This window comes from Mycobacterium heidelbergense (assembly GCF_050205645.1).
In the GTDB taxonomy this organism is placed as follows: Bacteria; Actinomycetota; Actinomycetes; order Mycobacteriales; family Mycobacteriaceae; genus Mycobacterium; species Mycobacterium heidelbergense_A.
Window position 1 is genome coordinate 226659 of the sequence record NZ_JBNMQT010000003.1, and the last position, 56130, is coordinate 282788.

The 56130-nt window shown below is 67.1% G+C and carries 58 protein-coding genes (2 of these 58 running past the window's edge); 42 read left to right on the forward strand and 16 right to left on the reverse strand.

Annotated features, from left to right (window positions below):
- On the forward strand, positions 1-250 hold the end of the coding sequence (locus ACQI5H_RS04465) for a PPE family protein (RefSeq protein ID WP_427078186.1). Its footprint begins 872 nt before the window's first position; 250 of the gene's 1122 nt are visible here — the last part of the coding sequence; the start codon falls outside the window, past its left edge; the stop codon is at positions 248-250.
- Between the two features lie 7 nt (positions 251-257).
- Here the strand turns inward: ACQI5H_RS04465 and ACQI5H_RS04470 are convergent, their stop codons facing one another.
- The gene (locus ACQI5H_RS04470; RefSeq protein WP_427078187.1) at positions 258-584 is read right to left on the reverse strand and encodes a hypothetical protein; all 327 of its coding nucleotides are present in this window, start codon (positions 582-584) and stop codon (positions 258-260) included.
- Positions 585-643: 59 nt separating this feature from the next.
- Between ACQI5H_RS04470 and hisN the strand changes: the two genes are divergently transcribed.
- The 3 genes from hisN (at position 644) to ACQI5H_RS04485 (ending at position 4221) form a co-directional block, all read left to right on the forward strand.
- Positions 644-1429 (forward strand): histidinol-phosphatase, encoded by a 786-nt coding sequence (gene hisN, locus ACQI5H_RS04475; protein WP_427078188.1) that lies wholly within the window; start codon positions 644-646, stop codon positions 1427-1429.
- Between the two features lie 101 nt (positions 1430-1530).
- Positions 1531-2946 carry an acyl-CoA dehydrogenase family protein gene (locus ACQI5H_RS04480; RefSeq protein WP_427078189.1) on the forward strand — a complete coding sequence of 472 codons (1416 nt, stop codon included), beginning with the start codon at positions 1531-1533 and terminating at the stop codon, positions 2944-2946.
- Positions 2947-3012: 66 nt separating this feature from the next.
- Complete coding sequence (locus ACQI5H_RS04485) at positions 3013-4221, forward strand: acyl-CoA dehydrogenase family protein (RefSeq protein ID WP_427078190.1); 1209 nt, start codon at positions 3013-3015, stop codon at positions 4219-4221.
- Here ACQI5H_RS04485 and ACQI5H_RS04490 read toward each other — a convergent pair.
- Positions 4214-4738: an N-acetyltransferase family protein gene (locus tag ACQI5H_RS04490; RefSeq protein ID WP_427078191.1), complete on the reverse strand. Its 525-nt coding sequence runs from the start codon at positions 4736-4738 to the stop codon at positions 4214-4216. The two genes, ACQI5H_RS04485 and ACQI5H_RS04490, sit on opposite strands and share 8 nt — an antisense overlap.
- A complete protein-coding gene (locus ACQI5H_RS04495) occupies positions 4738-5592 on the reverse strand; it encodes an oxidoreductase (RefSeq protein ID WP_427078192.1) in 855 nt (284 codons plus the stop codon). The genes ACQI5H_RS04490 and ACQI5H_RS04495 overlap by 1 nt, the downstream gene beginning before the upstream one ends.
- Positions 5593-5614: 22 nt before the next feature.
- On the opposite strand from ACQI5H_RS04495, the gene ACQI5H_RS04500 reads away from it, so the two are divergent.
- From ACQI5H_RS04500 to nuoN, 27 genes are all read left to right on the forward strand, one after another.
- Entirely contained in the window at positions 5615-6613 is a 999-nt protein-coding gene (locus ACQI5H_RS04500) for an acryloyl-CoA reductase (protein WP_427078193.1), read from the forward strand.
- Between the two features lie 22 nt (positions 6614-6635).
- Positions 6636-7607 carry an NADPH:quinone oxidoreductase family protein gene (locus tag ACQI5H_RS04505; protein ID WP_427078194.1) on the forward strand — a complete coding sequence of 324 codons (972 nt, stop codon included), beginning with the start codon at positions 6636-6638 and terminating at the stop codon, positions 7605-7607.
- 178 nt (positions 7608-7785) lie between these two features.
- Positions 7786-8880 carry a homogentisate 1,2-dioxygenase gene (locus ACQI5H_RS04510; RefSeq protein WP_427078195.1) on the forward strand — a complete coding sequence of 365 codons (1095 nt, stop codon included), beginning with the start codon at positions 7786-7788 and terminating at the stop codon, positions 8878-8880.
- Positions 8877-10046 carry an alpha/beta fold hydrolase gene (locus ACQI5H_RS04515; protein WP_427078196.1) on the forward strand — a complete coding sequence of 390 codons (1170 nt, stop codon included), beginning with the start codon at positions 8877-8879 and terminating at the stop codon, positions 10044-10046. The genes ACQI5H_RS04510 and ACQI5H_RS04515 overlap by 4 nt, the downstream gene beginning before the upstream one ends.
- The gene (locus tag ACQI5H_RS04520; RefSeq protein ID WP_427078197.1) at positions 10046-11251 is read left to right on the forward strand and encodes a CaiB/BaiF CoA transferase family protein; all 1206 of its coding nucleotides are present in this window, start codon (positions 10046-10048) and stop codon (positions 11249-11251) included. Before ACQI5H_RS04515 ends, ACQI5H_RS04520 begins: the two co-directional genes overlap by 1 nt.
- Positions 11248-12153 carry a hydroxymethylglutaryl-CoA lyase gene (locus tag ACQI5H_RS04525; protein ID WP_427078198.1) on the forward strand — a complete coding sequence of 302 codons (906 nt, stop codon included), beginning with the start codon at positions 11248-11250 and terminating at the stop codon, positions 12151-12153. Before ACQI5H_RS04520 ends, ACQI5H_RS04525 begins: the two co-directional genes overlap by 4 nt.
- Positions 12153-12764, forward strand: coding sequence for a TetR/AcrR family transcriptional regulator (locus ACQI5H_RS04530; RefSeq protein WP_427078199.1), 612 nt, complete (start codon positions 12153-12155; stop codon positions 12762-12764). Before ACQI5H_RS04525 ends, ACQI5H_RS04530 begins: the two co-directional genes overlap by 1 nt.
- A gap of 23 nt (positions 12765-12787) precedes the next feature.
- Positions 12788-14026, forward strand: a complete 1239-nt coding sequence (locus ACQI5H_RS04535) for an acyl-CoA dehydrogenase family protein (RefSeq protein WP_427078200.1) — start codon at positions 12788-12790, stop codon at positions 14024-14026.
- On the forward strand, positions 14023-15021 hold the full coding sequence (locus ACQI5H_RS04540) for a phosphotransferase family protein (RefSeq protein ID WP_427078201.1): 999 nt from the start codon (positions 14023-14025) through the stop codon (positions 15019-15021). The genes ACQI5H_RS04535 and ACQI5H_RS04540 overlap by 4 nt, the downstream gene beginning before the upstream one ends.
- Positions 15018-15377, forward strand: coding sequence for a DUF6285 domain-containing protein (locus ACQI5H_RS04545; protein ID WP_427078202.1), 360 nt, complete (start codon positions 15018-15020; stop codon positions 15375-15377). The genes ACQI5H_RS04540 and ACQI5H_RS04545 overlap by 4 nt, the downstream gene beginning before the upstream one ends.
- 11 nt (positions 15378-15388) lie before the next feature.
- On the forward strand, positions 15389-15775 hold the full coding sequence (locus ACQI5H_RS04550; protein WP_427078203.1) for a nuclear transport factor 2 family protein: 387 nt from the start codon (positions 15389-15391) through the stop codon (positions 15773-15775).
- 17 nt (positions 15776-15792) lie between these two features.
- Complete coding sequence (locus ACQI5H_RS04555) at positions 15793-16341, forward strand: YceI family protein (protein ID WP_427078204.1); 549 nt, start codon at positions 15793-15795, stop codon at positions 16339-16341.
- A 30-nt stretch (positions 16342-16371) separates the two neighbouring features.
- Positions 16372-16779, forward strand: a complete 408-nt coding sequence (locus ACQI5H_RS04560) for a hypothetical protein (protein ID WP_427078205.1) — start codon at positions 16372-16374, stop codon at positions 16777-16779.
- 258 nt (positions 16780-17037) lie between these two features.
- On the forward strand, positions 17038-17415 hold the full coding sequence (locus tag ACQI5H_RS04565; RefSeq protein ID WP_076064436.1) for an NADH-quinone oxidoreductase subunit A: 378 nt from the start codon (positions 17038-17040) through the stop codon (positions 17413-17415).
- A gap of 8 nt (positions 17416-17423) precedes the next feature.
- Complete coding sequence (locus ACQI5H_RS04570) at positions 17424-17978, forward strand: NuoB/complex I 20 kDa subunit family protein (protein ID WP_427078206.1); 555 nt, start codon at positions 17424-17426, stop codon at positions 17976-17978.
- On the forward strand, positions 17975-18703 hold the full coding sequence (locus tag ACQI5H_RS04575) for an NADH-quinone oxidoreductase subunit C (RefSeq protein ID WP_427078207.1): 729 nt from the start codon (positions 17975-17977) through the stop codon (positions 18701-18703). The genes ACQI5H_RS04570 and ACQI5H_RS04575 overlap by 4 nt, the downstream gene beginning before the upstream one ends.
- A complete protein-coding gene (gene nuoD / locus ACQI5H_RS04580; RefSeq protein WP_427078208.1) occupies positions 18703-20031 on the forward strand; it encodes an NADH dehydrogenase (quinone) subunit D in 1329 nt (442 codons plus the stop codon). The genes ACQI5H_RS04575 and nuoD overlap by 1 nt, the downstream gene beginning before the upstream one ends.
- A complete protein-coding gene (gene nuoE, locus ACQI5H_RS04585; RefSeq protein WP_427078209.1) occupies positions 20028-20810 on the forward strand; it encodes an NADH-quinone oxidoreductase subunit NuoE in 783 nt (260 codons plus the stop codon). The genes nuoD and nuoE overlap by 4 nt, the downstream gene beginning before the upstream one ends.
- Positions 20810-22144: an NADH-quinone oxidoreductase subunit NuoF gene (gene nuoF / locus ACQI5H_RS04590; RefSeq protein WP_427078210.1), complete on the forward strand. Its 1335-nt coding sequence runs from the start codon at positions 20810-20812 to the stop codon at positions 22142-22144. Before nuoE ends, nuoF begins: the two co-directional genes overlap by 1 nt.
- Positions 22144-24567: an NADH-quinone oxidoreductase subunit G gene (locus ACQI5H_RS04595; RefSeq protein ID WP_427078211.1), complete on the forward strand. Its 2424-nt coding sequence runs from the start codon at positions 22144-22146 to the stop codon at positions 24565-24567. Before nuoF ends, ACQI5H_RS04595 begins: the two co-directional genes overlap by 1 nt.
- Positions 24564-25829, forward strand: coding sequence for an NADH-quinone oxidoreductase subunit NuoH (gene nuoH / locus ACQI5H_RS04600; protein ID WP_427078212.1), 1266 nt, complete (start codon positions 24564-24566; stop codon positions 25827-25829). The genes ACQI5H_RS04595 and nuoH overlap by 4 nt, the downstream gene beginning before the upstream one ends.
- Positions 25822-26397, forward strand: a complete 576-nt coding sequence (nuoI, locus tag ACQI5H_RS04605) for an NADH-quinone oxidoreductase subunit NuoI (RefSeq protein ID WP_427078213.1) — start codon at positions 25822-25824, stop codon at positions 26395-26397. Before nuoH ends, nuoI begins: the two co-directional genes overlap by 8 nt.
- 20 nt (positions 26398-26417) lie before the next feature.
- A complete protein-coding gene (locus ACQI5H_RS04610; RefSeq protein ID WP_427078327.1) occupies positions 26418-27239 on the forward strand; it encodes an NADH-quinone oxidoreductase subunit J in 822 nt (273 codons plus the stop codon).
- The gene (gene nuoK / locus ACQI5H_RS04615; protein WP_076064444.1) at positions 27236-27535 is read left to right on the forward strand and encodes an NADH-quinone oxidoreductase subunit NuoK; all 300 of its coding nucleotides are present in this window, start codon (positions 27236-27238) and stop codon (positions 27533-27535) included. The genes ACQI5H_RS04610 and nuoK overlap by 4 nt, the downstream gene beginning before the upstream one ends.
- A gap of 10 nt (positions 27536-27545) precedes the next feature.
- Positions 27546-29432: an NADH-quinone oxidoreductase subunit L gene (gene nuoL, locus ACQI5H_RS04620; protein ID WP_427078214.1), complete on the forward strand. Its 1887-nt coding sequence runs from the start codon at positions 27546-27548 to the stop codon at positions 29430-29432.
- 11 nt (positions 29433-29443) lie between these two features.
- Entirely contained in the window at positions 29444-31015 is a 1572-nt protein-coding gene (locus ACQI5H_RS04625; protein ID WP_427078328.1) for an NADH-quinone oxidoreductase subunit M, read from the forward strand.
- The gene (gene nuoN / locus ACQI5H_RS04630; protein ID WP_427078215.1) at positions 31012-32610 is read left to right on the forward strand and encodes an NADH-quinone oxidoreductase subunit NuoN; all 1599 of its coding nucleotides are present in this window, start codon (positions 31012-31014) and stop codon (positions 32608-32610) included. Before ACQI5H_RS04625 ends, nuoN begins: the two co-directional genes overlap by 4 nt.
- A gap of 49 nt (positions 32611-32659) precedes the next feature.
- On the opposite strand, the gene ACQI5H_RS04635 is transcribed toward nuoN, so the two are convergent.
- From ACQI5H_RS04635 to ACQI5H_RS04655, 5 genes are read right to left on the reverse strand one after another with little or no spacing between them, the layout of a single operon-like run.
- The gene (locus ACQI5H_RS04635; protein WP_427078329.1) at positions 32660-33067 is read right to left on the reverse strand and encodes a hypothetical protein; all 408 of its coding nucleotides are present in this window, start codon (positions 33065-33067) and stop codon (positions 32660-32662) included.
- Between the two features lie 53 nt (positions 33068-33120).
- Positions 33121-34389: a DUF58 domain-containing protein gene (locus tag ACQI5H_RS04640; RefSeq protein WP_427078216.1), complete on the reverse strand. Its 1269-nt coding sequence runs from the start codon at positions 34387-34389 to the stop codon at positions 33121-33123.
- A 20-nt stretch (positions 34390-34409) separates the two neighbouring features.
- Positions 34410-35381 (reverse strand): AAA family ATPase, encoded by a 972-nt coding sequence (locus tag ACQI5H_RS04645; RefSeq protein WP_427078217.1) that lies wholly within the window; start codon positions 35379-35381, stop codon positions 34410-34412.
- An 18-nt stretch (positions 35382-35399) separates the two neighbouring features.
- A complete protein-coding gene (locus ACQI5H_RS04650; RefSeq protein WP_427078218.1) occupies positions 35400-35882 on the reverse strand; it encodes a hypothetical protein in 483 nt (160 codons plus the stop codon).
- A complete protein-coding gene (locus tag ACQI5H_RS04655; RefSeq protein ID WP_427078219.1) occupies positions 35879-36817 on the reverse strand; it encodes a DUF4129 domain-containing protein in 939 nt (312 codons plus the stop codon). Before ACQI5H_RS04655 ends, ACQI5H_RS04650 begins: the two co-directional genes overlap by 4 nt.
- Before the next feature lie 185 nt (positions 36818-37002).
- On the opposite strand from ACQI5H_RS04655, the gene ACQI5H_RS04660 reads away from it, so the two are divergent.
- Entirely contained in the window at positions 37003-38421 is a 1419-nt protein-coding gene (locus tag ACQI5H_RS04660) for a 13E12 repeat family protein (RefSeq protein ID WP_427078220.1), read from the forward strand.
- Here ACQI5H_RS04660 and ACQI5H_RS04665 read toward each other — a convergent pair.
- Together ACQI5H_RS04665 and ACQI5H_RS04670 are read right to left on the reverse strand one after the other, a co-directional pair.
- Positions 38418-39320 (reverse strand): SDR family NAD(P)-dependent oxidoreductase, encoded by a 903-nt coding sequence (locus tag ACQI5H_RS04665; RefSeq protein ID WP_427078221.1) that lies wholly within the window; start codon positions 39318-39320, stop codon positions 38418-38420. The genes ACQI5H_RS04660 and ACQI5H_RS04665 overlap by 4 nt on opposite strands.
- Positions 39317-39919, reverse strand: a complete 603-nt coding sequence (locus ACQI5H_RS04670) for a TetR/AcrR family transcriptional regulator (protein WP_076116884.1) — start codon at positions 39917-39919, stop codon at positions 39317-39319. The genes ACQI5H_RS04665 and ACQI5H_RS04670 overlap by 4 nt, the downstream gene beginning before the upstream one ends.
- Positions 39920-39988: 69 nt before the next feature.
- Here ACQI5H_RS04670 and ACQI5H_RS04675 point away from each other — a divergent pair, with 69 nt between their 5' ends.
- The 3 genes from ACQI5H_RS04675 (at position 39989) to ACQI5H_RS04685 (ending at position 43669) form a co-directional block, all read left to right on the forward strand.
- On the forward strand, positions 39989-41119 hold the full coding sequence (locus ACQI5H_RS04675; protein WP_427078222.1) for a phosphotransferase family protein: 1131 nt from the start codon (positions 39989-39991) through the stop codon (positions 41117-41119).
- Positions 41119-42243, forward strand: coding sequence for a hypothetical protein (locus tag ACQI5H_RS04680; RefSeq protein WP_427078223.1), 1125 nt, complete (start codon positions 41119-41121; stop codon positions 42241-42243). Before ACQI5H_RS04675 ends, ACQI5H_RS04680 begins: the two co-directional genes overlap by 1 nt.
- 76 nt (positions 42244-42319) lie before the next feature.
- Positions 42320-43669, forward strand: coding sequence for a flavin monoamine oxidase family protein (locus ACQI5H_RS04685; RefSeq protein ID WP_427078224.1), 1350 nt, complete (start codon positions 42320-42322; stop codon positions 43667-43669).
- 54 nt (positions 43670-43723) lie between these two features.
- Here the strand turns inward: ACQI5H_RS04685 and ACQI5H_RS04690 are convergent, their stop codons facing one another.
- A complete protein-coding gene (locus ACQI5H_RS04690; RefSeq protein WP_427078225.1) occupies positions 43724-44698 on the reverse strand; it encodes an alpha/beta fold hydrolase in 975 nt (324 codons plus the stop codon).
- Between the two features lie 171 nt (positions 44699-44869).
- Between ACQI5H_RS04690 and ACQI5H_RS04695 the strand changes: the two genes are divergently transcribed.
- Positions 44870-46237: a flavin monoamine oxidase family protein gene (locus ACQI5H_RS04695; protein ID WP_427078226.1), complete on the forward strand. Its 1368-nt coding sequence runs from the start codon at positions 44870-44872 to the stop codon at positions 46235-46237.
- Entirely contained in the window at positions 46234-46575 is a 342-nt protein-coding gene (locus ACQI5H_RS04700) for a hypothetical protein (RefSeq protein WP_427078227.1), read from the forward strand. The genes ACQI5H_RS04695 and ACQI5H_RS04700 overlap by 4 nt, the downstream gene beginning before the upstream one ends.
- 52 nt (positions 46576-46627) lie before the next feature.
- Here the strand turns inward: ACQI5H_RS04700 and ACQI5H_RS04705 are convergent, their stop codons facing one another.
- The 4 genes from ACQI5H_RS04705 to ACQI5H_RS04720 form a co-directional block, all read right to left on the reverse strand.
- The gene (locus ACQI5H_RS04705; protein WP_427078228.1) at positions 46628-47098 is read right to left on the reverse strand and encodes an SRPBCC family protein; all 471 of its coding nucleotides are present in this window, start codon (positions 47096-47098) and stop codon (positions 46628-46630) included.
- A gap of 130 nt (positions 47099-47228) precedes the next feature.
- Positions 47229-48269, reverse strand: a complete 1041-nt coding sequence (locus ACQI5H_RS04710) for a helix-turn-helix domain-containing protein (protein WP_427078229.1) — start codon at positions 48267-48269, stop codon at positions 47229-47231.
- 78 nt (positions 48270-48347) lie between these two features.
- Positions 48348-49547, reverse strand: coding sequence for a glycosyltransferase (locus tag ACQI5H_RS04715; protein ID WP_427078230.1), 1200 nt, complete (start codon positions 49545-49547; stop codon positions 48348-48350).
- A gap of 114 nt (positions 49548-49661) precedes the next feature.
- The gene (locus tag ACQI5H_RS04720; RefSeq protein ID WP_427078330.1) at positions 49662-50435 is read right to left on the reverse strand and encodes a sulfate transporter; all 774 of its coding nucleotides are present in this window, start codon (positions 50433-50435) and stop codon (positions 49662-49664) included.
- 158 nt (positions 50436-50593) lie between these two features.
- On the opposite strand from ACQI5H_RS04720, the gene ACQI5H_RS04725 reads away from it, so the two are divergent.
- Both ACQI5H_RS04725 and ACQI5H_RS04730 read left to right on the forward strand, forming a co-directional pair.
- Positions 50594-52714: a catalase gene (locus tag ACQI5H_RS04725; RefSeq protein ID WP_427078231.1), complete on the forward strand. Its 2121-nt coding sequence runs from the start codon at positions 50594-50596 to the stop codon at positions 52712-52714.
- Between the two features lie 65 nt (positions 52715-52779).
- Positions 52780-53037 carry a DUF7218 family protein gene (locus ACQI5H_RS04730; RefSeq protein ID WP_427078232.1) on the forward strand — a complete coding sequence of 86 codons (258 nt, stop codon included), beginning with the start codon at positions 52780-52782 and terminating at the stop codon, positions 53035-53037.
- 24 nt (positions 53038-53061) lie between these two features.
- Here the strand turns inward: ACQI5H_RS04730 and ACQI5H_RS04735 are convergent, their stop codons facing one another.
- On the reverse strand, positions 53062-53637 hold the full coding sequence (locus ACQI5H_RS04735) for a nucleotidyltransferase (RefSeq protein ID WP_427078233.1): 576 nt from the start codon (positions 53635-53637) through the stop codon (positions 53062-53064).
- Between the two features lie 109 nt (positions 53638-53746).
- Here ACQI5H_RS04735 and ACQI5H_RS04740 point away from each other — a divergent pair, with 109 nt between their 5' ends.
- The 3 genes in view from ACQI5H_RS04740 to ACQI5H_RS04750 are tightly spaced (at most 34 nt apart) and all read left to right on the forward strand, a layout consistent with a single transcriptional unit that may run on beyond the window.
- Positions 53747-54733 carry an acyl-CoA dehydrogenase gene (locus tag ACQI5H_RS04740; protein WP_427078234.1) on the forward strand — a complete coding sequence of 329 codons (987 nt, stop codon included), beginning with the start codon at positions 53747-53749 and terminating at the stop codon, positions 54731-54733.
- A 19-nt stretch (positions 54734-54752) separates the two neighbouring features.
- Positions 54753-55523 (forward strand): PIG-L deacetylase family protein, encoded by a 771-nt coding sequence (locus ACQI5H_RS04745; RefSeq protein WP_427078235.1) that lies wholly within the window; start codon positions 54753-54755, stop codon positions 55521-55523.
- Positions 55524-55557: 34 nt separating this feature from the next.
- Positions 55558-56130, forward strand: the 5' portion of a protein-coding gene (locus ACQI5H_RS04750; RefSeq protein ID WP_427078236.1) for an endonuclease/exonuclease/phosphatase family protein. The gene runs 204 nt beyond the window's last position; 573 of the gene's 777 nt are visible here — the first part of the coding sequence; its start codon is at positions 55558-55560; its stop codon lies beyond the right edge, outside the window.

Here is a 56130-nt window from a genome sequence, read left to right on the forward strand (position 1 = left end):
CAACATCGGGTCGATGTCCGTGCCGGCCAGCTGGGCCGCTCCGTCGGGCACGACCGTTACGGCTTCCGCAACGGCACTGGCGGACAGCGCCTTATCGACGCTCCCCGGCACTGGCGGGCCGGCCGGATCCGGGTCCGGCATGTCGGGCATACCCGGGATACCGGCAGGGAGGGTATCGCGAGCGACGATCGTCGTCCCCCGGTACGGCGCCCGGGTCACGGTGATGGCGCGCCCGCCGGCGGCCGGATGACGGTCGGCTACGCGGGGGGTTCCGGCGGCGCGAACTTCCAATTGTCGGGATTCTTGGTCGAATACAGCACCGGCATCAGCTGGCCGACCGTCGGCCACGCGTCGACATCGACCGCCATGCGTTGATAGACGGAGTACTCGTTGAGGGTGGGCCCGTTGATCACCCCCGCGATCGTGACGTATTGCTCACCCGTGACGTCCGGCCGCGGGCTGACGCCGGTCACCAGCAGCGTGCCGCTCGCCAGCTCGCCGCGCGGGCCACGCGGGATGAACCGCTGGGCAAGGAAGACCGCCAGGACGGCCACGAGGAGGAGCAGCACCCCGAATTCCCACACGCATCCAGGTTAGGGCTTTTCCGAGAGTCCTTTCTGAAAGTCGTGGTAGGACTGCTGGCATGGCCCCGGATGATCTGGCGCTGGCGCTCGTGCTGGCCGACCGTGCGGACACGCTGACTCGTGCCCGGTTCGGCGCACTCGACCTGCGCATCGACACCAAACCGGATCTGACCCCGGTGACCGACGCCGATCGGGCGGTCGAGGCCGACCTGCGCGAGGCGCTCGGACTTGAACGGCCGGACGACAGCATCGTCGGCGAGGAGTTCGGCGGCACCACGTCCTTTACCGGGCGGCAATGGATCATCGACCCGATCGACGGCACCAAGAACTTTGTGCGCGGAGTGCCGGTGTGGGCCAGTTTGATCGCGTTGCTCGAGGACGGCGTGCCCTCGGTCGGGGTGGTGAGCGCCCCCGCGCTGCAGCGTCGGTGGTGGGCCGCCCGCGGCCGGGGCGCGTTCGTCGCCGTCGACGGAGCCCCGCCGCGGAGGCTATCGGTTTCCTCTGTGGCACAGCTGGATTCGGCCAGCCTGTCATTCGCGAGCCTGTCGGGATGGGCGCAGCGCGGTTTACGCGAACGCTTCGTCGAACTGACCGATGCGGTGTGGCGGGTGCGCGCCTTCGGCGACTTCTGGTCCTATTGCCTGCTCGCCGAGGGGGCAATCGATATCGCCGCCGAGCCGGAGGTGTCGGTCTGGGACCTGGCACCCCTCGACATCCTGGTGCGCGAGGCGGGCGGAACGTTCACCGGCTTGGACGGGAGCGCGGGCCCGCACCGCGGCAGCGCCGTCGCGACCAACGGCCTCCTGCATGAACAGGTGCTCGCCCGCATCGGCGACGCGGTCTGAATTAGCCCCGGTGTGAATTAGTTAACAGGGCATTCCCACGCTATCTTACTCCGGAGTAAGATAGCGTCATCCGCATGGCCCCAACGATCGAGGCTGCCGAAATGACCGACACTGTTTCCGGTTCAAACAAGACTCATTCGCCAAAATCGAGCCGCTCACGCTTCCGGCGGCGCGGTCGCAAGACCGGCGTCGGGCTGCAACCGCACCGGCGGACGGGGATCGATATCACCATGGCGCTGCTCACCCCGCTTGTCGGGCAGGAGTTTCTGGACAAATACCATCTGCGCGACCCGCTCAACCGGGCCCTGCGCTACGGGACCAAGACGATCTTCTCCACCGCCGGCGCCACCACCCGGCAGTTCAAGCGGGTCCAAAACCTTCGCGGCGGACCGACCCGGCTCAAGTCGAGCGGCAAGGACTACTACGACCTGACGCCCGACGATGAGCAGAAGATGATCGTCGAGACCCTCGAGGATTTCGCCGAAGAGGTACTGCGGCCCGCGGCTCCCGACGCCGACGAGGCCGCGACCTACCCGCCGGATCTGATCGCCAAGGCCGCCGAGTTGGGCATCACCGCGATCAACATCCCCGAGGACTTCGAGGGGATCGCCGCGCACCGATCCAGCGTCACCAACGTGCTGGCGGCCGAGGCCCTGGCCTACGGCGACATGGGTCTGGCGCTGCCGATTCTTGCGCCGGGAGGCGTGGCGTCCGCGCTGACCCATTGGGGCAGCGCGGACCAGCAGGCCACCTACCTGCCCGAGTTCGCCGGCGAGAACGTTCCGCAGGCCTGTGTGGCGATCGCGGAGCCACAGCCGCTGTTCGACCCCACCCGGCTGAAGACCACAGCCGTGCGGACACCGAGCGGATACCGGCTCGACGGCGTGAAGTCGTTGGTCCCCGCCGCGGCCGACGCCGAGCTGTTCATCGTCGGTGCGCAACTGAACGGCAAACCGGCGCTGTTCATCGTCGAGTCGTCCACCAAAGGCCTTACCGTCAGGGCGGATCCGAGCATGGGGATCCGTTCGGCGGCCCTGGGCCAGGTCGAACTCTCCGGCGTCTCGGTACCGGCCAGCGCCCGGCTGGGCGAGGACGACGCGACCGACGACGACTACTCCGAGGCGCTCGCGCTGTCCCGGCTGGGCTGGGCGGCGCTGGCCGTGGGCACATCGCACGCGGTCCTCGACTACGTCATCCCGTATGTCAAAGAGCGTGAAGCATTCGGCGAGCCAATTGCCCACCGCCAGGCCGTCGCGTTCATGTGCGCCAACATCGCCATCGAACTCGACGGGCTGCGGCTGATCACCTGGCGCGGGGCGGCGCGTGCCGAGCAGGGCCTTCCGTTCGCCCGCGAGGCCGCGCTGGCCAAGCGGCTCGGCGCCGACAAGGGCATGCAGATCGGGCTGGACGGCGTGCAACTGCTCGGCGGCCACGGCTACACGAAGGAACACCCGGTCGAACGCTGGTACCGGGACCTGCGGGCCATCGGTGTCGCCGAGGGCGTCGTCGTCATCTAAGTCGTCATCTAAGTCGTCATCCAAGTCGGACTTCTAAGCCCGGACTTCTGAAGCGAAAGACCAATCATGGCAATCAATCTGGAACTGCCCCGCAAAATGCAATCGGTGATCGACAAGGCGCACCAGGCCGGCGCGGAGCTGATGCGACCGATCGCCCGCAAGTACGACCTCAAAGAGCACGCCTACCCGGTCGAGCTGGACACGTTGGCCAGCCTGTTCGCCGGAGCAGCCGAGTCCAATGCCCTCGGTCTCGCCGGGGCCGAGGCGTTCCGCAGCAGTGAAACCAAGGAGGAAAACCGCAACGGCGCCAACATGGCCGCGGTCCTCCAGACGCTGGAGGCCTGCTGGGGAGACGCGGCGATGATGCTGTCGATCCCCTATCAGGGCCTGGGCAACGCGGCGATCTCCGGGGTGGCCACCGATGAGCAACTGCAGCGGCTGGGCCGGGTCTGGGCCGCAATGGCCATCACCGAACCGAGCTTCGGGTCCGACTCCGCGGCGGTGTCCACCACCGCCAAGCTGGACGGCGACGAGTACGTGATCAACGGCGAAAAGATCTTCGTCACAGCGGGTTCGCGGGCCACCCACATCGTGGTGTGGGCGACGCTGGACAAGTCGCAGGGGCGGCCCGCGATCAAATCGTTCATCGTTCCGCGCGAACACCCCGGCGTCACCGTCGAGCGGCTGGAGAACAAGCTCGGCATCAAGGGCTCCGACACCGCCGTCATCCGGTTCGACAACGCTCGCATACCGAAGGACAACCTCCTCGGTAACCCCGAAATCGAATCGGGTAAAGGGTTTTCCGGCGTGATGGAGACGTTCGACAACACCCGTCCTGTGGTGGCGGCTATGGCCATTGGGATCGCCCGGGCAGCGCTGGAGGAACTGCGCAAGATCCTGACCGAGGCCGGTGTGGAGATCTCCTACGACAAGCCGTCACACGTCCAAAGCGCCGCCGCGGCCGAATTCCTGCGGATGGAGGCCGACTGGGAGGCCAGCTACCAGCTGACCCTGCGCGCGGCGTGGCAGGCGGACAACAAGATCCCCAACTCCAAAGAAGCGTCCATGGCCAAGGCCAAGGCCGGACGGGTGGGTAGCGACATCACGCTCAAGGCCGTCGAATTGGTCGGCACCACGGGCTATTCCGAGCACACACTGCTGGAGAAGTGGGCGCGTGACTCCAAGATCATGGACATCTTCGAGGGCACTCAGCAGATCCAGCAGCTGGTGGTCGCGCGTCGCCTGCTGGGCCTGTCGTCGGCTGAGCTCAAGTAGCGATCGGCCGCGGAGGGTCGGCCCCGTCGTTCGGCAGGTCGAGCTGCCACCACGAGACGTCGTGCCACGCGCCGAGTTTCCATCCGACCCTGCGGTAATGGCCCGCGGGCCGAAAGCCGAACGCCTGATGCAACGCATTGCTGGCGTCGTTGGGTTGGGTGATGCCGGCGAACGCGTGCCGGAAACCCCGTTCGGTGAGCCGGCGCAGCAGTTCGGCGTAGACCATTCGGCCGCCGCCGGCGCGTCGCCGGTCCTGGGCGACGTAGACGCTTGTCTCGACCGACCACTGATAGGCGGCACGCGAATTGAACTGGTGCGCATAGGCATAACCGATGACGTCCCCGTCAACGTCGAGCACCAGCCATTCGTGCATCACCCGCGCGTTGACGATGCGCGCCGCCATTTCCTCGACCGTCGGCACCTCCGTTTCGAAGGTGATCACGGTGTCCAGCACGTACGGGCGGTAGATCTCGACGCACGCCGCGGCATCGGCGGCCGTCGCGGGCCTGACGCGCATCAACCGACCGCGTTCAGCCGCTCGCGGCTTTCCTCGTCGAGCTCGATCGAGGCGACGTCGAGGTTCTCCTCCAGGTGTCGCACGGACGAGGTGCCCGGGATCAGCAGCACATTGGGTGCCACGCTCAGCGTCCACGCCAAGGCGACCTGGGCCGGGGTGCGACCGATCCGCTCCGCGATCTGCTGCACCAGCGGGTTGGTGAGCACCGGGTTCGGCTGCACGAAGGCGGCCCCCAGCGGGAAGAACGGAACGAACGCGATTCCCCTGGCCGCGCATTCGTCCAGCACCGCGGCCGACTCCCGGTGAATCAGGTTGAAAGCGTTTTGCACACAGGCGATCTCGGTGCGCTCCAGCGCGTGCAATAGGTGATCGCGGTTGATGTTGCTCAGCCCGATGCCGCCGATCAATCCCTCGTCACGGGCTTGGATCATGACCGAGAGCTGGTCGTCGAACAGTTGGTCCGGCCCGTCACTCTCGAACACCCGCAGGTTGACTGCGGCCAGCTGGTCCACGCCGAGTGTCAGCAGGTTCATTTCGATGTCACGGCGCAAGTCGGCAGGCTCGGTAAACGGCAGCCAGGCGCCGGTGTCGTCGCGGTGGCCGCCAACCTTGCTCACCAGGGCCAGGTTCTCCGGGTACGGATGCAACGCCTCGCGGATCAGCTCGTTGGCGACATCGGGGCCGTAGAACTGAGCGGTGTCGATGTGGTTGACGCCGAGCTCGACGGCGCGGCGCAGCACCGCCAGCGCCTCGTCGCGATCCCGCGGTGGCCCGAACGCATTCGGGCCGGGCAGTTGCATCGCGCCGAAGCCGATGCGGGCAACGGAAACGCGACCGAGTGGAAAGGAATCCATACGGTGAGGTTAGCGTCGAGGAATGGACACTTTTCACGCGCTGGTCGCGCGCCAAGACGGTGACCGGATCACCGCGTCGGTCGAGACCCTGAGCCCATCCGACCTACCGCCCGGTGAGGTGACCATCCGGGTCTTGTATTCGAGCGTCAACTTCAAGGACGCGCTGGCGCTGACCCCGAAAGGCGGCGTGGTGCGCGACTATCCCGTGGTGCCGGGCATCGACCTCACCGGCGAGGTGGTCGAGTCGCAGTCGGCCGATTTCGCCGTCGGCGACCAGGTGCTGGCCCACGGGTATGCGATCGGCACCGGCCATCACGGCGGGTACGCGGAATACGCCCGGCTGCCGGTCGACCAGGTGGTGGCGCTCGGTGCCCTGAGCCCGCACGAGGGCGCAGCGATCGGGACCGCCGGGTTCACCGCCGCAATGAGCGTGCAGGCGCTGATCGACTGGGGCATCAAGCCCGATGCCGGATCCGTCGTCGTCACCGGCGCCTCCGGCGGGGTCGGCTCCGTCAGCGTGGACCTGCTGTCCGCCGCTGGCTATCGAGTGGTCGCCTCGAGCGGCAAGGAAAACGCCGCCGAGTTACTCAAAGAGCTTGGCGCCGCGGAGGTTATCGGGCGGCTGCCCGAAGATCCCGACGCCAAACCGCGGCCGCTGGCCAAGGCGCGGTGGGCCGGGGCGGTGGACTGCGTGGGCGGCGCGACGCTGGCCGATGTGCTCAGCGCCGTCGACTACGGCGGGGCGGTGGCCGCCAGCGGCCTCACCGGGGGTCCGGCCCTGCACACCACGGTGATGCCGTTCATCCTGCGCGGCGTCGCGCTGCTGGGGATGGACTCGGTGCTGATGCCGATCGCCCGGCGCCGGAAGTTGTGGGCGCTGCTGGGCGATTCGTTGCGGCCGCGTCATCTGGACTCGGTCGTCAGCGACGTCGACGTCAAAGATGTCGTCGGCGTGATCGATCGGGTGCGTGCCGGTGCATTCACCGGCCGGGCGGTGGTGCGGGTCGCCGGCGGATTTTGAGCTGAAAGTAGGCTTTCCGACCATGCGCGCTGCACGGGTGACTCGGCTGGATGGTCCGGACGCGATTGAGGTAAGCGACGTCGACGAACCCGCGGGTGACGGCGTGGTCGTCGAGGTGCACGCGGCCGGCGCGGCATTCCCCGACGCGCTGCTGACCCGCGGCCTCTATCAGTACCGGCCGGAGCCGCCGTTCGTGCTCGGCGCGGAGATCGCCGGCGTCGTGCGCTCGGCGCCGGATGGCGCTCACGTGGGTCCCGGCGACCGGGTCGTCGGCCTGACGATGCTGTCCGGCGGCATGGCCGAGGTCGCGATCCTCTCACCCGATCGGGTGTTCAAGCTCCCGGACAACGTGAGTTTCGAGGCGGGCGCCGGTCTGCTGTTCAACGACCTGACCGTGTACTTCGCGCTGACCGTGCGTGGCCGGTTGGGCCAGGGTGAGACGGTGCTGGTGCACGGCGCCGCCGGCGGGATCGGGACGTCGACGCTGCGGCTGGCGTCGCTGCTCGGGGCGTCGCGGACCATCGCGGTCGTCAGCACCGAAGACAAGGCGGACGTCGCGACGGCGGCCGGCGCCACCGATGTGGTGCTGGCCGAAGGGTTCAAGGACGCCGTCAAGGAGCTCACCAGCGGCCGCGGTGTCGACGTGGTCGTCGATCCGGTCGGGGGCGATCGGTTCACCGATTCATTGCGCTCGCTGGCCCCGGGCGGCCGGCTGCTGGTCATCGGGTTCACCGGCGGGGAGATTCCGACCGTGAAGGTAAACCGGCTGCTGCTCAACAACGTTGACGTCGTCGGCGTGGGCTGGGGCGCCTGGACGGCCACGCACCCTGACGCGCTCGCCGAGCAGTGGGCCGGTCTCGAAGGCCTGCTCAGCTCGGGCCGGCTGACTCCGCCCACACCCGAGGTCTACCCGCTGGAGCAGGCCGCCGCGGCGGTCGCGTCGCTCGAGAACCGCACCGCCAAAGGGAAAGTCGTGGTGCGCGTCCGCGATTGACACGCGTCCGCGACTGACGCGCGTCGGCGACACATAAACGTCGGCGAAGACACGCCGGAGCGATGCGCAATGGTTTATGTCTCGCGGATACGACCGGGCCTTGTGCGGGCCCAAAAGAAAAAGTAATGTCACTTTCAGTTTTGCGCTGTTTTGTTCCTTCCCCACCCTGGAGCCATCCATGGAATCCTTCGTTCACCTGCGAAAAGGGAAAACGCCGCGCCGGCTGCACGCCGATCTTGACGGCCTCAAGGACGACGAGCTCGGGCGCGGCGGATTCACCGGCCGGACCGCCAACATCTACCGCCGCAACGACCCCACCGCCTACCGCGCTGTGGGGCCGCTGCGCCCTCTCGACGTGTTGTCCACCGAACTCAAACCCAGCGACGCCACCAACGCCAACGGTGGCCCGCTGCTGATGTTCAGCAACGCCGACTGCCGCATCCTGCTGAGCCGTCGGCATGAACCGATGCCGTTCTACACCCGCCACGTCGACGGGGACCTGCTCTGCTTCGTCCACGACGGCACCGGGCTGCTGGAGACAGAGTTCGGGCCACTGCACTACCGCGAAGGCGACTGGGTCTACATCCCGAAGGCGTGCACCTGGCGCCAGGCGCCCGATCGCGAGACCACGCTGTTGATGATCGAGGCCAGCGACGAATTCCGGGTGCCGCCGCCCGGCTCGCTGGGCCGCCACTTCCCCTTCGACCCGTCGCAGGCGACGATCCCCGAACCGGAACCGATCGAGGATGACGGCCGCGAGGAGTACGAAGTGAGGCTCATCCATGCGAGCGGCCCGACGACGCTTTACTACCAACACAATCCGATCGACGTCGAAGGCTGGCGCGGCGACAACTTCGCGTTCACCTTCAACATCGCCGACTACAACGTCATCACCTCCGACAGCGTCCACCTACCGCCGACCGTGCATCTGTTCATGCAGGCCACCGGCGTCTACGTGATGAACTTCTTACCCAGACCCGCCGAAGGCATCCCCGGCACCGAGCGCACACCCTGGTATCACCGCAACGTCGACTACGACGAGATCGCGTTCTTCCACGGCGGCTCGCTCTACGGCATCCCGATGCCGCCGGGCCTGATTTCCCATGCGCCGCAAGGGGTTCACCATGGCGCACCGGAAAAGGCCCGGGAACGGGCCCGCCGCAAATTCGACGAGCACTCACGCGTCGACTGGCAGGTCATCGCCATCGACACTCGCCGGCGCCTGACACCGTCGGCCGAGGTGCTCGCACACGACCTGGGACAGCACTCGTGAAGCACGAATACGACCGAATCCCGTACCTCGTTGCGTTCCAGAACAATTCGGGCGTCCGTGACGTCTACGGTGGGCTGGCCGAGATCACCGTGCTGGAGAGCTATCTACTCAAACCCAACAAGCCGTCGGACACCGTGCTGGTGTTCATGCACCCGATCGGCGGCGGCGCGTACCTGCCGATGATCAACGGCCTGGCCCGCGCCGGCCACCACGTCATCTACTGCAACAGCCGGTTCCGTGGCACGGATTCGGCGCTGCTGATGGAGAAGGTGGTCGAAGACCTCGGCGAGTGCATCAAGGACGCCAAAAACCGGCTGGGGTATGAGAAGGTCGTGCTGGCCGGCTGGAGTGGCGGCGGCTCGCTGTCGGTGTTCTACCAGCAGCAGGCTCAGCACGCGACCATCACGTCGAGCCCGTCCGGCGACGGCCCGGACCTCACCGCGCTGGACCTGCCCGCCGCCGACGGGATTATGTTGCTCGCCGCGCACATCAGCCGGCACGGCACGCTGACCGAATGGCTGGACGCATCCATCCTCGACGAATCCGACCCCACCAAGCGCGATCCCGAGCTCGACCTCTACGACCCCGACAACCCCAACCAGCCGCCGTACAGCCAAGAGTTCCTCACCCGCTACCGGCAGGCTCAGATCGAGCGCAACCGGCGGATCACCGCGTGGGTCAGGAAAAAGCTCGACGAACTAAAAGCCGGCGGCCGCCCCGACGACGAGTTCGGATTCGTCGTGCACGGCACCATGGCCGACCCGCGCTGGCTGGACCCCACCGTCGACCCCAACGAACGCACCCCGGGGACGTGCTACCTGGGCGATCCCCAGGTCGTCAACATGAGCCCCGTCGGGCTGGCCCGATTCTCCACACTGCGCGGCTGGCTCTCGCAGTGGAGCTACGACGAAGCCCGTGGCGACGGCGTGCAGTGTGGGCGCGATGTCGCGGTGCCCGCTCTGGTGATCGGCAACCTCGCCGACGACGCGTGCACGCCCAGCCATACCCGGCGGCTGTTCGAGGCGATCGGGCACCCCGACAAGGAGATGCACGAAATCCCGGGCGCCACGCACTATTACGCCGGCCCCGACCAGCGCGATAAGCTGCGACAGGCCGTCGAGATCATCACCGACTGGCTGGTTCGACACGACTTCGCGAGGCCTTGATGACGGTTACAGGACCGCTGGCCGGCATTCGGGTGCTCGAGCTGGGCACCCTGATCGCCGGACCGTTCGCGGGCCGCCTGCTCGGCGACATGGGCGCCGACGTCATCAAGGTGGAACCGCCCGGCGCTCCGGACCCGTTGCGCACCTGGGGCCAGGCCGAGCTCGACGGACACCACGTGTTCTGGACCGTGCACGCACGCAACAAGCGGGCGATCACGCTCGACCTGCGCCGGCCACGCGGGCGTGAGCTGTTTCTCGATCTCGTCGAAAAATCCGACATCGTGGTGGAGAACTTCCGGCCCGGCACGCTGGAGAAGTGGAAGCTGGGCTACGACGTACTCAGCGAACGCAACCCGGGCATCATCCTGGTTCGGGTATCCGGTTACGGGCAGACCGGGCCGGACGCGCACAAGGCGGGCTACGCCTCGGTGGCCGAAGCCGCCAGCGGGTTGCGACACCTCAACGGCTTTCCGGGCGGCCCGCCGCCCCGGCTGGCGCTTTCACTCGGCGACAGCCTGGCCGGGATGTTCGGCGCCCAGGGCGCGTTGGCCGCGTTGTATCGCCGCGGCGTGACCGGCCACGGCCAGGTGGTCGACGTCGCGCTCACCGAATCATGTTTGGCCGTACAGGAATCCACGATTCCCGACTACGACGTCGGCGGCGTGGTACGTGGGCCGTCGGGCACCCGGCTGGAGGGCATCGCGCCGTCCAACATCTACCGCAGCGCCGATGGCTCCTGGGTAGTGATCGCCGCGAACCAGGACACCGTGTTCGCGCGCCTGTGCGCCGCGATGGGCCGCCCGGAACTGGCCACCGACGACCGCTTTGCCACGCATGGGGCGCGTGGGCGCAACCAGGACGAGCTTGACAAGATCATCGGCGCGTGGGCCGCCGAACGGCAACCCGGCGAAATCATCGAAACGCTGTCTGCCGCAGGCGTGATCTCGGGGCCGATCAACACGGTCGCCGAGGTGGTCGACGACCCACAGCTGCGGGCCCGCGGCATGCTGGTCGAGCACTACGACGAACGCGTCGGGCGTAACGTGCTGGGACCGGGGATCGTGCCGGTGCTGTCCGAATCCCCGGGTGCGGTCCGCAACGCCGGCCCGGCGCGGCCCGGACAGCACAACGACGACGTCTACATCGGGCTGCTGGGCAAGACCGCCGAGGAACTCGACGAGCTAAGGGCCCAGGAGGTGCTATGAACGAGCTTCCGCCCCGGGTCGATATCCGCGAGGTGTCACTGCGCGACGGCCTGCAGATCGAAAAGCCAATCCCGTTGTCGGCCAAGCTGGAACTGCTCGCGGCCGTGGCCGCCACGGGGGTCAGAGAGGTAGAGGCCACCGCGTTCGTCTCCCCCACCAAGGTGCCGTCGATGGCCGACGCCGCCGAACTCGCCGCACAGCTGCACAACTACCCAGACATCGAGTTCTCGGCGCTGGTCGCCAGCCCCGGCGGGGCCAAACGCGCCGTCGCCGCCGGCCTGCGATCGATCGAATACGTCGTGGCGGCCGACGACACGTTCAGCAACGCCAATGTCGGGCGCAGCAGCGCCGAGGCCACCAACGAGATCGGCGAGATCGTGGCCATCGCACACGGCAGCGGGGCCACGGTCGAGGTGATCGTCGCCACCGCGTGGGACTCCCCCTTCGAGGGCCCCACCCCGCCGCAGCGAGTGCTCGATATCGCCGCCGCCGCCCGCGAGCGGGACGTCGACCGGTTCTCGATCGCCGACACCATCGGCACCACTACCCCGCGCAGGGTGAGTTCGCTTGTCTCGCAATTACGTCCGGTCATCGGCGACATGCCGCTGGGCGGACATTTCCACAACACCCGCGGCGCCGGACTGGCCAGCGCCTACGCCGCGGTCAGCGCCGGGGTCACCCGCCTGGACGCCTCGGTCGGCGGGCTGGGCGGCTGCCCGTTCGCGCCGGGCGCCACCGGCAACATCGCCACCGAGGATCTGGTGTACCTGCTGCGGGACAGCGATATCAATGTCGACGTCGACCTGCAGGCCGCCATCGCCGCGGCCGAAGTCGCGAAGTCGGTTGTCGGCCATGATCTGCCGAGCTCGCTGCTGCGTGCCGGCGACCGAATCCAGGCCTGATGCCGTCGGGAGAGCTGACCTCCAAAGGCCGCCAGACCAGGCAGGCCATCGAGCAAGCTGCCCGTAAACTGTTCGCCGAGCGCGGCTTTCACGGAACCACGCTGGCCGACATCACTTCCGCCGCCGGGAAATCGCCGGCGGTGTTCTACCGGTACTTCGCCGACAAGGAAGACCTGCTGGCCGCGCTGGCCGAGTCGTTTCTACACGAGGTCGTAGCGCCGTCCGGGCTGAGCGTTCGCCTGCCGGAGTCGCCCGACGACGACGCGTTCTTCACCTCGGTGGTCACCGGCTACTGGAACATGTTCAAGCAGAATATCGGCATCATGATCGCCGTCGCCCAGCTCGGCGCCACCCAGCAGCGCTTCGCGGCCGTGCAGAACGAATTCCGGCACTTGGGCATGGACATCGTGGCCGCCTCGGTGCGCCGCGCGCAGGAGCAGGGCTACGGGGCCGAGCTCAACCCGCAACACACGGCGGCCGCCATCGCGCTGCTGTTCGAGAACTTCACCACCGTCGTCGTCGGCCCCTCCCGCCTGGGCCTGAAGATCAGCGATCGCGACGCCATTACCACGCTGTCGACAATCTGGAAGAAAACGCTCTACGGCGCGTAACGAGAGATTTTGAGGAGATCATTGTGGATTTCACTCTGCCGGAACACCTTCCGGGACTGCTTGCCGACATGGACGCGTTCATCGAGCGCGAAATCGCTCCGCTGCAGGCCGAGAACATGCAGTACTTCGACCAGCGCCGCGAGCATGCCCGCACCGATTGGGACAGCGACGGCATCCCGACGCGGGAATGGGAGGACCTGTTGGCCGAGATGCGCAGGCGGGCGGACAAGGCTGGCTGGCTGCGCTACGGCCTACCCGCGGCGCTCGGCGGGCGCGACGGCTCGAACGTCGACATGGCCGTCATTCGGGAACACCTGGCGCACAAGGGGCTTGGCCTGCACAACGACCTGCAGAACGAATCCTCGATCGTCGGGAACTTCCCGCAGGTGATCATGATGGAGCGCTTCGGCACCGACGAGCAACGCCGGGCCTGGTCGGAGGCACTGATCACTGGGGAACGCTCGATGGCGTTCGGCCTCACCGAGCCCGCGCACGGTTCCGATGCGACCTGGCTGGAAACCCACGCCAAACCCGACGGAGACGAGTGGGTGATCAACGGCTCCAAGCGATTCAACACCGGCGTGCATCGGGCCACCCACGATCTGATCTTCGCGCGCACGTCCGGCGAGCCGGGGCAGGCCCGCGGCATCACCGCGTTCCTGGTCCCCACCGACGCGCCGGGATTCAACGTGCCGTACTACTGGTGGACCTTCAACATGCCCACGGACCACGGCGAGGTCGAGTTGACCGACGTGCGGGTGCCCGCCGACGCGGTGCTCGGAGAGGTGGACCGCGGCCTGGAGGTCGCGCAGACGTTCCTGCACGAGAACCGAATTCGCCAGGCCGCCAGCAGTCTGGGTGCGGCGCAATACTGCATCGACCGGGCCGCGGAATACGCCGGCCGGCGCACGGTGTTCGGCAAGCCGCTGTCGGTCAACCAGGCCGTGCAATGGCCACTGGCCGAGCTGCAGACCGAAGCACAGATGGTGCGGTTGCTGGTGCAGTACGCGGCCTGGCACCTCGATCGCAACCACCACATGGAAGTCTCCGACAAGGTGTCGATGGCGAACTATCGCGCCAACCGGCTGGTCTGCGATGCCGCCGACCGTGCCATGCAGATCTTCGGCGGTCTCGGCTACAGCCGGCACGAGCCGTTCGAGCACATCTACCGCCATCACCGTCGCTACCGGATCACAGAGGGAGCCGAGGAGATCCAGATCCGGCGAGTGGCCCAGCGGCTGTTCAAGTTTGGCAGCAAGTGACGCCCAGAGACCCGGAAGCATTAGCGCCCAAGCTGGCCGCGGTACTGACAGCGGCTCTCGGCGCCGAAGCCGCGATCGACAACCTGCGCGCACTCACCGGTGGCGCCAGCCGAGCCACGTGGGCCTTTGACGCGGTCGCGGACGGCCAACGCCGTTCGCTCATTCTGCGCACCGGCGCACCCGACGACGTGCACGCCGGCATGGAACTGGAGGCGCGAGCGCAGGCCGCGGCCGCTGCCGCCGGGGCTCCGGTCCCGCACATCCTCGTCGCCGACGATTCGCCTGCCGCACTGGGCAATCCGTTCCTCGTCTGCGACGAGATCAAGGGCGAGACCATCGTCCGGCGCATCCAGCGTCAGCTCGACAGCACCGATGGGCAGCAGGGCCGGGCGCGACTGCTCCAACAGTGCGCAGAAGCACTGGCGGCCATCCACCGCGCCGAGCAGAACCTGCCCGGCCTGGATCACGAGGACCAGCTCGACCAATGGCGCGAGCGCCTCGACGGAATGGGCGACACCACGGCCACCTTCGAGTGGGGGTTTCGCTGGCTTGCCGCCCACCAGCCGCGGCCCTCGCCGAGCGTGCTGGTGCACGGCGACTTCCGGATGGGCAACCTCATCGTCGACGGGTCCGACCTTGCCGCCGTTCTGGACTGGGAGCTGGTGCACGTCGGGCAGGCCTACGAAGACCTGGCCTGGTTTTGCATCCGGGCCTGGCGATTCGGCGCCCCGCCGAGTCTCGGCGCCGGCGGGCTGGGCAGCATCGAGAGCTTTCTGCTCGCCTACGAAGCGGCCGGCGGGTCTACCGTCGATCGAGTGGCGTTTCACTGGTGGCTGGTGCTGGCCACACTGCGCTGGGGCGTCATCTGCCGGCACCAGGCCGAGCGCCACCTGAGCGGACAGGTCCGTTCGGTGGAATTGGCGGCGATCGGGCGTCGCGTCTGCGAAACCGAGTGGGATCTACTCAACCTGCTCGAGGAAGGGGCCCGCGCATGACGTCCGGTGAGCAGCTGCACGGGCGGCCGACGGCGGCCGAGCTGGTGGCGGCGGTGGCCGAATTCATGGAAGGCGACGTACGGGAGGCAACAACCGGGCAGGTCAACTTCCACGCCCGGGTGGCCGCCAACGTCTTGCGCACCGTCGAGCGCGAACTGCTCGACGACGGTGCGGCGCAGGCCCGCGTGGCGCTGGCCGGCCTGGGTTTCGACGACGAGGCCGGCCTGGCCGCCGCGATCCGGGCCGGGGAGCTCGACGAAAACGCCGGAAACGTCACGGCCTGCCTGCGGACCTTGGTGCGGCACCGACTGGCGGTCGCCCATCCCGGATACGACCGTGAATATGTCGGGGAATAGGAGCCAGAGCCATGCCCGCTACCGCCGAGGCCATCGTCGACGTGGCCGATCGCCTGTTCGCGGCGATCGAAAAGGGCGACAAGGCAACCGTCGACCGAATGTGGAGCAAGGACGTCGCCGTCTGGCGGGTGGGTGCACGCCGCGATGACGACAAGGCCCGCGCGCTGCGCGTCATCGACTGGTTCATCGACGTCACGACCGAGCGGCACTACGAGATCCTGGACCGCCAGGTCTTTGACGGCGGCTTCGTCCAGCAACACGTCCTGCACGCCACCGGCCATGCCGGACAATCGATCTCGCTACGCGTCTGCATCGTGATCAAGGTGGGCACCGACGGGTTGATCCACCGGATCGACGAGTACTTCGACCCCGCCGGCATCGCTCCCCTGCTGGACTAGCAAACCAAGGAGGCGAGATGACGACGTTGGAAACGCTGCTCAACGATCCCGCGATGGCCGGCGTATGGAACATCGTTCCGGATCGCTCGGCCATCACCTTCAAGGTCAGAAACATGTGGGGACTGCTGAACGTCAAGGGCCGCTTCACCGACTTCAGCGGCGACGGACAACTCACCGGCAAGGGCGCGGTCTTCGGCCGCATCGACATCCGCGCCGCGTCGCTGAGCACCGGAATCAAACGCCGCGACAGGCACCTGCGCTCGGCCGACTTCTTCGACGTCGAGCGCTTCGGCGAGATCAGCGTCGTCGTCACCGCCGTGCATCCCAGCAAGGGCCCGCCACAAGGCAAAGCAGCCGACCTGAGGGCGAACTTCACCATCAAAGGTGTCACCGCACCGCTGCCCCTGCCCGTAACCATCACCGAGCTCGAGGACGGCTCCATCCAGATCAGCGGCCAAACCAAGATCGACCGATCCCAGTTCGACTTGGGCTGGAACAAGTTCGGCATGCTCGGCACGACGGCAACGGCGGCGGCGGACGCCATCTTCGTGCGGTCGCCCCGGTGAGGCCGTCGAGACACCAGTAGCATCTGCACCGTGCCCGCCTCGAGCCCCGAATCCAGCCTGCGGATCCTCGTCTACAGCAACAACGCCCACACGCGCGACCAAGTGATGCGGTCGCTGGGCAAGCGGCTGCACCCGGATCTGCCGGAGCTGAGCTACGTCGAGGTGGCGACCGGGCCGATGGTGATCCGCACGATGGACGAGGGCGGCATCGACTTGGCCATCCTCGACGGTGAGGCGACGCCCACCGGCGGCATGGGCATCGCCAAGCAACTCAAAGACGAACTCGCGACCTGCCCGCCGATCCTGGTCCTGACGGGGCGCCCGGACGATGCCTGGCTGGCCAGCTGGTCGCGCGCCGAGGCCGCGGTTCCGCATCCCCTCGACCCCATCGTGTTGGGCCGCACGGCACTCGGCCTGCTGCGCACGCCCGCCCACTAACAATTACCGCTCCCACCTGCGCCGACACGGAAATCAAGACCGTGTGGGCGGTCGCTCAGCACCCCGACGACGCCGCGCCGGGATGCGGCGACGTTAAGACCGGGCAAATAGCACCACCCCGGGCACGTGCGCCCGCGCTGACGACGCTATGTTGAAAGTCACTGTGGCGCACTCCAGACCCGGTTCGTCACAGCAGCCCGGTTACCGCCGGCCGCCGCTCAGCATCGAGGCGGCCCACACGACGGATCATGGAGCGATTTGAACGTCTACATACCCATCCTGGTGCTAGGCGCGATCGCCGCCGCGTTCGCCGTCGGCTCGGTCGCGATCGCCAGCCTCGTCGGCCCGTCGCGCTACAACAAGTCCAAGCTGGCCGCGTACGAGTGTGGGATCGAGCCCACCGAATCGTCGGTGAGCGGTCCGGAGGCGAGGCCCGGGCAGCGGTTCCCGGTGAAGTACTACCTGACCGCAATGCTGTTCATCATCTTCGACATCGAAATCGTGTTCTTGTATCCGTGGGCGGTCAGCTACGACGCCCTGGGGACGTTCGCGCTGGTCGAGATGGTGGTGTTCATGCTCACGGTCTTCGTGGCCTACGCCTACGTGTGGCGCCGCGGCGGCCTGACGTGGGATTGAGGTAAGACGTGGGCCTGGAAGAACAGCTGCCCGGTGGCATCCTGCTGTCTACCGTCGAGAAGGTCGCGGGTTATGTCCGCAAGAACTCTTTGTGGCCGGCGACGTTCGGGTTGGCCTGCTGCGCGATCGAGATGATGGCGACGGCGGGTCCGCGATTCGACATCGCACGCTTCGGGATGGAGCGGTTTTCGGCGACGCCGCGGCAAGCCGATCTGATGATCGTGGCCGGGCGGGTCAGTCAGAAGATGGCGCCGGTGCTGCGGCAGATCTACGACCAGATGGCCGAGCCGAAATGGGTGCTTGCCATGGGCGTCTGCGCGTCGTCGGGCGGGATGTTCAACAACTACGCGGTCGTGCAGGGCGTGGACCACGTCGTTCCGGTGGACATCTACCTCCCCGGCTGCCCACCGCGGCCCGAGATGCTGCTGCACGCAATCCTCAAGCTGCACGAGAAGATTCAGGAAATGCCGCTCGGCGTCAACCGCGAGCGCGCCATCGCCGAAGCCGAGGAGGCAGCCCTGGCGGTCAGGCCGACGATCGAGATGCGTGGACTGCTGCGATGAGCTCACCGGATCACGACCCGAAGGTAGCCGCCAGCGAAGTGGGAGGATCCGTCCCCACTCCCGACGAGGAAGTCATCAACGTTCGCCGCGGCATGTTCGGCGCGTCCGGATCCGGTGACACCTCCGGATACGGGCGGCTGGTGCGCGAGGTCACGCTGCCGGGCAGCAGCCCCCGGCCCTACGGCGGCTACTTCGACGACGTCGTCGACGGGCTGGCCGACGCGCTCGAGTCCGGCGATACCGAATTCACCGACGCCATCGAGAAAGTCGTGGTGTACCGCGACGAACTGACCCTGCACGTGCGCCGGGAGCTGCTGCCGCAGGTCGCCCAGCGCCTCCGCGACGAACCGCAACTGCGTTTCGAGCTCTGCCTGGGCGTCAGCGGGGTGCATTACCCGCACGAGACTGGGCGCGAGCTGCACGCCGTCTACCCGCTGCAGTCGATCACCCACAATCGCCGCGTCCGGCTGGAAGTGTCTGCGCCGGATAGTGATCCACACATCCCGTCGCTGTTTTCGGTCTACCCGACCAACGACTGGCACGAGCGCGAGACCTATGACTTCTTCGGCATCATCTTCGACGGACACCCGTCACTGACCCGCATCGAGATGCCCGACGACTGGCACGGACATCCGCAACGCAAGGACTACCCACTCGGCGGGATTCCCGTGGAATACAAAGGCGCGCAGATACCCCCGCCCGATGAGCGGAGAGCCTACAACTGATGAGCACAATCACTGATTCGACGCACGATGACGGCGCCGCCGAGACGATCGTGGTTGCCGGCGGCCAAGACTGGGAACGGGTCGTCGACGCCGCCCGCGAAGCCGACCCCGGGGAACGCATCATCGTCAACATGGGGCCCCAGCACCCGTCCACCCACGGGGTGTTGCGGCTGATCCTCGAGATCGAAGGCGAAACCGTCACCGAGGCCCGCTGCGGAATCGGCTACCTGCACACCGGAATCGAGAAGAACCTCGAATACCGCTACTGGACCCAGGGCGTCACCTTCGTGACCCGAATGGATTATCTGGCACCATTTTTCAACGAGGCCGCCTACTGCCTGGGTGTGGAGAAGCTGCTCGGCATCACCGACGAGATTCCGGAGCGGGTCAACGTCATCCGCGTCATGACGATGGAGCTCAACCGGATCTCGTCGCATCTGGTCGCCTTGGCGACCGGCGGCATGGAGCTGGGCGCCATGACCCCGATGTTCGTCGGCTTCCGCGGGCGCGAGATCGTCCTGAACTTGTTCGAATCGATCAGCGGGCTGCGGATGAACAGTGCCTACATCCGGCCCGGTGGCGTCGCGCAGGACCTGCCGCCCAATGCGGAAACCGAAATCGCCGCAGCCCTCGAGGAACTCAAGGAACCCCTGCGCGACATGGGCGACCTGCTCAACGAGAACGCCATCTGGAAAGCGCGTACCCAGGGCGTCGGCTACCTGGACCTGGCCGGCTGCATGGCGCTGGGCATCACCGGCCCGATCCTGCGCGCGACCGGCCTGCCGCACGACTTGCGCAAGAGCGAGCCCTACTGCGGATATGAAAATTACGAATTCGACGTAATCACCGACGACACGTGTGATGCTTACGGGCGCTACATGATTCGCGTCAAAGAGATGTGGGAGTCGATCAAGATCGTCGAGCAGTGTTTGGACAAGTTGCGCCCCGGACCGATCATGGTCGACGACCGCAAGATCGCCTGGCCGGCCGACTTGAAGGTCGGGCCCGACGGCATGGGCAACTCGGAAGAGCACATCGCAAAGATCATGGGCAGCTCGATGGAGGCGCTGATCCATCACTTCAAACTGGTCACCGAGGGCATTCGCGTTCCGGCGGGCCAGGTTTACGTCTCGGTGGAATCGCCGCGCGGCGAGCTGGGTGTGCACATGGTCAGCGACGGCGGCACCCGCCCCTATCGCGTGCATTACCGGGACCCGTCCTTCACCAACCTCCAGTCGGTCGCCGCGATGTGCGAGGGCGGGATGGTCGCCGATCTGATCACCGCGGTTGCGAGCATCGACCCGGTGATGGGCGGGGTCGACCGATGACGGTGCCCGAAGTCGGTAGCAGCGGCGGGGAGCGGGTCTTCATCCGGCTCGGACCACCCCCCGAAGAACCCAGCCAATTCGTCGTCGAGGGTGCGCCGCAATCGTATTCGGCGGAGGTGCGCGCGCGGCTCGAGGTCGACGCCAAGGAAATCATGGGTCGCTATCCGAACAAGCGCTCGGCGCTGCTGCCGCTGCTGCACCTGGTGCAATCCGAGGACTCCTACCTGACGCCCGCAGGCCTCGAGTTCTGCGGCGAGCAGCTGGGACTGACGGGCGCCGAGGTGTCGGCGGTGGCGAGCTTCTACACGATGTACCGCCGCGGCCCCACGGGCGACTACCTCGTCGGTGTCTGCACCAACACGCTGTGCGCGGTCATGGGCGGCGACGCCATATTCGAGGCGCTGGTAAACCATCTCGGCGTCCGCAACGACCAGACCACCCCCGACGGCAAGGTCACCCTGCAACACATCGAGTGCAATGCCGCATGCGATTTTGCACCGGTGGTGATGGTCAACTGGGAGTTCTTCGACAACCAGACGCCGGAGTCCGCGCGCGAACTCGTCGACTCGCTGCGCGAGGGCAAGCCGGCGCAGCCCACCCGCGGCGCCCCGCTGTGTGCCTTCCGCGAGACCTCACGCATCCTGGCCGGCCTCCCCGACGAGCGCCCCGACCAAGGTCAGGGCGGCGCCGGTGCGGCCACCCTGGCCGGTCTGAAGGTGGCGAAGGAACTCGGCATGGAGGCACCGCCCCCGTCGGTCGCGCCCGGGGAGGAGCGCTGATGGCCGCGCCTACGGTCCAGGCAACGCCGCTGACCCCGGTGATCAGCCGCTACTGGGACGACCCCGAGTCCTGGACGTTGGACACTTATCACCGCCATGACGGCTACCAGGCGATGAAGAAGGCCCTGGCCATGGAGCCCGACGCGGTGATGGGCACCGTCAAGGACTCCGGGCTGCGCGGACGTGGCGGCGCGGGCTTCTCCACCGGCACGAAATGGTCGTTCATTCCGCAGGGCGACACCGGGGCGGCCGCCAAGCCGCACTACCTGGTGGTCAACGCTGACGAGTCGGAACCCGGTACGTGCAAAGACATTCCGCTGATGCTGGCGACGCCGCATGTGCTCGTCGAGGGCGTCATCATCGCCGCCTACGCGATCCGGGCCAGCCATGCGTTCATCTATGTGCGCGGCGAGGTGCTGCCGGTGTTGCGCCGCCTGCAGAATGCGGTCGCCGAGGCCTACGCTGCCGGTTACCTGGGTCGCGACATCGCCGGTTCCGGCTACGACCTGGAGCTGGTGGTGCACGCGGGAGCCGGCGCCTACATCTGCGGCGAGGAGACCGCGCTGCTGGACTCGCTGGAGGGCCGGCGCGGCCAGCCCCGGTTGCGGCCGCCGTTTCCCGCGGTGGCCGGGCTTTACGGCTGCCCCACGGTGATCAACAACGTCGAGACCATCGCCAGCGTGCCGTCGATCATCCTCAACGGGGTCGAATGGTTCCGCTCGATGGGCAGCGAGAAATCGCCTGGCTTCACGCTATATTCGCTGTCCGGGCACGTCACCCGCCCGGGCCAGTACGAGGCGCCGCTGGGCATCACGTTGCGCGAGTTGCTCGCCTACGCCGGTGGGGTGCGCGCCGGGCACCGGCTCAAGTTCTGGACGCCCGGCGGGTCGTCGACGCCGCTGCTCACCGACGAGCACCTCGACGTGCCGCTGGACTACGAGGGCGTGGGCGGCGCCGGCTCGATGCTGGGCACCAAGGCGCTGGAGATCTTCGACGAAACCACCTGCGTGGTGCGTGCGGTGCGCCGCTGGACCGAGTTCTACAAGCACGAGTCGTGCGGGAAATGCACTCCGTGCCGGGAGGGCACCTTCTGGCTGGACAAGATCTACGAGCGACTGGAAACGGGTAAGGGCACCCCCGAGGACATCGACAAGCTGTCCGACATTTCCGACACCATCCTGGGAAAGTCGTTCTGCGCGTTGGGCGATGGCGCCGCCAGCCCGGTGATGTCGTCGATACAACATTTCCGAGACGAGTACGTCGCGCATGTCGAAGGGGGCGGCTGCCCCTTCGACCCGAGAGACTCAATGCTTACGGCCAACGGAGGTAGCTGATGACTCAGGCGGCCGACACCGAAAACCAGGTGAGCAAACCAGAGATGGTGACGCTGACCATCGACGACGTCGAAATCACTGTGCCCAAGGGAACTCTGGTGATCCGCGCCGCGGAATTGATGGGCATCCAGATTCCCCGATTCTGCGACCACCCGCTGCTCGATCCCGTCGGCGCCTGCCGGCAGTGCCTCGTCGAGGTCGAGGGGCAGCGCAAGCCGATGGCGTCGTGCACCACCGTCGCTACCGACGACATGGTGGTGCGGACGCAGCTGACCTCCGAGGCCGCCGACAAGGCCCAGCACGGCGTGATGGAGCTGCTGCTGATCAACCATCCGCTGGACTGCCCGATGTGCGACAAGGGCGGTGAATGCCCGCTACAGAACCAGGCAATGTCCAACGGCCGCGCCGATTCTCGCTACACCGACGTCAAGCGCACCTTCGCCAAGCCGATCAACATCTCCGCGCAGGTGCTGCTGGACCGCGAGCGCTGCATCCTGTGCGCCCGCTGCACCCGATTCTCCGAGCAGATCGCTGGAGATCCGTTCATCGACATGCAGGAGCGGGGCGCCCTACAGCAAGTAGGCATCTACGCCAACGAGCCGTTCGACTCCTACTTCTCGGGCAACACGGTGCAGGTCTGCCCGGTGGGCGCCCTGACCGGGATGGCCTACCGGTTCCGGGCCCGCCCGTTCGACCTGGTCTCCAGCCCCAGCGTGTGTGAGCACTGCGCGTCGGGGTGCGCGCAGCGCACCGACCACCGCCGCGGCAAGGTGCTGCGCCGGCTGGCCGGCGATGACCCCGAAGTCAACGAGGAGTGGAACTGCGACAAGGGCCGGTGGGCCTTCACCTACGCCACCCAGCCCGACGTGATCGCCACACCCCTGATCCGGGACACCGACGGCACGCTGCAACCGGCGTCCTGGTCACATGCGATGGTGGCCGCGGCCCAGGGCCTCGAGGCGGCGCGGGGACGTACCGGCGTGCTGGTCGGCGGCCGGACGACCTGGGAAGACGCCTACGCGTATTCGAAGTTCGCGCGAATGGTGTTGGACACCAACGACATCGACTTCCGGGCCCGCCCGCACTCGGCCGAGGAGGCCGACTTCCTTGCCGCTCGCGTCGCGGGCCGGCCGGTGACCGTCAGCTATTCCGATCTGGAATCGGTGCCGGTGGTGTTGCTGGTGGGGTTCGAGCCGGAAGACGAGTCGCCCATCGTGTTTCTGCGGTTGCGCAAGGCGGCCCGCAAGCACGGTATTCCCGTGTACGCCGTCGCCCCGTTCGCCACCCGCGCGCTGCAGAAGATGTCCGGCCGGTTGCTCAAAACGGTTCCGGGCGCCGAGGCTTCGGCGCTGGACGGCCTGGCCACCGGTGAGGTCGGTGACCTGCTGTCCAGTCCGGGCGCGGTCATCATGGTCGGGGAACGCCTGGCCACCGTGCCCGGCGGATTCTCGGCGGCAGCCCGGCTCGCCGAGACCACGGGAGCGCGGCTGGTGTGGGTGCCGCGCCGGGCCGGGGAACGTGGCGCGCTGGACGCGGGCGCGCTGCCCACACTGCTGCCCGGCGGCCGCCCTGTTGCCGACGACACCGCCCGCGAGCAGGTCGCTGCGGCGTGGCATGTCGACGAATTGCCTTCTGCCGCTGGACGTGACGCCGAGGGCATCGTGGCCGCCGCCGCGGACGGGACACTGGGCGCGCTGCTGGTCGGCGGTGTCGAACCCGCTGACTTCGCCGATCCGGACGCGGTGCTGGCCGCACTGGACGCCGCCGGCTTCGTGGTCAGCCTGGAGTTGCGGCACAGCGCCGTCACCGAACGCGCCGACGTCGTCTTTCCGGTCGCGTCGACGACGCAGAAGGCCGGCGCGTTCGTCAACTGGGAGGGCCGCCATCGGGAATTCGGCCCTGCGCTGTACGGCACCACGCAGCAAGCCCGCCAATCGGACCACCGGGTACTGGACGCGCTGGCCGACGAAATGGGTGTCTACCTGAATGTGACGACCGTCGAAGCGGCGCGCGAGGAGATGTCCGGGCTGGGCGCGTGGGGCGGCAAGCACGCCGCCGGCCCGCAGGTCGCGAGCGCGCAACCGGCCCAACCGGGCCAGGGCGAGGCCGTGCTGACCGGCTGGCGGATGCTGCTGGACAGCGGCCGGCTGCAGGACGGGGAGCCGCATCTGGCCGGGACGTCGCGCGCGCCCGTGGTGCGGCTTTCGGCCGATACCGCGGCCGAGATCGGCGCCGCCGAAGGTGACGCCGTCGCCGTCAGCACGCCGCGCGGATCAATCACGCTGCCGCTCAACGTCACCGACATGCCCGACCGGGTGGTGTGGCTCCCGCTGAACTCGCCGGGTTCGGCCGTGCACCAGCAGTTGGGGGTAACACTCGGCGCTGTTGTGAAAATCGGAGTGAAAATCGGAGTGGACGCATGACCGGCTTCGGCCACGACCCGTGGTGGCTCGTGCTGGGCAAGGCGCTGGCCATCTTCGTATTCCTGATGTTGAACGTGCTAGTCGCAATTCTGCTCGAACGCAAAATTCTCGGCTGGATGCAGCTGCGGCCCGGGCCCAACCGGGCAGGGCCGTGGGGCACCCTGCAGAGCCTGGCCGACGGAATCAAGCTGGCGCTCAAGGAAAGCATCACGCCCGGCGGCACCGACAAGTTCGTCTACTTTGCGGCGCCGGTCTTTTCGGTGATTCCCGCGTTCACGGCCTTCGCGTTCATCCCGTTCGGGCCGGAGGTGTCGGTGTTCGGCCACCGCACCCCGTTGCAGCTCACCGACCTGCCGGTCGCGGTGCTGTTCATCCTGGGGCTCTCGGCGATCGGCGTGTACGGCATCGTGCTGGGCGGCTGGGCATCGGGCTCCACCTACCCGCTTCTCGGCGGGGTGCGGTCCACCGCCCAGGTCATCTCGTATGAGGTCGCGATGGGCCTATCGTTCGCGGCGGTGTTCCTGTACGCCGGCTCGATGTCGACCTCGGAGATCGTGGCCGCCCAGGACCGGGTCTGGTACATCTTCCTGCTGCTGCCGTCGTTTGTGATCTACCTGATCTCCATGGTGGGCGAAACCAACCGCGCCCCATTCGATTTGCCCGAGGCCGAGGGTGAACTCGTTGCCGGCTTTCACACCGAATACTCGTCGCTGAAGTTCGCGATGTTCATGCTGGCCGAGTACGTCAACATGATGACGGTGTCGTCGCTCGCCACGGTCATGTTCCTCGGCGGCTGGCATGCCCCCTGGCCGTTCAACATGTGGCCGGGCGCGAACACCGGTTGGTGGCCCGTGCTGTGGTACGTCGCCAAGTTGTGGACCTTCATGTTCATCTACATGTGGCTGCGGGCCTCGCTGCCCCGGCTGCGCTACGACCAGTTCATGGGGCTGGGCTGGAAGTTGCTCATCCCCGTCTCGCTGGTGTGGGTGATGATCGCTGCGGTGATCCGGTCGGCGAGCAACCAGGGCTTCCAGCACTGGACGCCGGTGTTGGTGGTCAGCAGCGTTGTCGTCGCCGCGCTGCTGGTGCTGTCGCTGCAAAGGCCGTTCAGCGCCCGGAGTGCACGCGCGCTGGACCGTCAGCTCCGCAAGCGCCGCGAAAGCTCGGAAAGCATCAGCACCGCACCGGCTTTCCCGACGCCGCCGCTACCCGCAGCCGGTGCGAGCAAGGAGAAAGCCAGCAAGGAGACAGTACGTGGCTAAATTCCTGGATGCCGTCGCCGGATTCGGCGTGACATTTGGCTCGATGTTCAAAAAGCGGGTCACCGAGGAGTACCCGGAGAAGCCGGGCCCGGTTGCACCGCGCTACCACGGCCGTCATCAGCTCAATCGGTATCCGGACGGGCTGGAGAAATGCATCGGCTGCGAGTTGTGCGCCTGGGCGTGTCCGGCCGACGCCATCTACGTCGAGGGTGCGGACAACACCGACGAGGCCCGCTTCTCGCCGGGGGAACGCTACGGCCGCGTGTATCAGATCAACTATCTGCGCTGCATCGGCTGCGGCCTGTGCATCGAGGCCTGCCCGACCCGGGCACTGACCATGACCAACGACTACGAGATGGCCGACGACAACCGCGCGGACCTGATCTACGAGAAGGACCGGCTCCTCGCGCCGCTGCTGCCCGAGATGACCGCGCCGCCGCATCCCAGAGCCGAGGGTGCCACCGACAAGGATTACTACCAGGGCAACGTGGGCCCGAATGGCTTGCGCCAGAACCACAACGGCCACAACGACAACGGCCAAGATCACAACGGCGGCGGTAGCCGGTGAACACGGTGCTGGCCTCCAACCTGGCTTCTTCTAATCTTGCGCAAAATGTTGCGCAAAATCTTGCGCAGGACACCATCACCCGCACCTCCACGGGTGAGGCGGTGACGTTCTGGGTGTTGGGTGCGCTGGCGGTGCTCGGGGCGCTGGGGGTAGTGCTGTCGGTCAACGCCGTCTACTCGGCGATGTTCCTGGCGATGACGATGATCATCCTGGCGGTGTTCTACATGGTCCAGGACGCGCTGTTCTTGGGTGTCGTTCAAGTCGTGGTCTACACCGGCGCGGTGATGATGCTGTTCCTGTTCGTGCTGATGCTGATCGGCGTCGACTCCGCGGAATCGCTGAAGGAGACGCTGCGCGGGCAGCGCGTCGCGGCGGTGATAACGGGTGTCGGGTTCGGTGTCTTGCTGATCGCCGCCATCGGCAACGTCGCCGTCGGCGGGTTCACCGGGCTGACCACCGCCAACGCCAACGGAAACGTCGAAGGACTGGCCGCGCTGATCTTTTCGCGATACCTGTGGGCCTTCGAGTTGACCAGCGCGCTGCTGATCACCGCCGCGGTCGGGGCGATGGTGCTGGCCCACCGCGAGCGTTTCGAGCGGCGCAAGACGCAACGAGAGCTGTCGCAAGAACGCTTCCGCGGCGGCGGGCATCCCACCCCGCTGCCCAACCCGGGGGTGTACGCACGTCACAACGCGGTCGATGTGGCCGCGATGCTGCCGGACGGCTCATACTCGCCGTCGTCGGTGTCGCGCATGCTGCGCCGCCGCGGCGCGGACGGCACGGAGCTCGCCCAAACCGAGGACACCCCTTCCCGCGCGGCGAGGACAGGCGGTAAGTCGTGAATCCGGCAAACTACCTTTATCTTTCGGCGTTGCTGTTCACCATCGGGGCGGCCGGCGTGCTGATGCGCCGCAACGCCATCGTGATGTTCATGTGCGTCGAGCTGATGCTCAACGCCGTCAACCTCGCGTTCGTCACCTTCGCGCGAATGCACGGCCACCTCGACGGCCAGATGATCGCGTTCTTCACGATGGTGGTGGCCGCCTGCGAAGTCGTCATCGGCCTGGCCATCATCATGACGATTTTCCGTGCCCGTAAATCGGCGTCGGTCGACGACGCAAACCTACTCAAAGGCTAAGAACGCCAAGATGACACACTTCACCTGGCTGATCGTGGCGCTGCCACTGGCCGGCGCCGCGATCTTGCTGTTCGGTGGCAGGCGCACCGACGCGTGGGGCCACCTGCTGGGCTGCGTCGCCGCGCTCGCGGCGTTCGGGGTGGGCGTGACGCTGCTCGCCGACATGGTCGGCCGAAGCGAGGCGGACCGCGTCATCCATCAGAAGGTGTTCAGCTGGATTCCGGTCGGGCAACTCTCAGTGGACTTCGGGCTGCAGATCGACCAGCTGTCCATGTGTTTCGTCCTGCTGATCTCCGGCGTCGGGTCGCTGATCCACATCTATTCGGTCGGCTACATGGCCGAGGACCCGGACCGCCGCCGGTTCTTCGGCTATCTCAATCTGTTTCTGGCTTCGATGCTGCTGCTGGTGGTCGCGGACAACTACGTCGTGCTCTACGTCGGATGGGAAGGCGTCGGCCTGGCGTCCTACCTGTTGATCGGGTTCTGGTATCACAAGCCGTCGGCGGCCACCGCGGCCAAGAAGGCGTTCGTCATGAACCGGGTCGGTGACGCCGGTCTGGCATTGGGAATGTTCTTGATGTTCAGCACTTTCGGCACGCTGTCGTACGCCGGAGTATTCGCCGGCGCACCGGCCGCCGGCCGTGGCGCGCTGACGGCGATGGGCCTGCTGCTCCTCCTCGGCGCGTGCGCCAAGTCCGCGCAGGTTCCGCTGCAGGCCTGGCTGGGGGACGCGATGGAGGGCCCCACACCCGTGTCCGCGCTGATCCACGCGGCCACCATGGTGACCGCCGGTGTGTACCTGATCGTGCGGTCCAATCCGCTGTACAACCTGGCGCCCGACGCGCAGCTGGCGGTCGTCGTCGTCGGCGCGGTGACCCTGTTGTTCGGCGCGATCATCGGCTGCGCCAAGGACGACATCAAACGCGCGCTGGCCGCATCGACAATCAGCCAGATCGGCTACATGGTCCTGGCCGCCGGCCTCGGCCCGGCCGGCTACGCCTTCGCGATCATGCACCTGCTCACTCACGGTTTCTTCAAGGCCGGGTTGTTCCTGGGCTCCGGCGCGGTGATCCATGCGATGCACGAAGAGCAGGACATGCGTCGCTACGGTGGCCTGCGCGCCGCGCTGCCGATCACGTTCGCCACGTTCGGGCTGGGATATCTGGCCATCATCGGGGTTCCGCCGTTCGCTGGCTTCTTCTCCAAGGACGCCATCATCGAGGCGGCCCTGGGCGCCGGCGGCGCCAGGGGTTACCTGCTGGGCGGGGCCGCGCTGCTTGGCGCCGGCATTACCGCGTTCTACATGACGCGGGTCATGCTGATGACCTTCTTCGGTGAAAAGCGTTGGGCGCCGGGGGCTCATCCGCATGAGGCCCCGGCCGTGATGACCTGGCCGATGATCCTGCTCGCCGTCGGGTCGGTGTTCTCCGGCGGCCTGTTCGCCATAGGCGGCACCCTGCCGCATTGGCTCGAGCCGGTCGTCGGGGCTCACGAAGAATCCGCCCACGCCCTCCCGGCCTGGGTCAGCACCGCCCTGGCGTTGGGTGTGGTCGCCGCCGGTATCGCAGTGGCCTACCGGATGTACGCCCGGGCACCCATCCCGCGCGTGGCTCCCGTCCGAGTGTCGGCCCTCACCGCCGCCGCACGCGCCGACCTCTACGGCGATGCCTTCAACGAGGAGGTGTTCATGCGCCCTGGCGCGCAACTGACTTCGGCGCTGGTCGAGGTCGACAACGCGGGCGTGGACGGCTCGGTCAACGCGCTGGCGGCTCTGGTCAGCGCGACCTCGAATCGCCTGCGGGGACTGCAAACCGGCTTCGCCCGCAACTACGCGTTGTCGATGCTGACGGGCGCCGTGCTGGTGGCGGCGCTGATCCTGGCGGTGCGGCTGTGGTGAGCGGGCCTTTCCTGCCCAACGTGCCGTGGCTGAGCGTGCTGTGGCTGGTGCCGCTGGCGGGTGCGGTGCTGATCATCCTGATGCCGCCGGGATTGCGGCGGCTCGCTAAGTGGAGCGGCCTGGTGGTCAGCGTCGCGACGCTGGCGGTGTCGGTCGTCATCGCGCTCGGCTTCAAGGCCGGTGGCGCGCCTTACCAATTCGTCGAAAGCCACCGCTGGATACCGGCCTTCGGCGCCGGATACAGCCTCGGCGTGGACGGCATCGCGGTGGTGCTGGTGCTGCTGACCACGGTGCTGATTCCGCTGCTGCTGGTGGCCGGCTGGAACGACGGGGGCGAGCGCACCCGCGGCGTGCATGCCTACGTCGCCCTGACGCTCGCCATCGAGTCGATGGTGTTGATCTCGGTGATCGCGCTGGACGTCTTGCTGTTCTACGTGTTCTTCGAGGCCATGCTCATCCCGATGTACTTCCTCATCGGTGGATTCGGTCAGGGCCCCGGACGGTCGCGCGCCGCGGTGAAGTTCTTGCTGTACAACCTGTTCGGCGGCCTGATCATGCTCGCGGCCGTCATCGGGCTGTATGTGGTGACCGCACAGCACGGTTCGGGCTCGTTCGACTTCCGCGACATCGTGGCCGGCTTCGCGTCCGGCCGTTACAGCGCGGACCCCGCGGTGATCAAGGCGCTGTTCTTAGGCTTTATGTTCGCGTTCGCGATCAAGGCCCCGCTGTGGCCGTTCCACCGCTGGCTTCCCGACGCCGCGGTCGAGGCCACACCGGCGACCGCGGTGCTGATGATGGCGGTGATGGACAAGGTCGGCACCTTCGGCATGCTGCGCTACTGCCTGCAGCTGTTCCCCAGCGCCTCAACGTACTTCCGCCCGCTGATCATCGTCCTAGCGGTGATCGGCGTGGTCTACGGCGCGGTTGTGGCGATCGGTCAGGCAGACATCATGCGCCTGATCGCCTACACCTCCATCTCACACTTCGGCTTCATCATCCTGGGCATCTTCGTGATGACCAGCCAGGGCCAGAGCGGCTCGACGCTGTACATGCTCAACCACGGATTGTCCACCGCCGCGGTCTTCTTGATCGCGGGCTTCCTGATAACGCGGCACGGCAGCCGCGCCATCGCCGACTACGGCGGTGTGCAGAAGGTGGCCCCGATCCTGGCCGGCACGTTCCTGGTGTCGGCCATGGCCACCCTGTCGCTGCCCGGTTTGGCCCCGTTCATCAGCGAATTCCTGGTCCTGCTGGGAACTTTCAACCGGTACTGGCTGGCGGCGGCGTTCGGGGTCACGGCGCTGGTCCTCTCGGCCATCTACATGCTCTGGTTGTATCAGCGCATGATGACCGGGCCCGTCGCCCGAGACAACGAACGGATCCGCGATCTGGCGCCACGCGAAATGATCGTCGTGGCACCGTTGATCGCGCTGCTGATCGTTCTCGGCGTCTATCCCAAGCCGGTCCTGGACGTCATCAATCCCGCGGTTGAGAACACCATGACCACCATCGGACAGCACGATCCCGCACCAAAGGTGCCACCCAGTACCGGACCGCGGACAGCCGAAGGACCGCACCGATGACCCTCCCCACACCCAGCGTCGAGTACTTCCTGCTGTGCCCGATGTTCATCGTTTTCGGCGTCGCGGTGGTCGGCGTGCTGGCGGAGGCGTTCTTGCCCAGGCGGATTCGCTACGGTGCGCAGGTGGTGCTGGCCCTGGGCGGCCTGGTCGCGGCGTTCGTCGCGGTCATCGTCGTCGGCCGCGCCGTCGCGCCGTCCGGCCACGGCGCCGTGCTGGGCGCGATGGCCATCGATCGGCCGACCCTGTACCTGCAGGGCACAATCGCGCTGGTCGCGGTGATGGCGGTGATCTTCATCGCCGAACGCAGCGCGGTCACGTCGAAAAGCGCGGAAAACAAGGTGGCCGTCGCCGCGGGCCTGGATTCCTTTGCCCCGCAGGCGTCCGCGGTGCCCGGAAGCGAAACCGAGCGCGAGGCCGAGCGGGCCGGCGCCACCCAGACGGAACTCTTCCCGCTGCTGATGCTCTCCGTCGGCGGCATGATGGTCTTCCCCGCCTCTAACGACCTACTGACGATGTTCGTCGCGCTCGAGGTGCTATCGCTGCCGCTGTACCTGATGTGCGGGTTGGCCCGTCATCGCCGGCTGCTGTCCCAGGAAGCGTCGATGAAGTACTTCCTGCTGGGTGCCTTCTCCTCGGCATTCTTCCTCTACGGCGTGGCGCTGCTCTACGGCGCGACGGGCACGCTCACGCTGCCCGGCATCCGCGAAGCCCTTGCCGCTCATGGTGATAGCTCGATGGCGTTGGTCGGCGTCGCCCTGTTGTCGGTCGGGTTGCTGTTCAAGGTCGGCGCGGTTCCCTTCCACTCCTGGATTCCCGACGTGTACCAGGGCGCGCCCACACCGATCACCGGCTTCATGGCCGCGGCGACGAAGGTCGCGGCGTTCGGCGCGCTGCTCCGGGTGGTCTACGTCGCGTTGCCCCCGCTGCACGATCAGTGGCGGCCGGTGCTGTGGACGATCTCGATCCTGACCATGGCGGTCGGCACGATCACCGCGGTGAACCAGACGGATGTGAAGCGGATGCTGGCCTATTCGTCGGTCGCACACGTCGGGTTCATCCTCACCGGCGTGATCGCCGACAACCACGCGGGTCTTTCCGCCACGTTGTTCTACCTCGTCGCCTACAGCTTCAGCACCGTCGGTGCGTTCGCCATCGTCGGCCTGATCCGCAACGCGGACGGAGTCGAGGATGCCGACCTCTCGCACTGGGCCGGGCTCGGGCAACGCTCACCCATTGTGGGAGTGATGCTTTCGATGTTTCTGTTGGCCTTCGCGGGCATTCCGCTGACCAGTGGATTCGTCAGTAAGCTCGCGGTGTTCAAGGCCGCCGCCCAGGGCGGTGCGGTGCCCCTGGTGGTCATCGGTGTGATCGCGAGTGGGATCGCCGCCTACTTCTATGTGCGGGTAATCGTCTCGATGTTCTTCACCGAACCGACCGACGATACGCCGCGAGTGGTAGCCCCGGGCATCCTGAGCAAGGCCGCGATCGCGGTATGTGCCGCGGTCACAGTGATTTTGGGGATCTTCCCGCAGCCGCTGCTCGATCTGGCCGATCACGCGGCGCAGCTGCTGCACTTCGCCGCGGGGGCCGGTTAGTCTCGAGCTAGTCTGGGCCGCTTAGTCTGGGCCGCTTAGTCTGGGCCGCTTAGTCTGGGCCGCCGGTGCCCAAGAACGGCCGGGTGGCCAATACATAGATCGCCAGCACCCCCAACGGCGCTGCCAGCGGTAGCCACGGCAACCGCAGCGGGAACGACGTCGCGACGATCCCGGCGAGGGTAAACCCCCCGACGGCAACAACTGTCGGCCAGCTGCCCAACACGAGACGAGTGGACGTGCCGCGCGCGTAGCGGCACACTAGGTACGCCGCCGCGCACAGCCCCGACAGCGCGGCGAGCAGCTGCGGCGGGTCGGCTAGCACGATCATCGCCACCGCCAGCAGCACCGCAACAGTTGCGGCGGGTCGAACGAGCACTCCCACACCCACGGCAACCAGCGCCACCACCCCGGCCACGGCCGCCGGTCCATGGGATCCGACCGCGACCAGGCCTACCATCAGCAGGCCGAAAACCGTTGAGGCGGTGCGTGTCAAGGCTGGGCGTGTCACGGCTATACCCGCAGCCGTCCCCGCACCCGGCGGCGCCGGTCGGGCAATACACCCATCGACTGATCCAAGCTGCGATCCCCTTGCCAGGAGACAATGTCGACGCCGAGGGTGGCCATGTCGCGATACATCGCGGAGCGCTGCAGCGTCCACATCCGATCCACCAGCGGATCCTGCTCGTCTTGAAACGGGGAGCGGTCGAGGATGTCGACGGCGACGACGACATGGCCGCGTCTCCGCAGGTCGATCAGCGCCAGTGCGAATTCGGTGTCCAGCAGCGTGGAGAATGCGATGACGATCGCTCCCGCGGGAACTGCGGCGCGCGGCGCCAGTGTGCCAGTGGTGTTTTCGAATCGCTCACCGGCGCCTAGCACGGTATCAAGCACCCGATAGAACTGGCGCTGCCCGATGTCGGCGCCAAGCCAGCGCGGGCGGTTGCCGCCCAGCGCCACGATTCCCGCGCGATCGCCGTGTCGCAACGCCGTCTGTACCACCTGCGCCGCTCCCCGGACCGTCCGCTCGGTGGCGTCGGTTGCGGGGCCCGCCGGCTGCCGGTAGGTGTCGATCAGCACCACCACGTCGGCGGCGCGGTCGGTCAAACGCTCGGTCACGTGCAACTGCCCGCGGCGCGCGCTCACCGGCCAGTTCACCGCCCGCAGCTGATCGCCGGGCACATAGGCGCGGATGTCGGCGTATTCGACGCCCGGTCCGATATGGCGGGTGAGGTGGGCGCCCAGCCGGTCGAGCAGCTCGGTCTGCGGGATCGGCGTCGATTGTGGTGGCGTCAGCGGAAACACCAAAACGTCGGCGGCGTCGACGGTGGCCGTCCCCGCGATTAGCCCGCCGCGCGCTATCACGTCGACGCGGGCCCGGACTGGGTAGCGCCCCCAGCGTTGCGCGGTAGCAGTAACCGTTCGTCGACCCGTTTGCCTGGAATCCGAATCGAGAACTTCGAGCTGCATGCCCTCGACGCCGACCACGGTGAGCTCGACCGGAGACGCACCGTCGGATCCCTCCGTTACCCACACCGTCACGCGTGCCTGCTCGTTTTCGAAACATCGCTGCACGTCGGGCTCGCCGTGCACGTGGAGCGTCGGCACCGGACGCTGCCAGCTGATCGAGCACAGCACGCCCAGCAGCGGCGCCGCGAACGCAATCAGCTGCCAATGCGCCCCGATCACGGCGGCGGCCAGCGCAACCAAGGCACACGTCGCGATCGCACGCGTCAATTGCGATGCGCGCCAGTGAAACTCGACTTCATGGCCTGTGGTCACGTGGGCTTACCCGGCCGAGCTCATCCGGTCCCCCCGCGCGCCCGGGGCACCGGCAATCGCCGCAGCAGTTCCTCGATGATGTCGACGCCCTGCACCTTTCGCACCCACATCTCCGGCCGCAGGGTGATGCGGTGCGCGACCGCCGCGGTGGCCAGCGCCTTGACGTCCTCGGGAATCACATAATCCCGGCCGAGCAACAGCGCACGGGCACGGGCGAGCTGAACCAGATCGAGTTCCGCGCGCGGGCTGGCGCCGACGGCGACCTGCGGGTGGTGCCGGGTGGCGTTGGCCAGGGACACCACGTAATGCAGAACGTCCTCGTGCACCGTCACCTGCTCGACCGATTCGCGCATCGCCAGCAGATCGGGCGCGTCCACAACTTGACTGACGGTCGGCTCGGCCGAACCGCGCTCCAGTCGTCGGCGCAGCATCGAGGTTTCGTCACGCTCGGAGAGGTATCGCAGCTCCAGCCGGATCGCGAACCGATCCAGCTGCGCCTCCGGTAGCGGATAGGTGCCCTCATACTCGATCGGATTGTCGGTTGCCAGAACGATGAATGGCGTTGGCAGCTTGTGGGTTTCGCCGTCGATGCTCACCTGGCCTTCGGCCATCGCCTCCAGTAGGGCAGCCTGGGTCTTGGGCGGCGTGCGGTTGATCTCGTCGGCGAGCAACAGGTTGGTGAAGATTGGACCGGCGCGGAACGCGAAGCGCCCCGACTGCATGTCGTAGATCGTCGAGCCCAGCAGGTCCGCGGGGAGCAGATCCGGTGTGAACTGCACCCGGGTGAATCGCAGCCCCAGCGCCGCGGCGAAGGATCTGGCGATCAGCGTCTTGCCGAGGCCCGGCAGGTCCTCGATGAGTACATGGCCGCGCGCGAGCACCGCGGTGAGGATCAGCGTGAGCGCGGAACGCTTTCCCACCACCACACGTTCGATTTCGTCGAGCACCGCCTCGCAGTGCGCGGTGGTCGTCGCGGCCGGCATGGTCGTCATGTGCGCGTCATATCCGGGTCATACCTCTTCCAGTTTCCGGAGAATCTCTTCGAACGCCGCGCGGCCGGGACCGGGCCTGTAGTCGCCGCCGCGCGCGACATTGTTGGGATTCACCCATTCCCACAATTCGTCGCCGAACAGCATTCGGCCCGTTGAGTGAAAACCCGCCGGATCTTTGGCTTGCCTTTGGCCCGTTGCCATTTCATACCGCCGCGCAAGCATCGGGCGCAGATGCCTGTCCCAGTCGGAGCGGCTGGACTCCGACCAGCGGATCGTGGTCTCGGTGGTGGCAAGCCACCGGCGCAACGAATCCCCTAGATCGTCGGCGTCCGGCTCGGCCGTGGATCGCATCCCGTGCGCCAGGACACGACGGACGCTGAGCAGGATCAGCGCCAGGGCGACGCCGGAAGCGACCAACACGAAGCGGCGATCGTGCACGATCAGCGCCAGCAGCTCGACGCCGACGATCAGGCAAACGCCCAGGGAAATAAGCTTTTTCATACCGGGCTCCGCAACTCGGCAAGAACCAGCCGCAGCACCTGTACAGCAATGTCACGATGTCCCTCGTTCATCACATGCGGGCTGAATCGCGCCTCTTCGAACAGGTTCACCAGCTGCACCGCGTTATCCACGTGCAGCGCATGGTGTTCGACGGCTCGGCCCAGCACCTCGGTCGGGGTGTCGAAATCTTGAGGTGCGGCGCCCGGAACATTCGCGAGCTCGCTTTCCATCGCTGCGTAGCACGCGATGATGGCCTCTCGCGGTTCGCGATTGAGGTCACCGATCTCGGCGAGCCCGAGTTCCGCCGCCCGCACAAGCGATTCCGACGGTTTGGGTGTGGCCGCGGGCTCGATGTAGTCGTCTACGACGGTGGCCGGTATGGACGCCCTCCACCGCCGCCGTGACATGATGGCCGACCCCGCGACGATGATCAACAGCATCGGGACCGTGGTGGCCAGAAGGATTCCGTACATGTCGCCGTTGTCGCGTTGCGGGCGCTGCGGCGGGGGTGGCTGCGGATTGACTTGCGCGGTCGGGGGTGCGCTAGGCGCGGAGGTCTGTGGGGGCGGAGCCACGCCGTGCGGAAGCGCTCGGGACACCAGCATCGCGATAAGCAACCAGGCAACGATCACGGCGAGTCCGATCAGCAACACGCGCCAATTCGGCCGCCCCCTGCCGGTGCCGAGCATTTCGGACAGGTCCCGGTTATAGGGCGCATTCGCGCGTGGATCCCGCAAACGCGCGATGACCGCGAACGCGACCAGCGCGACCGTCACGCTCAGAGCCGCAACGACGAAGACGAACGCCACCCGATTGGGGCCCGAGTCCTTGTGCGCCGCCAGTTCGTGGGCCGGAAGATATCCGCGCAGGGCTGCGGCGACAACGATCAGCAGTACGATCAGCGCAACAACGCGCCCCGTCGGCTTGTCCGGCATTGGCACACCACTCGACTGGTTTGCCTGCCGCCCCTGCGGCACAGGCTTTCCTCGCTAGCATGTCGATACTTGCACGTCAGGCATGCGTAACGCCAGGTTATCCACAGTCAGCGTTTCATCCACAAAACGGCTGCTAGCTGCGTGAACTTGCGTGTATTCGAACACCAGTTCGATAATATGGGGCCGTGGGTTTCCGTCTGAGCGACGAGCAGGCACGTGAGCGGGTCAGCGCCGCTCTGGATGCGATCGACGCAGCCCACCTGGTCCTGCGCGAGACCCCCTCGGATGTGGTCGGCAACGACTTCCGCGTCGAGGTAGCCGAACGGCTGGAAACCCAAGACCGCGTCAACCGCGGGCTGATGTACCGCTTCTTCGGAGAGATCGCCGACCCGCCGGACGGGAACGGATTCATGCCCGCGGTGCGCGACGCACTCTGGGCTCGGCTGCGCATCACCCCGCAAGAAATCACGCGCCGCTTCAAAATGGCGGCGAGGATTCGACCGCGGCGCTCGCTGACGGGCCCGCCGCTGACGCCCGAGTTGCCGGAGTTAGCGGACGCGGTGCAAGCGGGCGCCGTCGGCGAGGACCACATCCGCGCGGTATGCCGCGCGATCGACGTGCTGCCGGCCTGCGTCTCGCCCGCCGACGCGGCAGAAGCCGAACGCACGTTGGTCAAGCACGCGAGCAAGCTCGACGCCGCCGTGATCACCAAGCTGGGGCAGCGCATCGCCGACTACCTCAATCCCGACGGCCTTTTCACCGACGCCGACCGTGCCCGCCGCCGCGGGCTGCAACTGGGCTCGCAGGGACCCGACGGCATGTCCCGGTTGCATGGATGGCTCGACCCCGAAGCCCGCGCCTACTTCGAAGCCGTCGACGCTGCGGTGCGGCCCGGCCGCCACCAACCGGACGGCTCGGATAGCCCGGATAGCCCGGACAGCTCGAACGACGGCGCCGATGCGCGCGACGAGCGCACACCTGCGCAGCGCTGCCACGACGCATTCAAGTTGGGTATGGAGACGGCGATCTCGTCCGGTGGGCTCGGTCAGCACCGGGGCCACCCCGTCACGGTGATCGCCACCACCACCCTGGCCGAACTCGACCGGGCGGCACACGCGGTGTCCGACCCATCGGTCCCGATGCCCGCGCCCGCGCGAACGGGCGGCGGTTCCAGGCTGCCCATGCCGGACCTGATCCGCCTGGCCGCCAAAGCAATTCACTACCTGGCGGTGTTCGACGAGCACACCGGCCGGCCGTTGTATCTGGGCCGCCAAAAGCGCATCGCCACCGCCGACCAGAGACTCATCTGTTATGCGCGCGACCGTGGCTGCACCCGCCCCAATTGCCTGGAATCGGGCTATCACTGCGAGGTCCACCACGCACCGGACTGGGTCGAAGATGGCCGCACCGATGCCGACAAGCTGTTTTTCGCTTGCGGATGCGACCACGGCGGGGCAAGCCGGGGCGAATGGCACACCGTGGTCACCGACAACGGGCGACTTGGCTGGACCGACGGAAGCGGCCCGCCCGAAATCAACCATGCTCACCACCCCGACGAACTTCTCCGCGGCGATCGCGACCCTCCCGAGGAGGACGACGGTTAGCCGAATGCGAACGGACGGAAGCTGCCGTCCAGGACCTCGCGATGGCCGATCGTGCGCCCGGTAACCTCGCGCGGGTCCACCAACGCCAACTGCACTGCGGCCCGGGCAAATTCGTCGGCCGGGGCGGTGTCGACAAACTCGCGAGCGTAATACGCCAGGCCCGGCGTGAGAATCGGCTTCGACGGCGCTAGCGCGTTGACCGCGATGTTGTGGTCGGCGAGATCGAACGCCGCGCACTGGGTGAGGTGCTCGAGCGCTGCCTTGGACCCGCCGTAACCCGGCAGGACTCCGCCGCTCCGGTCGGCGTAGGGCCCGTCGCCGGGCATGCGGGACGCGACCGACGTGATGTTGACGATCGAGCCGCCATCCGCGTCGATCATGTCCGGGCACACCATCTGCATCAGCTCGTAGGCGGCAAAGACCGCGATCTCGAAGTGCCGCCGAAACGCGTGCAGCGGCGTGCTGACGAAACCCGGCCAGTCGGGTTTGGCTGACGATCCCGACTTGGCTGTGATATTGGCTGTGGTCTTGGCTGTGGTCTTGGCTGTGGCCTTGGGGCGCGCCTGTCCCCCCGGCGGACGACCGGGCGCGGTGAAGGCCGCGTTGTTGACAAGAATTGTAATGGGGCCCAATGCTTCTCGCGCCGCATCGACCAACCGGGCGATGTCGTCGCGGTCGGTCAGATCGGCGCGCACGGCCACCGCGCGTCCGCCGGCCGCTCCGATGTCGGCGACCGTCTCACCGATGGTTCCCGGCAACCGGTCGTCCCACACCTGCTCGGTGCGCCCGGCGACGGCCACCGCCGCGCCCTCGGCCGCGAGCGCCAGCGCGATCGCCCTGCCCAGGCCGCGGCTGCCTCCGGTGACGATCGCGGCCCGGCCGGCAAGCCGCCCCGTCATCCCGTTACCCCATGCACGACGATGGCGGTGGTTTGATCCACCCACGCATCGTCCAGCTTTTCGTCCGGGCGCAACAGCATCCGCAGCATCGTCGCTCCCCCAATCAGTTCGATCAACCGGTCCGGGTCCACCTCGGAGTGCGCCTCGCCGCGGTCGACGGCCTCGCGCAATCGCACCCGGACCGCGATGAACAGGTCGGTGAATCGCGACATCACCCTCGCGTTGAGGTCGGGATCGGCCGTCATGTCGGCCACCAGCCCGGGCAACGCGGCCCGCACCACCGGCGTCGTGAACACATCGCGGGTGGCCGCGATCATCATCCGGACGTCGGCAGCGATGTCACCGGCCGGAGACTCCAGCGCGGTCGGCGCCGTCGGAAAAGCCGCCTCGTGCACCAGCTCGGCCTTGCTCGACCACCGGCGGTACAGCGCCGATTTCGTGGTGCCCGCGCGCTCGGCCACCGCGGCCAGGCTCAGATTCGAATAGCCGATCTCCACAAGCAGTTCCGCAGTTGCCGACAGGATCGCCGAATCGATGCGCGGGTCCCGGGGCCGCCCGGCGCCCGGGGCCTTGTCAAGGTAGGACGGGTCTGCTTTCATAACGCTACCTACCGTATCGTAATTGCCGCCCAGAAGTATCAGCAGAAGTCTCAAAGAACGGAAGCACCCGTGTCGAATGAACCCGTGCTGGACAAAGTCGATCGACTTCAGCGATCCAGCCGCGACGTCACCACGCTGCCCGCGGTGATGGCGCAGTGGCTGTCGACCGTGCTGCCCGAAGCGGCGAAACCAGAGGTGACCGTCGAAAGCGGCGTCGACGCCACGGGCATGTCGTCGGAAACCATCATCCTCACGGCCCGCTGGCAACAGGACGGGCAGCCGATCGAGCAGAAACTCGTCGCGCGGGTGGCGCCCAGCGCCGAGGACGTGCAGGTCTTTCCCACCTATCGCCTGGACCATCAATTCGAAGTCATCCGCAAGGTCGGCGAACTCACCGATGTCCCGGTCCCACGCGTGCGCTGGCTCGAGTCCACCGGAGAGGTTCTGGGCACACCCTTCTTCCTCATGGACTATGTCGACGGCGAAGTCCCACCGGACGTTATGCCCTACACCTTCGGCGGCAATTGGTTCGCCGACGCGCCCGCCGAGCGGCAGCGCGCGCTGCAGGACGCGACCGTCGGCGTGCTGGCCAAGTTGCACGCAATCCCAAACGCCCAGAAGACATTTGGGTTTCTCTCTCAAGGTGGCGATACCGCGCTGCGCGGGCACTTCAATTGGGTGCGGGCGTGGTACGACTTCGCGGTGCCCGACATCGGCCCATCGCCCCTGCTGGAGCGGACTTTCGAGTGGCTCGAGGACAACTGGCCACACGAGGTGGACGCGCGAGAGCCCGTGCTGCTGTGGGGCGACGCGCGGGTGGGCAACGTGCTGTACCGCGACTTTGCCCCGGTGGCGGTGCTGGACTGGGAGATGGTCACGCTGGGACCGCGAGAGCTCGACGTCGCCTGGATGATATTCGCGCACATGGTGTTTCAAGAACTCGCCGGTCTGGCGACGCTGCCGGGCCTGCCCGAAGTGATGCGCGAGGACGACGTCCGTGCCACCTATGAGCGACTCACCGGCGTCGACGTGGGCGACCTGCATTGGTTCTACGTCTACTCGGGGGTGATGTGGGCCGTCGTCTTCATGCGCACCGGCGCGCGACGCGTGCACTTCGGCGAAACCGAAAAACCCGACGACGTCGAATCGCTGTTCTACCACGCCGGACTGCTGAGACGTTTAATTGGAGAGGATCGGTAATGGCGCACAGGCTAGGCCCGCTCGACGAGTTCCCGGTACATCAAATTCCCCAGCCGATCGCGTGGCCGGGTTCCTCGGACCGCAACTTCTATGACCGCTCCTACTTCAACGCCCACGACCGCACCGGGGACATCTTCGTGATCAGCGGCATCGGCTATTACCCCAACCTCGGGGTCAAGGACGCGTTCTTCCTCGTCCGACGCGGGGACACGCAGACCGCGGTGCACCTGTCCGACGCCATCGACCAGGACCGGCTCAACCAGAACGTCAACGGCTACCGGATCGAGGTGATCGAGCCGCTGCACAAACTCCGGCTGATTCTCGACGAAACCGAAGGCCTCGCAGCCGATCTCACCTGGGAAGGCCTGTTCGACGTCGTGCAGGAACAGCCGCACCTGATGAGATCCGGCAACCGGGTGACCCTGGACGCGCAGCGGTTCGCCCAGCTCGGGTCCTGGAGCGGCCGCATCGCCATCGACGGACAGGAGATCGCCGTCGACCCCGCGACCTGGCTCGGCACCCGCGATCGGTCCTGGGGCATCCGACCGATCGGCGAACCCGAGCCGGCCGGCCGGCCCGCCGACCCGCCATTCGAGGGCATGTGGTGGCTCTACGTGCCGATGGCCTTCGACGACTTCGCGATCGTGCTGATCATCCAGGAGGAGCCCGACGGGTTCCGTTCGCTCAACGACTGCACCCGCGTGTGGCGCGGCGGCAGGGTCGAACAGCTGGGCTGGCCGCGGGTCAAGATTCACTACCGCTCCGGCACCCGCATCCCGACCGGCGCCACCATCGACGCGACCGCCCCGGACGGCACCCCGGTCCACTTCGACGTGGAGTCCAAGCTGCCGGTGCCCATCCACGTGGGCGGCGGCTACGGCGGCGATTCGGACTGGCTGCACGGCATGTGGAAAGGCGAAAAGTTCGTCGAACGCCTGACGTACGACATGACCGACCCGGCGATCATCGGGCGCTCCGGCTTCGGCGTGATCGACCATGTCGGGCGTGCGCTGTGCCGGGACGGCGACGGGGATCCGGTCGAGGGCTGGGGCCTCTACGAGCACGGCGCGCTGGGCCGCCACGACCCGTCAGGTTTCAAGGACTGGTTGACGGTCGCCCCCTAGTCGGGTCGTAGTCGAGCCGTAACCGCGAATCCAGAATTGTGCGACGAACGCCGCAAAATGCGGTTGACTATAGCCCGTGACGGACCCTCCCCGGATTGTCGACGTCGTCGTGGTAGGGGCTGGCTTTGCCGGGCTGACCGCAGCACGGGAGCTGACGCGACAGGGTCATGATGTGGTGGTCTTCGAGGGCCGCGACCGGGTCGGCGGGCGCTCGTTTACCGGCAGCGTCGCGGGGTTGCCCGCCGATCTGGGCGGCACCTTCGTCGGCCCGACCCAGGACGCGGTCCTGGCACTGGCGGCCGAGCTCGAGGTCGCGACCGCTCCGACGCACCACGACGGCAAGAACGTGATCCACTGGCGCGGCTGGGCGCGTTCCTACCGCGGCACCATCCCCAAGCTTTCACTGACCGGGCTGCTTGACATCGGCAGGCTGCGTTGGCAATTCGACAGAATTGCGCGCAGCATCCCGCTCGCGGCACCGTGGGACGCGCGCCGCGCCCGCGAGCTCGATCACCTCTCGCTCGGCGAGTGGCTGCGCGCGATGCGCGCCACCGCCTCGTCGCGCGACCTGCTCGCCATCATGGCGCGGGTTACCTGGGGGTGCGAACCCGACGACGTCTCGATGTTGCACGCCGCCCGCTACACGCATGCGGCCGGCGGCCTCGACCGGCTGCTCGACGTCGAAAACGGTGCCCAGCAGGATCGGTTCCCGGGCGGCACCCAGCAGATCGCCGAGGCGGCGGCCGCCGAACTGGGCGACCGGGTACTGCTCAACGCGCCGGTGCGCCGCATCGAAAGACACGGTGCGGGCGTGACGGTGTCCTCCGATCGCGGCCAGACCGAGGCCGGGTTCGTCATCGTCGCCATCCCCCCGGCCCATCGCGCATTCATCGAATTCACTCCCCCGCTGCCGCCCGAGTACGCCAAACTGGCCAAGAATTGGCCCCAGGGCCGGCTCAGCAAGGCCTATGCGGCCTACTCCACGCCGTTCTGGCGGGACGGCGGCTTCTCGGGCCAGGCGCTGTCCGATCAGGGCCCGGTGTTCATCACTTTCGACGTCAGCCCGCATCCCGACGGGCCCGGCATCTTGATGGGGTTTGTCGACGCCCGCGCATTCGACTCGCTACCCACCGACCAACGCCGCCGCGATGCGTTGCGCTGCTTCGCCAGCCTGTTCGGCGAGGAGGCGCTCAAGCCACTCGACTATGTCGATCACCGTTGGGGCGCAGAGGATTTCGCGCCCGGCGGTCCGACCGCGGCCGTGCCACCCGGGTCGTGGACACGATACGGTCCGTGGTTGCGCGAGCCCGTCGGTCCGATTCACTGGGCCGGCACCGAGACCGCGGACGAATGGACCGGGTTTCTCGACGGCGCCGTCCGGTCGGGTCAGCGGGCGGCCGCGGAGATCACGGCCCTGCTGCTCTGAGCCGAACTGCTCTGAGCCGAACTGCTCTGAGCCGAACTGTTATGAGCTGAGCGGCTATGAGCTGATCCGCACGTCCCGGGTCACCGATTCGGCAAGCGCCCGCAGCTGGCCGTTCACCTCGCGGGGGTGTTCCAGCATCGAGCAGTGCCCGCCCGGCAGCTCGACAAGTCCGACGACGTTGGGCGCGGTTCGTGCGATCCTGCGGGACTGGCCGATTGGTGTCAGGCGATCGCGTTCGCTGCCGATGACGAGCGTGGGCACCGTCAAGCCGTCCAACTCGAGATACCGCGAACCCAGGGCGTCGACGAGCATCTTCGCGCAGCCCCCACGCCCCGCCGGCGACGTCTGGGCGAACAGCTCGTAGATGAGCCGCGCGGCGCTCGGGTCGGAGTCCTTACCGACCGCCAGCATCGCAACCAGGTAGCGGCTCGCGAGCCGGGCCGCGGTGGGCACCGGAAACCCGCCGAACGCACCGATCAGTCCCCGCGCGGCCATGACACGGGCCTCGGAAAATCCGCGCAATTCGCGCGGCACCGACATCAGCTTGACTTCGCGCACCAGGTCCCCGGTGGTGGTGTTGATCAACGCGACCGCGTCGGCTCGCCGGCGAACCCTGTCGCGGTAGTGCGCCGACCAGGCGGCGATGGTGATGCCACCCATCGAGTGCCCCGCCAGAACCGCACGCTCGTGCGGCGCCAACGTCGCCTCCAGCACCGAATTCAGGTCGGACGCAAGGTTTTCGAGGCTATAGCCGCTGCGCCCCTTACCCTTGGGAATTCCGCTTCGGCCGTGGCCGCGATGGTCGAAGGCGATGACCCGATAGTCGGAGGCGAGGTCGGCGATCTGGTGCGTCCACGCGCGGATCGCACAGGTGATGCCGTGCGTCAAAACGATCGGATAGCCGTCAGCCGGGCCGAAGACCTCCGTGTGCAGCGGAGTTCCGTCGGTCGCGCGGACGGTCAGGGTGCGGCTCGGTGGCAGTGCATCAGGCAGCCGCTGAATCGTGCTTGTCACTTGTCGAGCACTCATCGCTGCTCCCCCCTCGAACACGGCCCCGTTGCCGCACCCTGGATGTGACCGATTTTACGTGGAATCAACGATGGACTGGCCGGAATCGGCCAAATACCTGCCGGAAATTTCGGACGCCCGTCCAACAAAATCGCGTCCAACAAATCTCCCGGGTGTGAGACGCTGACCAACATGTCCCCGATATCGCGTCGGGAGTTCTTGGCGGCCGCGACGAGCGTGGTCGGGGGGACGCTGGTGGCCGCCTGCGCGTCGGATCCCCCGCCGCCACCGGACACCAGATCGGACACCAACTCCGTCCTCATCGTCGGCGCGGGGATGGCCGGTTTGTCCGCCGCGCGCAGCCTCGCCGACGCGGGGTGGCCGGTGCGCGTGATCGAAGCCCGCGATCGCATCGGCGGCAGGGTGTACACCAACCGCGATTGGGGCGCACCGCTCGAGATGGGCGCGTCCTGGATCCATGGCACGACGAACAACCCGCTGACGGATCTGGCACGGCGGGCGCAGGCAGGGCATGTTCCGACCGACTATCACGGGTGGGCGAAGCTCGCGGTTGACCCGCGGCTGCCACCGCTGGACTACCACCCACGGCACTGGCGCACGTTCGTCGACCAGGCCCGCGACGACGTCGACGGCGGGAGTCTCGGCGCCGCCGTCAACGCCGCTGCCGCCGAACTTTCCGACTCCGACCGCGCCCAGTTGACTTTTTTCCTCGCCACCGAAATCGAGGACGAGTACGCGGCTGGCGCGGATCAGCTGTCCGCCAAGACATTTGACAAGGGCGACTACTGCGGCGGCAACCAGGACGTGGTCACAACCGGCTACGACGCCCTGCCGCGGCTCCTGGCCGACGGGCTGCAGATCGTGCTGAATAGCCCGGTGACCGCGTTAGCGCGAAGAGACAGGTCCGTCGTCGTGCGCACCAAAGATCGCTCCTTCGAGGGACCCGCCGCGATCGTCACGGTTCCCCTCGGTGTGCTGAAATCCGGCGCGATCACCTTCGATCCGCCCCTTCCCGACGGACACGCCCACGCGATCGACGCGCTCGGCTTCGGCGTGCTGTCCAAGAGCTACTTCCGCTTCAGCCGGCGCACCTGGGACGCGGAGAACGCCTTCTATCTGTGCCTCGGAACCGACCCCGGCGCGTGGTCCCAGTGGTTCACCTTGCCGAGCAGCACGGGCCCGATTGTGTTGGCGTTCAACGCCGGTGACCGCGGCCGCGCGGTGGAGTCGTCCTCCCCGACGGATCTCATGGCCGCCGCGCTGCCCGCCGTCCGGCAACTGTTCGGCGACGACATCGCGCCGATCGACGTCGCGACGTCGACGTGGGCCGCCGACCCCTACGCGCGCGGCGCCTACTCATTCCACGCACCCGGCTCCGGCCCCGACGACCGGCGGCAGTTGCAGCAGCCCATCGATGACCGGCTTTATCTGGCGGGCGAGGCCGTCGGCGTCGACAATCCGGCGACCGTGACCGGCGCCGTGCTCAGCGGCCGCTACGCCGCCGGCCAATTGATGCGTCGGGTAAAGATGGGAACATGACGGCTCCGAAGCGGCGTTCGACAGCCGACGTCGTGGCGACTGTGGTCATGTTGACAGTCGCGGCGATGACGGCGTCGCTTTCCCTACTTATCTCGTTCTTCTTCGCGATGGCGACCGACGCGTGTGGAGACAACTGCAACACTGCGGCGCTCGATTGGATCTACCCCGTGACGTGGGGTGGTATCGCGATCGCGGCGATAGTCGCGATCGCGGGCGTCGCCGTCGCGGCCAACCGCGGCCGGGTCATGTGGGTATGGCCGACGATCGCAGTGGCGCTGATCGTCGTCACGTTTGTCATCGGAGGGGCACTGGCCGACTCGGTCAATCCCCATCATTGATGACGGGGCATGGCGGGCAATGCCGGTGCCAGTCCCGCAGCACAATTCGCGGTTAACGTTCCAGGGCCGCGGCGCAGGCGTTGAGGATGGCGAGGAAGCTGGAACGCAGCAGCCGACAGCTGATCGCCTCCAGCACCTTGCCGCCGGCCACCGCGGGATGGGTGTAGTTGGTCAGCCAGTCGACGTGAGCACCGCCACCCGAAGACGTTCCAGAAGATGTGCCAGAAGGTGTGCCAGAAGGTGTGAACGTCAGCGTGCCACCCTCGTGCTCGAAAGGCGGGAATGACTTGACAATGAGGTAGGAGTAGCTCTGCGGCCGATCGTAGGCCGTAATCTCTTCGCGAAACCACGTGCCGAGCCCGACCACCTCGCGCACCGCGCCCGCGCCGGGCGCCGCGGAGTCCTTTGCGTACCCGGCCTTGAGGACCAACGGAGCGGCGGCGAGGTTGGCCGGATCGGCCAGCCAGTCGAAGACCTGGTCTACCGGCGCCGCGATCGTCCGTTCCAAATGAATCTCGACCATGACCACATGCTAGACGCCATCGGACCCACGCCGGCGAGGGGTCTGGCGTAAAGCTTTGCCTGCGAAGGTCTTTGGTTCGCCGAGCTGCGGAAGGGCTGTGGAAGGCCTGGTCAGTAGCAGGACCGTCAGTTCATCGTTTGAGTGTGGTGTGTGGGCTCCGGCCATAGGTCTGCCGATAGAGCACGGCGAACCGGCCCGCATGGGCAAAACCCCAGCGCTGGGCGATCTCGGTGACGGTGGTCCCCGGGCCGTCGCGACTCAACAACTCGTGATGCGCGCGGTATAGCCGGACGCGGCGCAGGTACTCCGTCGGGGTGGTGTTCAGCCGCTGGCGGAAGAGGTACTGCAGCGCTCTGGGCGTGAGATGCACGGCGGCCGCGACGTCCGTGACGCCCACGTCACCTGCAGCGTGGCGGTGGATGAATTTCACCGCGTCTTTCAGCCTTGCGGGAACCGAAGGGTCACTCAGCAGATCTTGCTGTGCGGTGACATTTGATGGGTAGCACTCGAGCAGAGCGGTGGCCAGCAACGGCGCGGCTCCTGCGGCGATCGACGGTTGCTGGGCAGAATCCGCGGATGCAAGGGTGGCGACGACGTAGTCCAGCGCTCGATGCCACGCGCGCACGGCGGCGCGCGAGCGTGGATGCCAGCTGAGGAACCGAATGTGCTTCGGTAGCGGCGTAAGACGGTCCGCAGCGGCCCTGCGCAACACTTCCGCCGCGATGGACACGACATCGAAGCGCGCTGCGTCCAAGTGCATCACGCAGGACATGCCGTGAGCCACCAGGATCGGACAGCCCGCGATCCCCGATGGCCCACGGGTCACCGTCAAAGATCCCCCGCGGGGCTGGATCACCAGTACGGAGTCCGCGGGTGGAATCTCGCACTTCATCCGAGCCTGGATCGCCACCTCGTCGAGACTCATCGAAGCCGTTTCTCGCCGCCGGTGAACGACGCTGGAGCCCTTCGCGAGGCCGGTGATCAGCCAGCCCGGCGTGTAAGCCTCGGCAAAGAATCGGCCCGCCGCAGCCGGATCTCCGGTACGGAATTGCTGATACCGGACTGCGGCCGGGCCACGGTCCATATCACCGACATCGACGTGGATCGCGCTGAACTCACCGGCTGGACCCACAACGGGGCCGGGGGCAATGTTTTCGGTGATGCTCGTCATCGTAGGACTCGGCATCGCGGCCTATCCAAGGCTACAACGGCGGCGGCCCACGCACCCCATGGCATCACAGAACGAACATCAATGAGCGCCTGTCGGCCGCAGCGACCGCACCGGCGAATCTTGGCCGATGAGCTGTCCGTAAATGTTCAGCGCGTCGAGTGCGACCCGGTCCCAGGTGAAGCGCGACAATGCCCTATTACGGCCCGCGGCGCCCATGCTCTTACACCGGAATTCTTGCGCGAGAAGGCTTCTCAAAGCGGCGGCCAATTCGCTGGAATTCTCCGACGACAGCAGGAGCCCGGTGACCGAGTCGACGACAACGTCGATCAGGACGCCAACCGGCAAAGCAACCACTGCCACGCCGCTGGCCATGGCCGCCAACACCGAGGCCGCACGCGGTGGCTGCCGCGGGGTGCACGCGACGACGTCGGCGGATCGCACCATCTTCGACAGCTCGTCGCCATCGATGGTCCCGACGAAGCGCACCCGATCGGCCACGCCCAACTCTGCGGCGAGGCGTTTGAGCGCGTTCCGCGCCCTGTCGTGGCTTCGGTTGGTGACCTCGGTTTCCGCGATCACAAGCTCCGCGCCGGGAACTTTGGGCATCGCGCTGATAGCGAGATCGAATCCATTGCCCGGCAACGGGTTCGGCGCAATGGACAGAACGCGATGCAGATCGGTACGGTCGGCCACCGGACCCACCGGGGTGTACTGATCGATGTCGACTCCACTCGCCAGGATCGACATCCGCGCTCGGCCGTGACGCAACCTGGCCAGCGCGTAGACATCCGTGCTGTTCTCGACCGTCACCCAGGTCGCGTTGCGTGCCAATAGCGGCTCGATCCGTTCGCGTTCCGTGAGTCTGCGCCGGCCCCGGTCGGATCGTGCGCGCGGGGCCGCGGCCAGGGGTTGGAACGTCTGAACGATGGGTAGATTGTGCCGTCGTACCGCAAGCTGAGCCGCCAATCCGCCCAGCCACCCGTACGCATGGACGACATCTGGTCGATCGGACGACCACAGTCGCTCCAGTGTGGCCGCCCAGTCACCGACGAACGGCAACACCTCGGCATCTTTGCACGCAGTCGCCGGGCCGACCGCGATCCCGATGGCCCGGTACCGCCGGCTGGTGCCAGGTCGGACCGCACCGACTTTCCGGCTGCACCGACCTCGTTGCCTCAAATAGGCCGTGACCTCCTGCCCTTGGGCCGCCAGGGCAGCACATAGCCGTCCGGGGTCGTCACCGACGACATCGTCGCCGCTGACGATCGCAATCTTCACCGCGCTTCCCTTCGGAGACCGGGATTCTCTCGCGAAGGGCGTACCCACGACCCGGTACCGCCGAAACCGGGCAGCGTTGTGGTTCGTCGCCCAGACCATGGCTTACCAGCGTGTTCAGAACTTGTTTTCGGGACCGACTACAGCCCATACCGCCTTGCCCGACGTCGTCGGGATAGTGCGCCACACACGACAAAGTGTGGAAACGATCGCCAGGCCGGACACGATATCGGCGCCGCGCTCGGGATCTTCGTGCCGGATCGGCTGCTCGTCGCTCGCATCCTCGACCGCGACGGCGACGGTGTCCTCAAAGTCCTCGACAGTCAACACCGGAGCGCTATCAGTGTGGTCAAGGACGTTTTCGACGAAGACCGTCGCGACTGTGGCGGCCGTCGGAATCAGCGCGGGCTTCTCCCATCTGGTGAGCCACTCCGTAATCATGGCGCGGGCAAGGCCGACGCTGAGCCTGGAATCCGGAAGCTCGGTGCGTGCACGCCGCCGGACAGGTGCCGAGTGGCCGCGAACGGCTTCCAGCGCCGACGCCCGGGTCCGATGTACGGGAACGTACCGCGAAACGCCATTTGCGGTGATTGCTCGCAACGACCGCCGCACTTCGCACACCAGCCGAATCGGCACGTCGGGCCAGATGCTGACATGCCAGCGAGCGCTGGTGAATACCGTCCACGCCGATTCGTACGGCACGGATAGTCGGTTGACGTCCACGATCACCGCGCGCGGCTCGTCGAGGGCGGCGTTGATGATGACATCGCGCAACCCACGGTAGGTAATACCGTCCAGCAGGCCGGTGACGGTTACGAACGCCACGTCGTCGGGCTGTTCGATCTCGGCCCGGATGCGGTCGGCGAATTCAGCCGGCGGCGTCACCGCCATCCCCCCTGATCTCACGCTGCCCCACCACTCTCGACTACCCCCCTCACGGGTAGGTAACCGGGCGGGGCGTTTGCGCCGATTGATCAGTGGTACCCGGTTCTCCAACAGCCGAGTCCAACAGCCGAGTCCAAGCAGCCGACGTCTTACAGGAGGGAACAATGGGGACCGACGGCACGCCCGATCCAAAGCAGCGCAATCTGGAACCGTCCCGGGTCCGTCGCGACACCGGATACCTGACCACCCAGCAGGGCGTCCGCGTCGACGACACCGATGATTCGCTGACGGTCGGCGAGCGGGGGCCGACGCTGCTGGAAGATTTCCACGCCCGGGAGAAGATCACCCACTTCGACCACGAGCGGATACCGGAGCGGGTGGTGCACGCGCGCGGCGCCGGCGCCTACGGCTTCTTCGAACCCTACGACGACTGGCTGGCCGAGTACACCGCGGCGAAATTTCTGACCACGCCCGGTACCCGGACTCCGGTGTTCGTCCGCTTCTCCACGGTAGCCGGGTCGCGCGGGTCGGCGGACACCGTCCGCGACGTGCGCGGCTTTGCCACCAAATTCTATACGGCACAAGGCAATTACGATCTGGTAGGAAATAACTTCCCGGTCTTCTTCATCCAGGACGGCATCAAGTTTCCCGACTTCGTGCACGCCGTAAAGCCCGAGCCGCACAACGAGATTCCGCAGGCGCAATCGGCGCACGACACGCTGTGGGACTTTGTCTCGCTGCAGCCCGAAACGCTGCACACGATCATGTGGCTGATGTCGGACCGGGCGCTCCCGCGCAGCTACCGGATGATGCAGGGCTTCGGTGTGCACACCTTCCGGCTGGTAAACGCCAGCGGTGAAGGCACTTTCGTGAAGTTCCACTGGAAGCCGCGACTCGGCGTGCACTCGTTGATCTGGGACGAATGCCAGAAGGTCGCCGGCAAGGACCCCGATTACAACCGGCGCGATCTGTGGGAGGCGATCGAGTCGGGCCAGTTCCCCGAGTGGGAACTCGGTGTGCAGCTGGTGGCCGAGGCCGACGAGTTCAAGTTCGACTTCGACCTTCTCGACGCCACGAAAATCATTCCCGAGGAACAGGTTCCGGTCCGGCCCGTCGGCAAGATGGTGCTGAATCGCAACCCGGACAACTTCTTCGCCGAAACCGAACAGGTGGCGTTTCACACCGCCAACGTGGTGCCGGGGATCGACTTCACCAACGATCCGTTGCTGCAGTTCCGCAACTTCTCCTACCTCGACACCCAGCTGATCCGTCTCGGCGGCCCGAACTTTGCGCAACTGCCGGTCAATCGGCCGGTGGCCGAGGTGCGCAACAACCAGCAGGACGGCTACGGTCAGCATGCGATCCCGCAGGGCCGATCCAGCTATTACAAGAACACCCTGGGCAGCGGCTGTCCGGCGCTGGCCGGTGACAAGGCCGAAGACGACGTCTTCCGTCACTACACCCAGCGGGTCGACGGCGCCGCGATGCGCAAGCGCGCCAAGTCATTTGAAAATCACTACAGCCAGGCGCGGATGTTCTGGAAGAGCATGTCGGCCGTCGAGGCCGAACACATCGTCGCCGCGTTCGCCTTCGAACTCGGCAAGGTCGAGGTGCCCGACATCCGTTCGGCGGTGGTGGCCCAACTCGCTCACATCGACCACGAACTGGCGGGACAGGTGGCGGCGAAGCTCGGGCTCCCCGAGCCGGAGCGCCAGCCGGTCGATGACGTGCCGGAGTCGCCGGCACTGTCCCAACTCACCGACGTCCCGGACACGATCGCCTCGCGCAAGGTCGCCGTGCTGGCCGCCGACGGCGTCGACGTCGTCGGGACGCAGCGCTTCATCGAGCTCATGCAGCAGCGCGGCGCGGTGGTCGAGGTTCTGGCCCCGGTCGCCGGCGGAACCTTAGCGGGCGGATCGGGCGGCGAACTGCCCGTCGACCGCGCTTTCACCACCATGGCGTCGGTGCTGTACGACGCGGTCGTGGTGGCGTGCGGACCGCGCTCGGTGTCGACCCTCGCCAACGACGGCTACGCCGTGCACTTCGTGGTCGAGGCGTACAAGCACCTCAAGCCGGTGGGTGCGTTCGGCGCCGGCATCGACCTGCTCCGCGCCGCGAACATCGAGAACCGGCTCGCAGATGACACCAGCGTCGTCAGCGATCAAGCCGTCGTGACCACCACGGCGGCCGCCGACGAATTTCCCGAGGAGTTCGTCGACGAATTCGCCGCAGCCCTGGCCCAACACCGCTGCTGGCAAAGGCAGACGGACCCCGTCCCCGCCTAGCGGCGGTTTGACGGCTAGCGGGCGGGGCACCCTGACAGCGGCATCGCAAGCACAGGAGGTTTATCGTGCCCAGATCGTCGATCAAGAACGAAAAGATGTACCAGGATCTGCGAAAGCAGGGTGACTCCAAGGAGAAGGCCGCCCGGATCTCCAACGCGGCCGCCAGCAGGGGCAAGTCTTCGGTGGGCCGCAAGGGCGGCAAGTCCGGGTCCTACGCCGACTGGACGGTCCCGGAATTGAAGAAGAGGGCCAAACAGCTTGGCATCTCGGGCTATTCGGGCCTGACGAAAGACAAACTGGTCGCCAAGCTGCGTAACCACTGAGCGCAACCACTGAGCCGCTGAGATCTAGTCGATGAGCCCCAGGCGCTCGGCCAGCACTAAGAATGCGACCGCGTAGTCGTTGTCGGCGGTCCGCGATCTGACGCGATCCCAGTCAAGCCGTTCGCGGATGGCCCGCACCGCCGGCAGCAGCTTCGCGAAATCGCAGTGGTGCTCGTTGAGCGCGCGCAACTTCTGGATGACCACCAGGGTGGGCGGCAGCACCGGCATCGATATCGCCAACACGTCGCGCTGCTCGGCGCAGTCCAGGGTGGCCCGATCCACCGGCACGCCGTTGACCCGGTGCAACACGTCCACGACCGTATCTCCGGTGCGGGCCTTGAACAGCCAGTCCTCCGGCGGGTGTTCGACGGCGAATCCGGCGTCTTTCAGGGTCGCGACGGCGGTCGGCGCATCGGCCTCGGCGACCACCAGGTCCACATCGTGGCTGGGTTCGGGCGCACCGTATGCCCATAGCGCGTAGCTGCCCGCCAGCGCGAAACGCGGGCCGTTCTCCTTGAGAGCCGACGCCGCCCCACGCAGCGCCTCACGCAACCGCGCGCATTCGGCGGACACATGTGCGTCCGTCTTAATGGGGTTCATCGTGGATAGGTGATACCCGCCGACCGGCGGGTGCAACCCGTTTAAGTGCCGGCCGAATGGGCAATCGACCAGGTATGTCAGCGCGAAGATCGGCGGCGGGTGAGCGCGCGTGACTGCGGGCCTGGTGCAGCATTGGCTGGAGTCGGGACGTCTCGAGTTGCCGCTGCCGGCGTCGGGCCGCACCGCTGAACGCTGGGAAGGGCTGGCGCGCCTCGCCGAAGAGGACATCGCGGCGGCCCGGATCGCCGAGACCCACGTCGACGCCGTCGCAATATTGGACGAATTGGGGGGCAAGCCACCGGAATCGGGGCAGCTGTGGGCCGTCTGGGCGGCCGAATCCCCCGATGCGGTGCTGACCGCGACCAATGCCTGCGGTGGCGCATTCACCCTGAATGGCACCAAGGTGTGGTGCCCGGGAGCGGGGTTCTGTACCAATGCGCTCGTGACCGCGCGCCTCGACGACGGACGACGGGGACTGTTCGCGGTAGCGGTCCTCAACCATGCCGTCAAAGCCCTGCCCAGCACGTGGTGGAACGCCGGGATGGCCGGCAGCGACACCCGGCCGGTCCAGTTCACCAACGCCCACGCCGTCGCGGTGGGCGACCCCGGTGACTTCCTGAACCGTCCCGGGTTCTGGCACGCCGCGATCGGCGTGGCAGCGTGCTGGCTCGGCGGCGCACGCCGGGTCGCCGAGCCGCTATACCGTTGCGCCGGAAGCAGATCGGCCGACGCCTACTCTTTGGCCCATTTGGGCGCGGTGGACGCGGCCCTGGCCGCCGGCGACGCGATGCTGGCCACCGCGGCGGCCCAGATCGACGACGACCCATTCGACCGGACCGACTCCGCACAACTGCTGGCACGTCGCGTCCGCAGCATCGTCGAACACGCCGCCGACGAAGCCATCACGCGCACCGGGCGCGCCCTGGGGCCGGGCCCGCTGTGTCAGGACGGCCGGCACGCCCAACGGGTAGCGGACTTGAGCATCTACATCCGACAGAGTCACGCCGAGCGGGATCTTGCCGAGCTCGGACGGCTCGCGGGCGACCAGCGCTGGGGGAACCAGGGCCGGGGGAACCAGGGCCGGGGGAAGATGTGAGGGCAACGTGAGAGCGACCGTGAGGACCATTGCGGCAAGCAATTGCACCCGGTTTGCGGCCAGGCCGCTGACCCGCGGCGGCACCCCGGTGCCAATCTGGCTCGCTGCCCTCGACCGGGGTGCCCCGCCGCCACTGGATCTGACCGGATGCCCCGGCCTCGTCGTCGTCGCACCCCATCCCGACGATGAGACGCTCGGCCTGGGCGCGACAATCGCACAATTGGTCGCCTCGGGCACCAACGTCCAGGTGGTGTCGGTCAGCGACGGCGGCGCCGTCCGGCCCGGGGCGTCGCCGTCCGAACGGCTCCGTCTGGCAGAGATACAGAAATACGAATTACGCAGGGCAACGGGCGTTTTGGGGCTCCCGCCGCCGATATCGCTGGGCCTGACGAATGGCCGCATCGCCGACCACGAGGCGGGGCTGACCGACACGCTGGTCGACATCCTCGACGCCGCCGCGCCCGGCACCTGGTGTGCCGCCACCTGGCGCGGCGACGGGCACCGCGACCACGAGGCGGCCGGTCGCGCGGCCGCCGCGGCGTGTGCGCGCACGGGTGCCACACTGCTGGAGTATCCGGTCTGGATGTGGCACTGGGCCAGCCCGGCCGATTCAGCCGTACCGTGGGACCGGGCGTATTCATCGCCCCTGCCCGCGTGGGCGCTCAGCCGTAAACGCCTTGCGGCGCAGTGCTTCCGCAGCCAGCTCGAGACGGGAAACAACGGCTCACCGCTGTTGCCGGCATTCGTTCTCGCGCGGCTGCTGGCGGTCGGGGAACTGGTGTTCCGGTGAACACGCGGCCAGCCGATGACGGTATCAAGGACCTATGCGCGTAGCGACCTTCAACATCCTGCATGGTCGCACGGTCGGGGACGGCGTAGATCCACAACGGCTACGTGACTGCGTGCGCCGGCTCGATCCCGACGTGTTGGCGTTGCAGGAAGTCGATTTTGAGCAGCCGCGCTCGGAGCGAGCCGACCTCACCGCGGCGGCAGCCGAAGCGATGGGAGCCGTGGAGCACCGGTTCGTGGCCGCGATCTCAGGCACTCCGGGAGCGACCTGGATGGCCGCCACAGGCCGCGAACAACCCGGAACCGCGGCATACGGAATTGCCCTGCTGTCAAGGTATCCGGTCGCCAGTTGGCAGGTGCTGCGCCTGCCACGGATTCCGATGCGATTTCCCATGTACCTGCCGGGGCCCAGGCGGGTGATGATCGTCGATGAAGAGCCGCGGGCGGCCGTCGTCGCGAGGCTGTGCACCCCGGGGGGCGCTCTGACGATTGCCAACACGCACCTGTCTTTCGTGCCCGGCTGGAATCGGCGCCAGTTGCGCCGATTGATTCACGACCTGCGCGGCTTTCCCGGTCCGCGGCTACTGATGGGAGACCTGAACATGACG

Coding starts and splice junctions, on each gene's coding strand:
- ACQI5H_RS04705 (WP_427078228.1), bottom strand. CDS start 47,098: ATGGTCGAGATTCATTTGGAACGGACGATCGCGGCGCCGGTAGACCAG.
- nuoD (WP_427078208.1), top strand. CDS start 18,703: ATGAGCACAATCACTGATTCGACGCACGATGACGGCGCCGCCGAGACG.
- nuoN (WP_427078215.1), top strand. CDS start 31,012: ATGACCCTCCCCACACCCAGCGTCGAGTACTTCCTGCTGTGCCCGATG.
- ACQI5H_RS04495 (WP_427078192.1), bottom strand. CDS start 5,592: ATGGATTCCTTTCCACTCGGTCGCGTTTCCGTTGCCCGCATCGGCTTC.
- ACQI5H_RS04520 (WP_427078197.1), top strand. CDS start 10,046: ATGACGGTTACAGGACCGCTGGCCGGCATTCGGGTGCTCGAGCTGGGC.
- ACQI5H_RS04645 (WP_427078217.1), bottom strand. CDS start 35,381: ATGACGACCATGCCGGCCGCGACGACCACCGCGCACTGCGAGGCGGTG.
- ACQI5H_RS04635 (WP_427078329.1), bottom strand. CDS start 33,067: ATGGTAGGCCTGGTCGCGGTCGGATCCCATGGACCGGCGGCCGTGGCC.
- ACQI5H_RS04555 (WP_427078204.1), top strand. CDS start 15,793: ATGACGACGTTGGAAACGCTGCTCAACGATCCCGCGATGGCCGGCGTA.
- ACQI5H_RS04575 (WP_427078207.1), top strand. CDS start 17,975: ATGAGCTCACCGGATCACGACCCGAAGGTAGCCGCCAGCGAAGTGGGA.
- ACQI5H_RS04700 (WP_427078227.1), top strand. CDS start 46,234: ATGACGGCTCCGAAGCGGCGTTCGACAGCCGACGTCGTGGCGACTGTG.
- ACQI5H_RS04525 (WP_427078198.1), top strand. CDS start 11,248: ATGAACGAGCTTCCGCCCCGGGTCGATATCCGCGAGGTGTCACTGCGC.
- ACQI5H_RS04595 (WP_427078211.1), top strand. CDS start 22,144: ATGACTCAGGCGGCCGACACCGAAAACCAGGTGAGCAAACCAGAGATG.
- ACQI5H_RS04510 (WP_427078195.1), top strand. CDS start 7,786: ATGGAATCCTTCGTTCACCTGCGAAAAGGGAAAACGCCGCGCCGGCTG.
- ACQI5H_RS04545 (WP_427078202.1), top strand. CDS start 15,018: ATGACGTCCGGTGAGCAGCTGCACGGGCGGCCGACGGCGGCCGAGCTG.
- ACQI5H_RS04655 (WP_427078219.1), bottom strand. CDS start 36,817: ATGCCGGACAAGCCGACGGGGCGCGTTGTTGCGCTGATCGTACTGCTG.
- ACQI5H_RS04480 (WP_427078189.1), top strand. CDS start 1,531: ATGACCGACACTGTTTCCGGTTCAAACAAGACTCATTCGCCAAAATCG.
- ACQI5H_RS04735 (WP_427078233.1), bottom strand. CDS start 53,637: ATGAACCCCATTAAGACGGACGCACATGTGTCCGCCGAATGCGCGCGG.
- ACQI5H_RS04695 (WP_427078226.1), top strand. CDS start 44,870: ATGTCCCCGATATCGCGTCGGGAGTTCTTGGCGGCCGCGACGAGCGTG.
- nuoL (WP_427078214.1), top strand. CDS start 27,546: ATGACACACTTCACCTGGCTGATCGTGGCGCTGCCACTGGCCGGCGCC.
- ACQI5H_RS04725 (WP_427078231.1), top strand. CDS start 50,594: ATGGGGACCGACGGCACGCCCGATCCAAAGCAGCGCAATCTGGAACCG.
- ACQI5H_RS04670 (WP_076116884.1), bottom strand. CDS start 39,919: ATGAAAGCAGACCCGTCCTACCTTGACAAGGCCCCGGGCGCCGGGCGG.
- ACQI5H_RS04665 (WP_427078221.1), bottom strand. CDS start 39,320: ATGACGGGGCGGCTTGCCGGCCGGGCCGCGATCGTCACCGGAGGCAGC.
- ACQI5H_RS04720 (WP_427078330.1), bottom strand. CDS start 50,435: ATGGCGGTGACGCCGCCGGCTGAATTCGCCGACCGCATCCGGGCCGAG.
- nuoE (WP_427078209.1), top strand. CDS start 20,028: ATGACGGTGCCCGAAGTCGGTAGCAGCGGCGGGGAGCGGGTCTTCATC.
- ACQI5H_RS04650 (WP_427078218.1), bottom strand. CDS start 35,882: ATGAAAAAGCTTATTTCCCTGGGCGTTTGCCTGATCGTCGGCGTCGAG.
- ACQI5H_RS04530 (WP_427078199.1), top strand. CDS start 12,153: ATGCCGTCGGGAGAGCTGACCTCCAAAGGCCGCCAGACCAGGCAGGCC.
- ACQI5H_RS04485 (WP_427078190.1), top strand. CDS start 3,013: ATGGCAATCAATCTGGAACTGCCCCGCAAAATGCAATCGGTGATCGAC.
- ACQI5H_RS04680 (WP_427078223.1), top strand. CDS start 41,119: ATGGCGCACAGGCTAGGCCCGCTCGACGAGTTCCCGGTACATCAAATT.
- nuoF (WP_427078210.1), top strand. CDS start 20,810: ATGGCCGCGCCTACGGTCCAGGCAACGCCGCTGACCCCGGTGATCAGC.
- ACQI5H_RS04505 (WP_427078194.1), top strand. CDS start 6,636: ATGCGCGCTGCACGGGTGACTCGGCTGGATGGTCCGGACGCGATTGAG.
- ACQI5H_RS04500 (WP_427078193.1), top strand. CDS start 5,615: ATGGACACTTTTCACGCGCTGGTCGCGCGCCAAGACGGTGACCGGATC.
- ACQI5H_RS04550 (WP_427078203.1), top strand. CDS start 15,389: ATGCCCGCTACCGCCGAGGCCATCGTCGACGTGGCCGATCGCCTGTTC.
- ACQI5H_RS04490 (WP_427078191.1), bottom strand. CDS start 4,738: ATGCGCGTCAGGCCCGCGACGGCCGCCGATGCCGCGGCGTGCGTCGAG.
- ACQI5H_RS04690 (WP_427078225.1), bottom strand. CDS start 44,698: ATGAGTGCTCGACAAGTGACAAGCACGATTCAGCGGCTGCCTGATGCA.
- nuoH (WP_427078212.1), top strand. CDS start 24,564: ATGACCGGCTTCGGCCACGACCCGTGGTGGCTCGTGCTGGGCAAGGCG.
- hisN (WP_427078188.1), top strand. CDS start 644: ATGGCCCCGGATGATCTGGCGCTGGCGCTCGTGCTGGCCGACCGTGCG.
- ACQI5H_RS04710 (WP_427078229.1), bottom strand. CDS start 48,269: ATGACGAGCATCACCGAAAACATTGCCCCCGGCCCCGTTGTGGGTCCA.